The 57,671-nt window shown below is 62.6% G+C and carries 47 protein-coding genes and 2 riboswitches (1 of these 49 running past the window's edge); of the genes, 23 read left to right on the top strand and 24 right to left on the bottom strand.

The features are described from left to right. The 6 genes in view from HGI46_RS15440 to HGI46_RS15415 are tightly spaced (at most 37 nt apart) and all read right to left on the bottom strand, a layout consistent with a single transcriptional unit that may run on beyond the window. Positions 1–974, bottom strand: partial view of a putative sulfate exporter family transporter gene (locus tag HGI46_RS15440; protein ID WP_168904991.1) — the 5' portion only. It extends 22 nt beyond the left edge of the window; 974 of the gene's 996 nt are visible here — the first part of the coding sequence; its start codon is at positions 972–974; the stop codon falls past the left edge of the window. A gap of 3 nt (positions 975–977) precedes the next feature. Then, positions 978–2,264, bottom strand: a complete 1,287-nt coding sequence (locus HGI46_RS15435; protein ID WP_168904990.1) for an MFS transporter — start codon at positions 2,262–2,264, stop codon at positions 978–980. A gap of 22 nt (positions 2,265–2,286) precedes the next feature. Next, complete coding sequence (locus tag HGI46_RS15430; RefSeq protein ID WP_168904989.1) at positions 2,287–2,841, bottom strand: alpha/beta hydrolase; 555 nt, start codon at positions 2,839–2,841, stop codon at positions 2,287–2,289. Next, positions 2,838–3,902: a 3-keto-5-aminohexanoate cleavage protein gene (locus tag HGI46_RS15425; protein ID WP_168904988.1), complete on the bottom strand. Its 1,065-nt coding sequence runs from the start codon at positions 3,900–3,902 to the stop codon at positions 2,838–2,840. The genes HGI46_RS15430 and HGI46_RS15425 overlap by 4 nt, the downstream gene beginning before the upstream one ends. 37 nt (positions 3,903–3,939) lie before the next feature. Continuing rightward, positions 3,940–4,788: a TauD/TfdA family dioxygenase gene (locus HGI46_RS15420; protein ID WP_168904987.1), complete on the bottom strand. Its 849-nt coding sequence runs from the start codon at positions 4,786–4,788 to the stop codon at positions 3,940–3,942. Between the two features lie 11 nt (positions 4,789–4,799). Beyond that, entirely contained in the window at positions 4,800–5,777 is a 978-nt protein-coding gene (locus HGI46_RS15415) for a quinone oxidoreductase (protein WP_168904986.1), read from the bottom strand. A 135-nt stretch (positions 5,778–5,912) separates the two neighbouring features. Between HGI46_RS15415 and HGI46_RS15410 the strand changes: the two genes are divergently transcribed. Continuing rightward, positions 5,913–6,914, top strand: a complete 1,002-nt coding sequence (locus HGI46_RS15410) for an AraC family transcriptional regulator (RefSeq protein WP_168904985.1) — start codon at positions 5,913–5,915, stop codon at positions 6,912–6,914. A 184-nt stretch (positions 6,915–7,098) separates the two neighbouring features. On the opposite strand, the gene HGI46_RS15405 is transcribed toward HGI46_RS15410, so the two are convergent. Continuing rightward, entirely contained in the window at positions 7,099–8,040 is a 942-nt protein-coding gene (locus tag HGI46_RS15405; protein ID WP_168904984.1) for a LysR family transcriptional regulator, read from the bottom strand. Positions 8,041–8,182: 142 nt separating this feature from the next. Here HGI46_RS15405 and HGI46_RS15400 point away from each other — a divergent pair, with 142 nt between their 5' ends. The 4 genes from HGI46_RS15400 to HGI46_RS15385 are packed head-to-tail and all read left to right on the top strand — an operon-like array spanning position 8,183 to position 12,969. Beyond that, positions 8,183–9,010 (top strand): SDR family oxidoreductase, encoded by an 828-nt coding sequence (locus HGI46_RS15400; protein ID WP_168904983.1) that lies wholly within the window; start codon positions 8,183–8,185, stop codon positions 9,008–9,010. A 24-nt stretch (positions 9,011–9,034) separates the two neighbouring features. Beyond that, on the top strand, positions 9,035–10,030 hold the full coding sequence (locus tag HGI46_RS15395) for an aldo/keto reductase (protein ID WP_168904982.1): 996 nt from the start codon (positions 9,035–9,037) through the stop codon (positions 10,028–10,030). Positions 10,031–10,072: 42 nt separating this feature from the next. After that, positions 10,073–10,591 carry a (2Fe-2S)-binding protein gene (locus tag HGI46_RS15390; RefSeq protein ID WP_168904981.1) on the top strand — a complete coding sequence of 173 codons (519 nt, stop codon included), beginning with the start codon at positions 10,073–10,075 and terminating at the stop codon, positions 10,589–10,591. Beyond that, a complete protein-coding gene (locus HGI46_RS15385) occupies positions 10,588–12,969 on the top strand; it encodes a molybdopterin cofactor-binding domain-containing protein (RefSeq protein WP_168904980.1) in 2,382 nt (793 codons plus the stop codon). The genes HGI46_RS15390 and HGI46_RS15385 overlap by 4 nt, the downstream gene beginning before the upstream one ends. Before the next feature lie 281 nt (positions 12,970–13,250). Here the strand turns inward: HGI46_RS15385 and HGI46_RS15380 are convergent, their stop codons facing one another. The 9 genes from HGI46_RS15380 to HGI46_RS15340 form a co-directional block, all read right to left on the bottom strand. Next, a complete protein-coding gene (locus HGI46_RS15380; protein ID WP_168904979.1) occupies positions 13,251–16,070 on the bottom strand; it encodes a TonB-dependent receptor in 2,820 nt (939 codons plus the stop codon). A gap of 194 nt (positions 16,071–16,264) precedes the next feature. Continuing rightward, the gene (locus HGI46_RS15375) at positions 16,265–18,247 is read right to left on the bottom strand and encodes an alpha/beta hydrolase domain-containing protein (protein WP_168904978.1); all 1,983 of its coding nucleotides are present in this window, start codon (positions 18,245–18,247) and stop codon (positions 16,265–16,267) included. Positions 18,248–18,249: 2 nt separating this feature from the next. Beyond that, positions 18,250–18,558, bottom strand: coding sequence for a hypothetical protein (locus HGI46_RS15370; RefSeq protein ID WP_118075734.1), 309 nt, complete (start codon positions 18,556–18,558; stop codon positions 18,250–18,252). Between the two features lies 1 nt (position 18,559). After that, positions 18,560–19,903, bottom strand: coding sequence for an acyclic terpene utilization AtuA family protein (locus tag HGI46_RS15365; RefSeq protein WP_168904977.1), 1,344 nt, complete (start codon positions 19,901–19,903; stop codon positions 18,560–18,562). Beyond that, positions 19,900–21,255: a citrate:proton symporter gene (locus tag HGI46_RS15360; RefSeq protein ID WP_206065765.1), complete on the bottom strand. Its 1,356-nt coding sequence runs from the start codon at positions 21,253–21,255 to the stop codon at positions 19,900–19,902. The genes HGI46_RS15365 and HGI46_RS15360 overlap by 4 nt, the downstream gene beginning before the upstream one ends. Before the next feature lie 50 nt (positions 21,256–21,305). Beyond that, positions 21,306–22,196, bottom strand: coding sequence for a LysR family transcriptional regulator (locus tag HGI46_RS15355; RefSeq protein ID WP_206065764.1), 891 nt, complete (start codon positions 22,194–22,196; stop codon positions 21,306–21,308). A gap of 186 nt (positions 22,197–22,382) precedes the next feature. Further along, on the bottom strand, positions 22,383–23,693 hold the full coding sequence (locus tag HGI46_RS15350; protein ID WP_168904974.1) for a cobyrinate a,c-diamide synthase: 1,311 nt from the start codon (positions 23,691–23,693) through the stop codon (positions 22,383–22,385). Continuing rightward, positions 23,690–24,289, bottom strand: coding sequence for a cob(I)yrinic acid a,c-diamide adenosyltransferase (gene cobO / locus HGI46_RS15345; RefSeq protein ID WP_168904973.1), 600 nt, complete (start codon positions 24,287–24,289; stop codon positions 23,690–23,692). Before cobO ends, HGI46_RS15350 begins: the two co-directional genes overlap by 4 nt. Continuing rightward, entirely contained in the window at positions 24,286–24,858 is a 573-nt protein-coding gene (locus HGI46_RS15340; RefSeq protein ID WP_168904972.1) for a hypothetical protein, read from the bottom strand. Before HGI46_RS15340 ends, cobO begins: the two co-directional genes overlap by 4 nt. Before the next feature lie 192 nt (positions 24,859–25,050). After that, a riboswitch (cobalamin riboswitch) is annotated at positions 25,051–25,251 on the bottom strand. A 58-nt stretch (positions 25,252–25,309) separates the two neighbouring features. Then, positions 25,310–25,502: riboswitch (cobalamin riboswitch) on the top strand. 202 nt (positions 25,503–25,704) lie between these two features. Here HGI46_RS15340 and HGI46_RS15335 point away from each other — a divergent pair. The 10 genes from HGI46_RS15335 to HGI46_RS15290 all read left to right on the top strand — a co-directional run bounded on the left by HGI46_RS15335 (position 25,705) and on the right by HGI46_RS15290 (position 37,512). Further along, positions 25,705–27,621 carry a TonB-dependent receptor gene (locus tag HGI46_RS15335; protein WP_168904971.1) on the top strand — a complete coding sequence of 639 codons (1,917 nt, stop codon included), beginning with the start codon at positions 25,705–25,707 and terminating at the stop codon, positions 27,619–27,621. Continuing rightward, a complete protein-coding gene (locus HGI46_RS15330; protein WP_168904970.1) occupies positions 27,621–28,028 on the top strand; it encodes a DUF1636 domain-containing protein in 408 nt (135 codons plus the stop codon). The genes HGI46_RS15335 and HGI46_RS15330 overlap by 1 nt, the downstream gene beginning before the upstream one ends. After that, entirely contained in the window at positions 28,025–29,041 is a 1,017-nt protein-coding gene (cobT, locus tag HGI46_RS15325) for a nicotinate-nucleotide--dimethylbenzimidazole phosphoribosyltransferase (RefSeq protein WP_062342784.1), read from the top strand. The genes HGI46_RS15330 and cobT overlap by 4 nt, the downstream gene beginning before the upstream one ends. Further along, the gene (locus HGI46_RS15320; RefSeq protein ID WP_062342785.1) at positions 29,038–29,616 is read left to right on the top strand and encodes a histidine phosphatase family protein; all 579 of its coding nucleotides are present in this window, start codon (positions 29,038–29,040) and stop codon (positions 29,614–29,616) included. Before cobT ends, HGI46_RS15320 begins: the two co-directional genes overlap by 4 nt. Then, positions 29,613–30,326 (top strand): adenosylcobinamide-GDP ribazoletransferase, encoded by a 714-nt coding sequence (locus tag HGI46_RS15315; protein WP_062342786.1) that lies wholly within the window; start codon positions 29,613–29,615, stop codon positions 30,324–30,326. The genes HGI46_RS15320 and HGI46_RS15315 overlap by 4 nt, the downstream gene beginning before the upstream one ends. Continuing rightward, the gene (gene cobD, locus HGI46_RS15310; RefSeq protein ID WP_168904969.1) at positions 30,323–31,303 is read left to right on the top strand and encodes a threonine-phosphate decarboxylase CobD; all 981 of its coding nucleotides are present in this window, start codon (positions 30,323–30,325) and stop codon (positions 31,301–31,303) included. The genes HGI46_RS15315 and cobD overlap by 4 nt, the downstream gene beginning before the upstream one ends. After that, positions 31,296–32,231: an adenosylcobinamide-phosphate synthase CbiB gene (cbiB, locus tag HGI46_RS15305; protein WP_168904968.1), complete on the top strand. Its 936-nt coding sequence runs from the start codon at positions 31,296–31,298 to the stop codon at positions 32,229–32,231. Before cobD ends, cbiB begins: the two co-directional genes overlap by 8 nt. Continuing rightward, positions 32,219–33,679: a cobyric acid synthase gene (locus HGI46_RS15300; RefSeq protein ID WP_168904967.1), complete on the top strand. Its 1,461-nt coding sequence runs from the start codon at positions 32,219–32,221 to the stop codon at positions 33,677–33,679. The genes cbiB and HGI46_RS15300 overlap by 13 nt, the downstream gene beginning before the upstream one ends. Further along, entirely contained in the window at positions 33,676–34,185 is a 510-nt protein-coding gene (gene cobU, locus HGI46_RS15295) for a bifunctional adenosylcobinamide kinase/adenosylcobinamide-phosphate guanylyltransferase (RefSeq protein WP_168904966.1), read from the top strand. The genes HGI46_RS15300 and cobU overlap by 4 nt, the downstream gene beginning before the upstream one ends. Positions 34,186–34,503: 318 nt before the next feature. Continuing rightward, positions 34,504–37,512, top strand: coding sequence for a PAS domain S-box protein (locus tag HGI46_RS15290; RefSeq protein WP_206065763.1), 3,009 nt, complete (start codon positions 34,504–34,506; stop codon positions 37,510–37,512). 115 nt (positions 37,513–37,627) lie between these two features. Here the strand turns inward: HGI46_RS15290 and HGI46_RS15285 are convergent, their stop codons facing one another. Both HGI46_RS15285 and HGI46_RS15280 read right to left on the bottom strand, forming a co-directional pair. Then, complete coding sequence (locus HGI46_RS15285; RefSeq protein WP_168904964.1) at positions 37,628–38,260, bottom strand: tyrosine-type recombinase/integrase; 633 nt, start codon at positions 38,258–38,260, stop codon at positions 37,628–37,630. A 266-nt stretch (positions 38,261–38,526) separates the two neighbouring features. Continuing rightward, on the bottom strand, positions 38,527–41,208 hold the full coding sequence (locus HGI46_RS15280) for a DUF3131 domain-containing protein (protein WP_168904963.1): 2,682 nt from the start codon (positions 41,206–41,208) through the stop codon (positions 38,527–38,529). A gap of 104 nt (positions 41,209–41,312) precedes the next feature. Here HGI46_RS15280 and HGI46_RS15275 point away from each other — a divergent pair, with 104 nt between their 5' ends. Genes HGI46_RS15275 through HGI46_RS15270 form a run of 3 tightly spaced genes read left to right on the top strand, consistent with a single transcriptional unit; the run spans position 41,313 to position 45,410 of the window. Next, positions 41,313–42,239: a hypothetical protein gene (locus tag HGI46_RS15275; RefSeq protein WP_168904962.1), complete on the top strand. Its 927-nt coding sequence runs from the start codon at positions 41,313–41,315 to the stop codon at positions 42,237–42,239. A gap of 28 nt (positions 42,240–42,267) precedes the next feature. Next, positions 42,268–43,551, top strand: coding sequence for a DUF3131 domain-containing protein (locus HGI46_RS22135; protein ID WP_240946811.1), 1,284 nt, complete (start codon positions 42,268–42,270; stop codon positions 43,549–43,551). Next, the gene (locus HGI46_RS15270) at positions 43,521–45,410 is read left to right on the top strand and encodes a glycosyltransferase (protein ID WP_240946810.1); all 1,890 of its coding nucleotides are present in this window, start codon (positions 43,521–43,523) and stop codon (positions 45,408–45,410) included. Before HGI46_RS22135 ends, HGI46_RS15270 begins: the two co-directional genes overlap by 31 nt. A gap of 135 nt (positions 45,411–45,545) precedes the next feature. On the opposite strand, the gene HGI46_RS15265 is transcribed toward HGI46_RS15270, so the two are convergent. From HGI46_RS15265 to HGI46_RS15255, 3 genes are read right to left on the bottom strand one after another with little or no spacing between them, the layout of a single operon-like run. Continuing rightward, positions 45,546–45,950, bottom strand: coding sequence for an ATP-binding protein (locus HGI46_RS15265; protein WP_168904960.1), 405 nt, complete (start codon positions 45,948–45,950; stop codon positions 45,546–45,548). Next, the gene (locus tag HGI46_RS15260) at positions 45,943–46,275 is read right to left on the bottom strand and encodes an STAS domain-containing protein (protein WP_168904959.1); all 333 of its coding nucleotides are present in this window, start codon (positions 46,273–46,275) and stop codon (positions 45,943–45,945) included. Before HGI46_RS15260 ends, HGI46_RS15265 begins: the two co-directional genes overlap by 8 nt. A 17-nt stretch (positions 46,276–46,292) precedes the next feature. Then, positions 46,293–47,495: a SpoIIE family protein phosphatase gene (locus HGI46_RS15255; protein WP_168904958.1), complete on the bottom strand. Its 1,203-nt coding sequence runs from the start codon at positions 47,493–47,495 to the stop codon at positions 46,293–46,295. Between the two features lie 208 nt (positions 47,496–47,703). On the opposite strand from HGI46_RS15255, the gene HGI46_RS15250 reads away from it, so the two are divergent. From HGI46_RS15250 to HGI46_RS15230, 5 genes are read left to right on the top strand one after another with little or no spacing between them, the layout of a single operon-like run. Next, positions 47,704–50,229 carry an ATP-binding protein gene (locus tag HGI46_RS15250; protein WP_168904957.1) on the top strand — a complete coding sequence of 842 codons (2,526 nt, stop codon included), beginning with the start codon at positions 47,704–47,706 and terminating at the stop codon, positions 50,227–50,229. Continuing rightward, complete coding sequence (locus tag HGI46_RS15245; RefSeq protein ID WP_168904956.1) at positions 50,226–50,594, top strand: response regulator; 369 nt, start codon at positions 50,226–50,228, stop codon at positions 50,592–50,594. Before HGI46_RS15250 ends, HGI46_RS15245 begins: the two co-directional genes overlap by 4 nt. Next, a complete protein-coding gene (locus HGI46_RS15240; RefSeq protein WP_168904955.1) occupies positions 50,591–50,872 on the top strand; it encodes an Hpt domain-containing protein in 282 nt (93 codons plus the stop codon). The genes HGI46_RS15245 and HGI46_RS15240 overlap by 4 nt, the downstream gene beginning before the upstream one ends. Then, positions 50,869–52,086 carry a HAMP domain-containing sensor histidine kinase gene (locus HGI46_RS15235; RefSeq protein WP_168904954.1) on the top strand — a complete coding sequence of 406 codons (1,218 nt, stop codon included), beginning with the start codon at positions 50,869–50,871 and terminating at the stop codon, positions 52,084–52,086. Before HGI46_RS15240 ends, HGI46_RS15235 begins: the two co-directional genes overlap by 4 nt. A 46-nt stretch (positions 52,087–52,132) precedes the next feature. Beyond that, positions 52,133–52,477, top strand: a complete 345-nt coding sequence (locus tag HGI46_RS15230) for a PilZ domain-containing protein (protein WP_168904953.1) — start codon at positions 52,133–52,135, stop codon at positions 52,475–52,477. Positions 52,478–52,819: 342 nt separating this feature from the next. Here HGI46_RS15230 and HGI46_RS15225 read toward each other — a convergent pair whose 3' ends face one another. The 3 genes from HGI46_RS15225 to HGI46_RS15215 all read right to left on the bottom strand — a co-directional run. Continuing rightward, complete coding sequence (locus HGI46_RS15225; RefSeq protein WP_240946809.1) at positions 52,820–53,551, bottom strand: tyrosine-type recombinase/integrase; 732 nt, start codon at positions 53,549–53,551, stop codon at positions 52,820–52,822. A gap of 470 nt (positions 53,552–54,021) precedes the next feature. Further along, the gene (locus HGI46_RS15220; RefSeq protein WP_240946808.1) at positions 54,022–56,727 is read right to left on the bottom strand and encodes a glycoside hydrolase family 2 TIM barrel-domain containing protein; all 2,706 of its coding nucleotides are present in this window, start codon (positions 56,725–56,727) and stop codon (positions 54,022–54,024) included. Between the two features lie 226 nt (positions 56,728–56,953). Next, positions 56,954–57,671: HEAT repeat domain-containing protein (locus HGI46_RS15215; protein ID WP_206065762.1), on the bottom strand; the 718-nt coding region annotated here is incomplete at its 5' end.

Here is a 57,671-nt window from a genome sequence, read left to right as displayed (position 1 = left end):
ATCGCGAGGACCATCGCTGCCAGCAGCGCCGTCTCGATCAGCATCAGCACGACGGGCTTGAGCCCGACTTTCACGATATCGCCCAGCTGCGTCTTCATGCCGATCGCCGAGAGCGAGGTGACGAGGCACCAGCGCGAAAGATCGTTGGCACCGTCGGTGACGGCCTCGGGCATCGCGACCACGCTGTTCAGGACGACGAGACCGATGAAAGCCGCGACGAACCATGGCAGCAGGGGCGGGCGGGTTGTGCCTTCGGTCGCCTGACGCCGGGTGATCTGCCCGGCGACGAGGATCACCGGGAGGAGCATGGCCACGCGCAGCAGCTTGACGATGGTCGCAGTGTCCCCGGCTTCGGGCGAGATCGCGTAACCGGCGCCGACGACCTGCGCGACGTCATGGATCGTCGCGCCGATGAACACGCCGGCCTGCCGGTTGTCGAGCCCGACCGCGTGGGCAATCACCGGATAGGCAATCATGGCGAGCGTCGACAGGGCCGAGACGCCGATGACCGTGAACAGCGTCGCCTGCTCCTTGCGCTCATGGGCGGGGAGCGAGGCGGATATTGCGAGCGCGGCCGATGCACCGCAGATCGCCGTCGCGCCGCCCGAGAGGAAGCCGAACAGGGGGTTGAAGCCCATGAGTCTGGCGAGCAGGATCGAGGCGAGGATCGTCACTGCGACTAGCAGCAACACCATGACAACCGGTCCCCAGCCGAGCGCCGTGACTTGCGCCCAGCCGATGCGCATGCCGAGCAGTGCGACCCCGGTGCGCAGCAGCGCCTTTGAAGCGAACTCGATGCCAAGGCGCGTGCGTTCGCCTTCCATCAGGAAGTTGAACGCCATGCCCAGCAGCAGCGCGTAGAGCATGACCGGAGCGGTGTAGTGTTCCGACAGGAAGGTAGCCGCTGCGGCGATGACGAGCGCGACTCCGAGCCCCGGCGCGAGCGCCCGGGCACGGCTGGTCAGGGTCTGCATGGGTCAGGTATCCTTGGCGGTGGCCAGATCGGCAAGATAGCTGCGGCGCATGGCCGCAAAGACGAGCGCGGCCGCGATGCAGGGCAGCGGCAGCAGGCGGAAGGCTCCGACCAACCCCACGGCGTCGGCGATGCGACCGGTCAGGATCGGTCCCGGCGCCAACCCGACGAGGTTGTTGGCGAGCGTCAACGTGGCAAAGGCCGAGCCGTGGATGGCAAGCGGAGTCAGGTTCGCGACCATCGCTCCGGCGGGGCCGGTGGTTCCGGCGACCAGGAACATGGCAAGGCCAATCAGGACAAGTTGTGCAAGGCCGGGTGGCAGTGCCATGGCGAGTGCGAGGCACGCAGCCGTGCCGATGCTGTAGGTCATGGCGAGGGTGATCTTGCGCTCGGGCCGCTGCTGCGCGAGACGGTCGCTGATCACTCCGCACAGGATCATCCCCGCGCCACACGCCAGCAGCAGCAGCGCGGCCACTTGCCCGGCACGGTCGACTGCATAGCCGTAGTTGCGATTGAGGAAGCTGGGCAGCCAGGCAGGAAGTGAACCTGCGGCAAACATCTGCAGGCCGCTTCCGAGGTAGGCGAGGCGGACCGAGCGGCTGCGGACAAGCGCACGCAAAGGGGCGGACCTGGCAGGTCCATCGCAGCTGTCCTGATCGGTTGTCTGCCGGGTCATCGCCCGGATACGGCGCTCGCTCACCAGCAACGGATAGAGCAGACCCAGCACCAGACCGGCAATGCCGATAGCCATGAAAGCGCTGCGCCAGCCGTGGCTTGCCGCAATCGTGCCGCCGACGGCCACGCCGAGCACCTGCCCGAACAATCCGCCCGCCATGAATGCAGCGGCAAGCGTCGCGCGCAGACGTTGCGGGAACACGCTGATCACCACCGCGATGCCGACGCTGCCATAAGCGGCCTCGCCAAGACCGACGAGAGCGCGGCCCACCAGCATTTCGCCAAACCCGCTCGCCACGGCACAGAGCAGGGTGGCAAGGCTCCACAGCACCGCCATGAGGGCAAGGCTGCGAACGCGGCCCCAGCGATCGGCAGCGAGCGAGAGCGGAAAGGTCAGCAGGCCGACCATGACCGCAACGACGCCCGAAAGCAGGCCGAGTTGTCCGTCGCTCAGGCTCCATTCGGCCTTGAGCAGTGGGAATACGGCGTTGAGCACCTGTCGTGCCATGTAGTCCGAGATAAGCAGGCCGAAGCTCAGCGCGAAGACGATCCAGCTGTAGGCGCTGGCGCTTGCAGGGCCTTCCTGCCCGTTCTCGATGCTGATCGGCCCTGCCATTTTTCGCTCCCCGATCCGTCGCTTAGCCCGCCGCGACCTTGATGATCAACGGCAGGGCCTCGTCCCACGGCCCATAGCCCGCAGGGGGATTGAGATGCCCGACTTCGCCCGCATCGTGCAGCCGCGCGCCCCAGCTGTGCGCCAGTTCCGCCACGCGGTCGAAAGGCCCCAGCGGATCGTTGTTGCTGGCCACGACGATTGCCGGAAATGGCAGGCGTTCCCGGGCGATCGGGCACCAGCCCTTGGCCGTCAGGTCCTCCAGCGAGGGATAGCCCGGTGGCAGGGGATTCTCGACATCGGCAGGCGTCGCCAGCAGCGCGCCGCGCACTGCGCGCGTCGGATTGCGTGCCCATGCCGCCACCATCAGGCACCCGGCGCTGTGGGCGGCAATCACCACTTCGCCCTCGATCGCGTTGAGCGCGGCATCCAAAGCGGCAACGCGCGCGGCAAGGCTCAGGCGGTCTTCGGTCAGCGGTTCGACCGTGACCGAGCCCGGAATGGCCCGTGCCGCGTGCGTCTGCCAGTGGTCCTCCACGTGATCGCGCAGGCCCGGAACGAAGAGGACCGTCGCCGTCATGCGACTTCGCGGATAGGGACGGCGAGTTGGCCACGTTCGCGATTGGGCGCCATGCCGAGACGGGCGAGCGTTTCCTCGGTCGAGTTGTACTGCGTGCCGATCTTGTAGATGGCGCGCGCCTCATCGCCGTTGGCCACTTCGCGGCCGAGTTCGCGGCTGATGCGGACAAGCTGTTCGATCTGCGCGACTGAACCCATCTTGTTGCCGTGTGGATCGTATATGGTGTCCTCGATGCCGCAGCGGGCATGCATGCCGAGCGCGATGGCGATGGTGTTGATTGGCAGGACGTTACCCATTACGCTTTCGAGCGTCACCGTCGAGCCATCGGGCGCGCGGCGGATGAATTCCATGAAGTTTGCCGGGTTCGGCCCGTCGAAGCCGCCGCCGATGCCGACCCACGTGAGATTGAGCGGGCCCTTGTAATGGCCGCGGCGGATCAGGCGCTCGACCGTTTCCATATCGGGCATGCAGGTCAGCTGGAAGTGGGGCTGGATGCCGGCGCCGGTGAGGCGGCGCAGGTGCTCTTCCACCCACTGCGGACCTGCGGGCACGACCATCTCGCGATAGGCGTGGTAGAGCGCCGGATTGGCGATGGAGGTCTGCGCGTATTCCTCCTCGTGCATCAGGTCCATGATGTTCATCTGCGTCGTATTGACGGCGATCGTGACCTGCTCGGGAGCGGGCGTCAGTTCGGCGAGCATGTGGCGCACTTCGTCCGAGAGCCACTTGGCCTCGGCGCCTTCTTCCTCGCTTTCGGGCGCGAAGGAGATCGAGCCGCCGACCTGGATGATCATCTCGGGCACGGCGTTGCGGATCTTGCCAATCATCTCGTTGAACATCGACAGGCGCTTCGAACCGTGGCCGTCAGGCTCGCGGCAGTGCAGGTGGAGCACGGTGGCACCGGCATTGTAGCAATCGACCGCCTTCTGGACCTGCTCGTCCATCGTCACCGGAATGTCCTCGAGGAAGTCCTCGGGCGCCCATTCCGGGCCATAGGGCGCCACGGTGATGACCAGCTTTTCCTGATTGCGGGGGAGCAGGGAGTCGTCGAGGAACTGCATCGGATCTCTCCTTGGAATTCTTGTCGTTGATGGGTGTTCAGAAAGGGCGGTCGCCGATGATCCCGGCGCGTTCCATGCGCCGCACGGTGGGCGCATAGTCCATGACCGCGTAGTGCTGGGTCGAACGGTTGTCCCAGATCGCGACGGAGTTGGGCTGCCAGCGCCAACGCACCTGGTATTCGGGGATCGAAGCGCGGCCGATCAGATACTGCAGCAGGTTGGCGGCACCGGGGGCATAGTCCTGCCCGTAGCGCACGTTCTGTGCCGTGTGGTAATTGGTGAAGTGGGTGGTGAAACCGTTGACGAACAGCACCTTCTCGCCCGTCTCGGGATGGGTACGGACCACCGGGTGTTCGGCATCGGGGAAGCGCGCCTTCAGGTCGTGACGCTCTGCCTCGGTCATGCGCGCGCCGAAGGAAGCCTCGATCGAATGGCGCGCCTTGAGCGGGGCGATGGTCTGCTTCACGTTGGCGGGCAGATCGTCATAGGCCCTAGCCATGTTCGCCCACATCGTGTCGCCGCCTACCGGAGGGCAGGCAATGCAGCGCAGCACGCAGCCCAGGGGCGGGGCTTCGCGCCAGGTCGCGTCGCAGTGCCAGGCGTTCTCATAGAAGTCAGGCGGCGAGTTCTCGTCCTTGTATATCCTGACCAGACCGGGGTGGTCGGGATCGCTCCCGGCCACCGGGTGGTCCTCGAGCGACCCGAAGCGTTCGGCAAAGGCGACGTGGGTGGCGCGGTCGAAATCCTGATCGCGCAGGAACAGCACCTTGTGTTCGAGCAGCGCCACGCGGATCACGCGGAACAGGGCGTCGTCGTGAACCGCGTCGGCCAGGTTCACGCCGACCAGTTCCGCGCCGATATGGGTGGTAAGCTTATCGATCCGCACGGAATTTCTCCTCAGACCACGAAGATCGACGAGCCGATGGTGCGCCCGGCTTCGAGGTCGCGATGCGCCTCGACGCAATCGGCAAGGCCATAGCTCTGACCTATCTCGACCTTGATCCGCCCTGCGGCGAGGTGGCCGAACCAAAGCGATGCCAGTTCGGCACGCTCGGCGGGATCGGCGTAATAATCGGCAAAGGCAGGGCGGGTGAAGTAGACCGAGCCCTGCAGCATCAGCTGGAAGGCATCGATCGGCGGAAATGGGCCGGAAGCGGTGCCGCAGCCGACGAGCACGCCGCGCCGCTTCAAGGACTTGAGCGAGCCTTCGAACGTGTCCTTGCCGACGCTGTCGAACACGGTGCTCACGCCCTGGCCGCCGGTCAGGTCCCTGACCCGCGCGGCCACGTCCTCGCGACGGTAGAAGATGATCTCGTCGCAGCCCATGGCGCGCGCCTTTTCGGCCTTCTCCTCGCTCGAGACGGTGCCGATCACCCGCAAGCCGAGCAGCTTGGCAAGCTGGACCGCAAGCAAGCCGACTCCGCCCGCCGCAGCGTGCAACAGGATCGTATCGCCCGCTTTGATCGAGGGGTTGGCCTTGACCAGCCAGTAGGTCGCCGAAAGGCCGCGCATGGTCGAGGCAGCGGCCTGCTCGAAGGTGATCGTGTCGGGCAGCCTGAACAGAGGCGCTGCCGGCATCACCCGTTCGGTGCTGTAGGCGCCCAGCGGGCTGCCGTTGTAGGCCACCCGATCACCGACAGCGAAGCCGGTTACGCCAGCGCCGAGAGCGACGATGGTGCCGGCGCCTTCGACGCCGATGCCGCAGGGCGGCTGCACCGGATAGTACCCCGAGCGAAAGTAGGTATCGGCAAAGTTGCACCCGACCGCCGCGTGGCGGATGCGTACTTCGCCCGGACCGGGTTCGCCGACATGGACGTCCTCAAGCTTGAGAACCTCGGGCCCACCGGTTTCGTAAAAGCGGACAGCCTTGGCCATCGCAGCATCTCTCCCCAAAACTTCTGCCTGTGCAGTTGTCTTGGACCTAGAGCGGCCCGCGCTTGCCTTTTTCACATTTCATGACATTGTTTTCCCATTCGACGCCAAGTCGGGCGATGCGGGGGAAGACTGGCCATGGCAGAGCATGTCCGGGTGGCGGCCTTGACCGGCTACATGGAAACGATGGCCGGGTTCGCCGTCGATCCGCGGCCTCTCCTGCGCGAACAGGGGCTCTCGCCCGATCTGCTGGTGAACCCCGAACAATTGATCCCGGCACAGGCAGCCATCCGTCTGCTCGAACGCAGTGCGGCGATGACGGGCTGCGTCACATTGGGCTTGCGCATGGCCGAATGCCGATCGCTCGCCAACCTCGGCGCGACGAGCCTGCTGATCGCCCATCAACCTACGTTGCGGCAGGCCCTTTCGGCCTTGGCCGAGTTTCGCTCGCGCATCAATTCGACGCTGGTGCTGCATTTCGAGGAACACGGGGAGGACGTGATCCTGCGCGAAGACTTCCAGCTTCGCCGGCCTGAACCATCGCGGCAGTCAAACGATCTGGCGCTTGGCGTGCTTGCGCGCCTTTGCAGCAGCGTGCTGGGTGATCTGTGGTCGCCAAGCATGGTCTGCTTCACGCATGATGCCCCCCCTGCGGCGGAGTTGCAGATCTTCAGCCGGGTGTTCCATTGCAGGCCGCAATTCGGAAGTGAATTCAACGGCATCGTCCTGCCAATCGCCGATCTTGACCGACCCAACACCAAGGCGGACGACCAGTTGGCCCGCCACGCTCGGCAATTGCTCGAAGCGGTCATGAGCCCGGTTGACCGCACGGTTGCGCAGGACGTCAGCCAATTGATCCAGCTCCTGATGCCATCGGGCCGTGCGAGCATCCAGGGCTGTGCTGCCGCATTGGGCATGACGGTCAGGACACTGCAAAGGGCACTGGACGCCGAAGGAACCAGCTTCAGCACGCTCCTCCACAGCGCCCGCATGAACCTTGCCGTGCAATATCTTGCCAATCCTCGGATGCGAATAACCGACGTTGCGGAACTGCTAGGCTATAGCTCTATTGGCGCATTCACTCGCTGGCATGGCGCGACTTTTGGAGAAAGCCCGAGGAAGGCCCGGTCTTTTTCTTAAGCCGCCTTGAAAAGCGACGTTCAGCGGGCCGAAGCATGGGGTCGAGAGCGGTCGTTCATTCAAGTTTGTAACGTTTCACTCGATTAACGTGATCCAAGCCCACCTGTCATTCCGACGAGCCTAGCGGTGGCACAATAGCCAAGAGCGACACTTGGCGAACGTAGCTTAGCCTGACCCAAATTTTTTATTCACGCGTAATGCTTTGCTCGCGACGCTGCGAGCCTTCTTGCCGAGCCCTCGCACGCAACTCCTCCAGCAGCACGCGAAACGCGGGCGAGAGATTACGCCGGTCGGGGTAGTAAAGGTGATGGCCGGCAAAAGGCGGGCACCAGTCAGCAAGCAAGCGCACCAGTCGCCCAGATGCAAGGTGTGCGCGCAGGTCGTCGTCCTCGATCACACAGGCGAGGCCATGACCAGCCAGTGCCGCCTCGATCGCCAGAGCGCTGTCATTGACGATCACACTCCCCTCCACGCGCACGTTCAGGGTCTGCCCCGCCTTTTCGAACTCCCACGCATAGAGATTGCCGCGGGTCGCCATGCGCAGGTTGATGCAGCGGTGCGCAATCAGGTCACGCGGCGTTTTCGGCGGCGCATGCTTGGCAAAGTAGTCGGGCGCACCGATCACGGCCATGCGCAGGTCCGGGCCTATGCGCACCGCGATCATGTCCTTTTCCAGGCTCTCGCCCAAGCGCACACCGGCATCGAACCTGTCCGCCACGATGTTGGTCAAAGCACCATCGATCGACAGTTCGATCTGAATCTCGGGATAGCGGGCCAGCACCGCGTCGACTGCCGGCCACAAGACCGTTTGCGCGGCGTGACGGCTGGTGGTGATGCGAACCATGCCCGAGGGACGCTCGCGTAGCTGGGCCAGCGAGGCGAGCTGCTGCCGGATGTCGCCCAGTGCTGGCCGCAGGGTGCCAAGCAATTGCTCTCCAGCTTGTGTCGGGCTCACGCTGCGCGTTGTGCGCGCAAGCAGCTTGATGTCGAGATGGGATTCCAACCGGCGCACGGCATTGCTGATCGCCGATTGCGACGTTCCCAACCTCGCCGCCGCACGGGTGAAGCTGCGCTCCTCGGCGACGATCAGAAACGTCGACAGATCGCCCAGCTCATCGCGCATCATTTATCTCGTTTCGATATAGGTTCATGCAAAAAGACATGTCTAATCGGCAATAATCACTTGGTCTATGCTCCTCTTCAAGATGCAATGCTGCTGGCGGCAAGCAGGGCAGAAGAATGCCGGTCTCGAGCAGGAAGAGTGATCCATGGACGTTGTAGTCATCATCGGCGCAGGCGGTATCGGCGAGGCAATCGCACGCAGACAAGGGTTCGGCCGCAAGCTGCTGCTGGCAGATTGCAACGCGGCCGTCCTCGAAGCGGCCGCACAGCGCCTGACCGATGCCGGCTATCAGGTGCAAACGCAGCCGGTCGATACCACCATGCGCCAGTCTGTCGAAGCGCTGGCTACACGGGCGGCCGCCCTTGGCACGGTCGTTCAGGTCGTCAACACCGCTGGTGTATCACCCAACATGGCTGGGCCCGAGCGGGTGCTTGAAGTTGATCTCTATGGCTCGGCTCTGGTGTTCGAGGTTTTCGAAAGCGTGATTGCACCCGGCGGGGCGGGCCTGATCGTCTCGAGCATGGCCGGCCACATGCTGCCCCAGCTTCCAGCTGATCAGGAACAGGCATTGGCCTTCACGCCCGCCGATGACCTGCTTGCCTTGCCGTTCCTCGGGCGTGAGTGCGTGCCGGATTCGATGGTCGCCTATTGCCTGGCCAAGCAAGCCAACGCGCTGCGGGTGCGGGCGGCGGCATTGTCATGGGGAAGCCGGGGCGCGCGGGTCAATGCGATCAGTCCCGGCATAGTGGTGACCCCGCTCGCGCGCCACGAACTTTCATCGCCAATCGGCGATGGCTACCGGGCGATGGTCGATGCGTCGCCTGCCGGCCGGATGGCGCCGCCTGAAGAGATCGCGCTCGCCTGCGCATGGCTGCTTGGACCGGATGCCGGCTTCGTGACCGGCACCGATCTGCTGATCGACGGCGGCGTCATCGCCGCGATGTTTGCGGGCAAGATCCGGCTGCCCGGTTGAACCTCATTCTCAAGGAGTTGAGCTATGCATAATCGCACTCTGGGCCAATCTGGCCTGTCCGTTTCCGCCCTCGGCTATGGCTGCATGGGCATCGACTTCGGCTACAGCAACAAGCTGTCGCGCGCTGATGGCATTACCATGATCCGCGCAGCCTTCGAACGTGGCGTCACGTTCTTCGACACTGCCGAAGTCTATGGCCCTTGGACCAACGAGGACATGGTCGGCGAAGCGCTTGAACCGTTCCGCGACGAAGTCGTGATCGCGACCAAGTTCGGCTTTGATATCGACCCCGACAGTGGCGCAATGCGCGGCGTAGACAGCCGCCCCGAACAGATCCGCCGCGTCTGCGATGCCTCGCTCAAGCGGTTGCGTGTCGATGCGATCGATCTGTTCTATCAGCACCGCGTCGATCCCAAGGTGCCAATCGAGGACGTGGCGGGAACCGTGCGAGACCTGATCGCCGAGGGCAAGGTAAAGCACTTCGGCATGTCGGAGCCGGGCGCAGCCACGGTGCGGCGCGCCCACTCGGTGCAGCCCGTGGCGGCACTTCAGAACGAATACTCGTTGTGGACGCGGCAGGTGGAGACAAACGGTATTCTCGACGCCTGCCGTGAACTCGGCATCGGCCTTGTGCCATATTCCCCGCTCGGCAAGGGCTTCCTTGCTGGCGGTATCGCCAGCGCCGAGCAGGTGGCCCAAGGCGACTTCCGCGGCACCCTGCCGCGCTTTCAGGCCGCAGCCTTCGCTCACAACCTGAAGTTGCTGGACCTTGTGAAGAAAATCGCGGCTGACCGTGGCGCGACCCCTGCGCAGATCGCGCTCGCATGGCTCTTGGCCAAAGCGCCCTTCATCGTGCCGATCCCTGGCACAACCAGGCTGCATCGGCTCGAGGAAAACCTCGGCGCAGCAGACATCGCCCTCTCGCGTGAGGATCTTGCCGAGATTGAAGCTCTCCTGGCGACCGTCAGCGTGGAAGGAGCGCGTTACACTCCGGCTGGTGAGGCAGCGACAGGCCTTTGATAGGCACGATGTCCGGCAGGCCATCAGAAAGGCGATAACGACATGAGCACCATCGTGGTCAATGGTCAGCAGCGTAAGTTCAAGGCATCGCCTGACACCCCGCTGCTCTACGTCCTGCGCAATGAACTGGGCATCATGGGGGTCAAATTTGGATGCGGACTTGCCCAGTGCGGCGCTTGTTCGGTCTTGCTGGGCGATGAGGAAGTGCGTGCTTGCGTGACCCCTATCTCGGCGCTGGAAGGCAAACCGGTGACCACCGTGGACGGCCTCCCCCAACGTTGGGCCAGTCAGAAGGGCAAATTGTCTGCAGACACGCTTCATCCAGTGCAGCAAGCGTGGATCGACGAACAGGTGCCCCAGTGCGGGATCTGCCAGTTCGGCATGATGATCAAGGTCACCGAACTGCTTGAGGCCAATCCCAAGCCGTCTGATCAGGACATTCGCGACGCTCTCACCACTTCAGGCCCGTCGCCGCACCTGTGCCGCTGCGGAAGTTATGCCGCGATACTCGAGGGCGCTCACCGTGCGGCACAGCTCATGGCGCGAGGAGCAGCGGAATGACCGAGACGCCAGGCAAGTACTCAACCGCCATCGTCTACGACATGAGCGTGCACGGTGCCCGGCTGGCTGGCGTGAGCCGGCGGGGCGTCCTGGCTGCAGGAGGGGCGCTGGCCGCTGTCTTTGCCATGACGGGCCGAGGTGCCATGGCACAGGCGGCAAGCGCCCTGACCCGCACGCAGACGCGCTCAGCAGCCACTGTTCAGGGCTGGATCGAAATCCGCGCCGACAACACCGTCCTGCTGCGCACCGGCAAGTGTGACTTTGGGCAAAGCACGGTCTACACCGCCTATCGCCAGATCGTGGCAGAGGAACTGTGCGTTCCGCTGGATGCCATGACCGAAGTGGTCTCGGGCGACACCGATCGCACGCCCGACGGCGGCGGCACCTTCGGTTTGCTTCGCTACGGTCAGAACCTGCGGAAGGTCGCAGCGCTGATGCGCGAAGCTTCACTTGAACTCGCCGCGAGGCGGCTTGCGGTGCCACGCGCTAGTCTTACCGTTCATGATGGCCTGATCTCCGGTGAAAGCAAGAAGATCAGCTACGGCGACCTGCTGAAGGGCGAAGACCTGCAACTGGTCATCCCAATTGCCGGTGACCTGACCATGCCCACGGGCCTGCGCGTTGATGCCGATCCGCCGCTGAAGCCAGTGAAGGACTACACGATAATCGGCAAGCCGGTGCTCAACCCTTCGATCGCACCCAAGGTTGCGGGCAAGACCGTGTGGGTAGGCGACGTGACATTGCCCGGAATGCTCCATGCCCGCACGATCCACCCGGCAACGCTGGGATCGACGCTGATCGCACCGGGCAAGCTGGATCACTCGCAGTTCCCCGGCGCACGACTGGTGAGGATCGGCAACCTGCTTGCCGTTGTATCTCCCGACGAATGGGAGGCGGTTCAGGCTGCACAGTCGGTCGCAGACGGTTGCGAATGGTCAAAGTGGGAAGGACTACCCGGCAGCGATCGCTTGGCCGACCATCTGCGAACGCTGGCGGCTGAAGACCCCACGCCAGCCCGCGAGGGTCGGGCGAACAGAGGCGAGGCTTCGTCGGTCAAGACGACGCGTGAGCTTCGGGCCAGCTATTTGATGCCATACCAGAAACATGCCCCGATCAGCCCGATGGTCAGCCTCGCCGACTATCGCGAGGACGGCTGGGTATGGCTTCACACGCATAGCCAGAATCCTCAGCATTTGCGGCGGATGATCGCGCTGATGCTGGGTTGCGACGAAGACAAGGTGGTGGTGCGAACCTATCCCGGCGCTGGGCACTATGGCCGCTCCAACGGCGGAAGCGCCGGAAGCGAGGACGAGGCGGTCCTTCTCTCGCGCGAATTGCGGCGACCAGTGCGTGTGCAATGGATGCGCGCTGACGACATGCAATGGTCGACGCAATCACCGGCGATGATCTCGGACATCCGCATCGCTCTTGATGATGCCGGAAAGATCTCTGCCTATGAAGCATCGCACACAGGGCCAGGGATGCAGGACGATCGCCTGGTCGGCGCGTTGCTGGCAGGCATGCCGGTTATCCCCGCACCCTCGTCTGACACGACTTACGGCTTCCAGAGCACGGTCCTGACCGTCAACGACACTTGGGTCTACGGCGCAGTGCCTGCAGTGCACGAACAAGCCAAGGGAGGCGCGCATCCCGGCCAGACCGAAGCCAGCAGCATGGTGGGCTTGCGCAGCCATTCCATGCGCACCCCCATTCAATTCCAGCAGAATTGCCCGCGCGAGATTGCGATCAGTGAAGCGGCGATGCTGGCAGGCAAGGACCCGCTCCAGTTCAGGCTCGACCATGTCAGCGACCCGCGCTTCGTGGCCATCCTTGAGCGGTTGCGCACCGAAGCGAAGTGGGAGAACCGCCCATCGCCCTCACCGCAGGCCAGAAGCCAGGGCAGCGATCCGGTCAGGGGGCAAGGCGTTTCAATCATGCTGCGCGACAACGGCTACTGGGCCTGCGCTGCACAGGTGACGGTCATTCCCGCAAGCGGCGAAGTCAGGGTCGAGCGCATGACGATCGTTGCCGACGTGGGCATCGTGATCAACCCGCTCCAGCTGCGCCGACAGATCCAGGCTGGGTGCCTGATGGGTGTAAGCCAGGCTCTACATGAGGAATTGAGCTTCGATAAGGGCGCGGTGACAGCAACGGACTGGTCTGGCTACCCCATCCTCACCATGGCTGAGATGCCGGAACTGCAGGTTGTGATCACCGACAATTCCAGCGTCGGCACCTACGGCCAAGGCTCCGAGAGTGCCAACGCTCTCGCCTCGCCCGCCATCGCCGCAGCGGTCATGGACGCAACCGGGAAGCCGATACGACAGATGCCTCTAAAGCCCGAGCATGTGCGGGTAGCAATGGTGCATGCTGCTTAACTGTTCGGGAAATGGCGATGCACAATGCCTTTGATCAGGAGTCCGAACGTCGCCGGATTACTTTCGGCATTGCTGGCTGAGTGCTTTGGGTTAGTAAGCTGCCGCAGGTGCAAATGGAGACAGAGGCGTGGCAGTTGTCGCTCTCATTCCGGACATTCGATCAGCAGTTTGTCGTGATCGATTCGTGTCGTTGGTTCATCACCTGCGGATCGCCAGCGAGACATGATTTTGAGAAATTTCCCGAGGGACAAGCGGGAAAAGCCTGCCCCTCGGAAACCAGTTTAGAAGCGGGCACCGACCCGGGCGTAGACCTGACGGCCGAATGGATCGGCGATCGAGGGCAGGTAGCCGTTGAAGCGGGCAAAGCCCGGTGCGGTATTGAACACATTGATCACGCCGACGGTCAGGTCGAAGCGATCGTCAACACCAAAGCGCAAGCCATACTGCAGGTCGAACACCGAGAACGCCTTAATTTTCGTCGTGGCTGTGGCGGGTATGACCGAACCGCTTCCCGAGGTGTTGAGGGCAATTGCCTGATCGTCAACCACGCCCGAGGTATAGCGCCAAGTACCCGATAGCGTGTGACGGCCATATTCGAGGTCAAGCCCGGCCACACTGCGCCAGCGTGGTGCGGCCGCAGCTGAGAGTGGCGACTGGACGAACTGGTTGCGGAACCCGACCCCGTTGTAGACGATGGACTTGGCGCCCGGCGTGGTCGAGCCGATGTCGATGTCGTACTTCAGCAGATAGGTAAGGTTGTCACGCAATGTGACGGCCACCGGGCCAAGATCAAACCCGATCGAGGCTGCAAAGTCGAGACCGGACGTGGCCGTGCCGCTCGGTGCGTTGAACGAGGTCACCTGCACGGCCTGGATGTTGCCGCTGGAATCGCGGATCACAGCTGCACCGTTCGGGCTTGCGTTCACCACGGCCTGCGCGCTCTGCAACTGGATCTGGTTGTTATACTTGTAGTGCCAGTAATCGAGCGAGAGCCGCGCCCGTGACATGGGCAGCACAGTCGCGCCGATGTTGAAGACGTCGGCAGTCTGCGGCTTGAGGTTGGGATTGCCGAAAGTCTGGATCGTGCGGAACGTGGTGTCGACCGGGGTCTTGGTCGGATCGGTCACGCTACCGACGCCGGTCGAGATCAAAGCGGTCGAGCCGTTGGCGATGGTTGGTGCCTGGAAAGCCCGGCTGATCGAGCCGCGCAAGCTGAGCTGATCAATCACGCGCCAGTTCACTGCAGCCTTGGGCGTTGTCGTGTTGAAGCCGCCGTAATCTTCGTAGCGCGCTGCAACGTTGACGTTGAGACCGTCGAGCACTTCGTAGTTGGCTTCGACGAAGGCGCTCTTCACCGTGCGGGTGAAATTGGTGTTCAGGCGCTTGCCGAGAAACCCTGCAAAGCCGTTGAGCAGCAGATCCGAATAGTGCGACGAGGACTTCTCGCGGCGGTACTGGCCGCCGACGGCAACGGCGAGGTCATGCCCGTTGATAGTGGCGAGAGTGCCGTTAACAACTGCTTCGGCAAGGTAGTACTCGCGCTTGTAATCAAAGTAGACGTCGGTCTGCAGATTGTGGATCAGCGATGGGTCCAACTTCGAAAGATCGGACTGCAGCGGGCCGTAGTAGAGGCAGTTGCCCTTGCCGGCTACAGCCCCGGCACCTGCCCCGTTGAACAGGTAGTTGCAGTTCGGGCCGCCGAAACCATTCAGCGCGGCCTGGAACAGGTTCATATCCGTATCCTTGTCGCGCGCAATGGTGTGCGATGCGGAGTAGGACACGTTCGCCGTATACTTCCAATCGGCCAGTAGCTTGCCGCGAGCACCGACTACATAGTGCTGCTGGTCCACGGTATCGCGCATCACGCGGTAATCGTAGCCGCCGGGGAACCCTTCCTCGCCGATAGCGCGACCGAAGAACACTGCGCCTACGCCGAACGGGTTGAAGGGGTTGCTCGAAGGCATCGTCGCATTGCCTGCATTCTGAGCATAGGACGGCACGCCGTAGCGCTTGGAATCCTGATGGTAGTAGCTGATCTCCGCGAAGATCGTCTGATCGGGCGCGATCTCGATCGTCGTATCGTTGTGGACGTTGATGCTGCGCGATTCCGGGCGGATCGGATTCTTCGGCTGGAAATTATAGGCGCAATTGCCAAGACCGAAAGTAGCGCCAGTCGCGGGGACGTAGACGCTGTTTGTTCCGGCCTTGCCACAGTTTGGATCGACGACCGTCAGCCGACCGCCAACCGCCTTTGTGTCGAACAGTGCGGTATAGTCGTTGCCGTTGATCACGAGATTGCCGCCACCAGCCGCGGTCGGACGCCCCAGCAAGGTGAAGCGGCCGGGAAAGCCCGCGCCCGATGGGTTGAAGAAATTGGTGACTTCGCGGTCATCGTTCTGCAGGTTGTCGGTAAAACGATAACTTGCCGAAGTGACCGAATGGAACGTGTCGTTGCCGATGCCGACCATCGCCTGCACGTTCCACGAATGCGATTTGTCGATCCCGGTGTACTGCGCCGTGATCTTCGCGCCTTCGAACTTGGTGTTGGTGATGACGTTGAACACGCCCGCGACCGCATCGGCACCGTAGGTGGAGGAAGCGCCGTCAAGCACGGTCTCGACGCGGTTGATCGCGATGTCTGGCGTGAGGCTGTTGAGGTTGACGAAATCGTCGCCGCCCTGCGGGGTCACGCGGCGATTGTTGAGCAGGACCAGCGTGGAACCGCTGCCAAGGCCGCGCAGGTTGACCGAGCGCGTATCGCGGGTGTCTGCACCACCCTTGGCCAGATCCTGCATCCCGCCCGCGCTGCCGACGTTCTGCGGGATGAAGCGGGTGAGATCGCCGAGCGAGGTTACGCCGGTGCGCTGCAGCGCCTTTGCATCGACGGCGAGCACGGGGGAGGCGCGATCTTCCTGGCGGATGTTGCCGAGGTACGTGCCGGTGACGACGATCTCTTCGCTCTTCTGCAGTGCATCGGCGGCAGGTTCTCCAGCAGCGGGCTGGTCTGCGCTTTGCGCAAAAGCCGGCGCGGCCGAAGCGGCGATCAGCGCTAGCGCGGAAATTCCGGCAAGTCGCAAGCCGGCATGTGATGACGTGGACATTTTCACCCTCCCATTCAAACTTGCCTGAAGGGTGGTGCTGCGAGCAGCGTCGCTCGCAACCTGACAGGCACCGTTGCGGCACCAGCGTCGGGCTATCCCCTCATGCAATCCTCGATTTTGACCTTGCCTCAGCTTGTTCAAGCAAGGAAATATAAGTTTCTGATCGATTGATCAGGAATTTGCATCAATACCTGTCAGCGCAGAACTTCGCTCTCTTCGGCCTGGCGGAGCAGGCGCTCGGCGTCTCTTGGCAGGAGCCAGCCTGCGGCCTGCTGCCGCGCAACGGCGGCGCGGACGCTGGCGAGAAAACCATCGCGATTGCCATAGCGCTCTTCGAGCGAGGCTCGCGTATCGCCCGCCTTCAGGCGCTCCGCCCGGGTCTTCGCAAAGGGCACGAACCCGCCGATGAAGCTGCAACCGCTTCCGGCATCGAAGCCGGTCGTCGTCTCGTTCCAGCCCAGGTACGTGCCAAGCGGAACCTGCAACTGGACCGAGGGAATGCCCGCCGTCTCGTTGCCATCGTCATTCACGCGCGGCACCAGTTGCGGGATCGTGCCGCGCTGTTCCGGCGGCAACGTGGAAAGCGATCCGCTGACGTCGCGCGCGCGGAAGGCCTTGCCAAAGCGGTAGTCGGGCATGCGGTTGAGCATTCGTGCCGGATCGGGCGTGCCCGGAACGCCACGCCATCCCATCGCCTCGGCGGTTGCCGGCACAAGCTCGCCCCCGGCAAGAGTGGGGTAGGCGCTGGGCTTTGGCGCAGTGCCGCTGCGCACCCAATCAACCAGCATCGCTTGCGCGGCGTGCAGGCTCTCCAGCGAAGGATTGGGATTGCCGGGAAGCTTGCAGCCCGGCACCGCGCCATCGCCGGCGGGTTTGAACCCGCCCGTCCACGATCCGCCGTGGGTGACGCTCGGGAAGTAGTAGCGGCGCACGTTGGCCGGAAGCGGCACATCGCCGGCGGCATCGGTGCCGATCAGCCCTGGTGCCATGCGCAGGCCCCAGAACTCGGCAGAGCCGAACGTCTCGATGACCTTGGGACAGGTGTTCGACAGCGCGCAGCGATCGAGCAGGCTGGTTGTGCCAAGCCCGCGCACCCGGTCGTTGTAGGGCGACCACCACAGCGTGCCTTCGCTACCCGGTTCGAAGGCACGGGCGGCACCACCCGGAACGCCGAAGCGCAGGTTCAGTGGAACCTGCCGGGCCGCGATGTTGGGATTGATCCCGTCAAACACGGTGCGTCCGGCCTCATCGGCATTGAAGCCGAGATTGACGAAGCTCTTGAGGAAGTTCCCCGATTGCGAGGTGCCGCTTGCCACCGTCCAGCGGATTGCACCGGCGACATCGTCCGGGCTGCGCCGCAGATGCGCAACCAGATCGCGCGTGGCGGCAAAGCCGATGCCCAGCACCAGCGGATCCTTGCCGGTATAGACCAGCGTATAGGTCCGCGCCGCGTCAAAACCACCGCGCAGGCACAGGCTCGACGGGTCGGGCGTGCCGGGAAATGCCTTTGTCGAACAGTCGGCAAAGGCAAAGTCGCGGGCGGCTACTGGATGGCGCGTCTCGCTCCCCGCGGTCTGGTAGAACAGTCTCGCCTTGCGCGTATCGAGCGAAACCGGCTGCGGGCGAGCCGTGGGACGGCCAATACTGCCGGTGATGGCCGCGCTGCGCGTTCCCGATGGCACATCCTGAAAGCGCACAAGCACGGGCCCGGTCAGCGGCCTTCCGCCTTTCCCTCTGGCAACGGGCACAGTCACGGTCTGCAGCCCCGCATCCTTGGGCAGATCGCCCTGCCAGCCACTGACGAGGCGCACATGTCCGTCCGGATCCGGCCCGATCAGGAAGTTGCCGCGGTTCGGCACGTCATAGAACAGGACGCCACTTGCCTTCGCTCTGTCGATCGGGCGGGCAAGCTTGAACGTGGCGCTGTACTCCACCATCCCCTGCGAATTGCGGGGGGCCTGGGCAATGTCGGTGATCACGGCATTGCCAGGCAGGTGCGGATCGAGCGTTCCGGCGAAATTGCCAGATACGATCTCGTAGGCCGGTGTGCCTGCCACCGGTTCGGCCGGGGTGACTGTTTGCACCACCACGCGGTCCACCTTCGCGGCGATGGTGGCGGGCTGGATCAGCGCGAGGCTGGAAAGTCCGGCGAGGACAAGGCTGCGCTTGCGGTTCATCATCACAGATCCTCAACAGACATATCGAGCAACTGCGCGCCCAGCGTCTTGCCGTGCGGATCAAGTGCGAGCGAGCGGGTAACGCCACCAGCCAGCGCGCCTTCGAGCACGAAGTTGAGCGCGTGCAGGCCGGGCAGTTCGAAGCGCACGATGCGTTTGCAGGCAAGGTTCGGGAGGTGCCGGGCGATGCGCTCTGCCGTCACCGCCTGCACCAGCAGCGCGTAGTCCGTTGCCCTATGGGCGAACACGGCAATCTGCGAAGTGTCGCCCTTGTCGCCGGTGCGCACGTGGGCAATGTCGCGAAGGATCATCTTACGCCACCTCGATTTTAACGCGCGGATCTGCAAGGTTGCGGTCGATCAGCGTCGATGCGACGGCAAGCACCTTGCGCGTCGCGCGGCTGACGCCGCCGCCGCCCATTGGCCCGTTGGTGTAGAGCGCCTCGACTTCGGCCCCGATGGCTTCGGCGCCGTCCTGGGTATCGCTGCGCCCGGCAATGCGCACCCGCACCTCGCGCGGGTGATGCGCCGGGCAGGCTTCGCGCCGATCAACCGCATCGATGCCGATCAGATCGAACTGTACCTGAGAGGTGTCCATTCCTTTCATGCGCAGCCGTTCGCGCACGATGGCCGTCGCCAATTGCCCGCGCTCAGCAGCGCCCGGACCGGCATAGGAAATCTGCCCCTCGCCGATGAAGCCGTCTTCGTAGCAGATCGAGACCTTGAGCGTGTCGGGCCGCTGCCGCCCGGTAGCGCCGCTTACCTTCACCTGATCGGGAGCAGGTTCGGCAATGCTGATACCGGTAAAGTCGGCAACAACGTCGGCCTGCAGATAGGCGGCGGGATCGAGAATTTCGTAGAGCAACTGCTCCTTGCAAGTTGCCGCATTGATCAGGCCACCTGCGCTTTCCAGCTTGCCGAACACGGCGCTGCCATCGGCCGCCACATCGGCATAGGGAAAGCCCAGTCGTGCAAGGTCTGGCACGTCCTTCACGCCCGGATCGGCAAAGTAGCCGCCGCACAACTGGCCGGCGCATTCGAGCAGATGGCCGATGGCCGTGCCTTGTCCCAACCGGTCCCAATCGTCCGGCAACCAGCCGAACGCATGGACCAGAGGGGCGAGGAACAGCGCCGGATCGCAGACTCGCCCGGTAAGCACGCAGTCCGCCCCGAGTGACAGCGCCTCGACGATGCCTGCCACACCCAGATAGGCATTGGCCGAGACAACGCTGCTGCCAAGATCGCGGCTCGTTCCTTCGCGATCGATCAGCGGAAAATCGCGGGCCATGATCAGATCGAGCACGTCGTCGCCCAAGACCGCGGCGGTGCGATAGCCGGTGAGGCCAAGTTCGCGGGCAATGCGGGTCGTCGCGCGGGCGGCGGCAAGGGGGTTTGCCGCTCCCATGTTGCTGATCAGGCGAACGCCATTGCGCCGCGCCACCGGCAGGGCCGCGCGAAGCCGCGCGTCGAGCAGCGGGTCATAACCGCCATCGGGATTGATCTGGCGCGCGGCCTGAGCAAGGCCGATGGTGCGCTCGGCCAGGCACTCGAACGCCAGATAGTCCAGCTCGCCATGCTCCAGCAGGTCGATCGCAGGTTCGATGCGATCGCCCGAAAACCCGGCTCCTGCCCCGATGCGGATGCGCCGGTCACTCATGCAAGAACTCCGAAAAGGACGGCTGAGCCAGTCATCACCAGCGAGGCACCAAACAGCCAGGGAATGGAAAAGCGTTGGTGTGCGCCAAGCTCGATGCCGCTCAGGCCCGCCACCAAGAAGGTTGCCGGAGTAAGCGGGCTTACCGGGAAGCCGGTGGTCATCTGTCCGAGCAGGGCCGCCTGCGCAACCTTGACCGGCGCGACGCCATAGTGCCCGGCCACTTCCGCGATCACCGGCAGGACGCCGAAGTAGAAGCTGTCAGGATCGAACACGAGGCTCAGCGGCATCGCCACGCTCGCCAGAAACAGCGGGATGTGCTGCCCGAAGGCATCTGGCACCAGCCCGACGCTGGCGCTGGCGAGCGCCTTGATCATGCCGGTGCCATTGAAGATGCCGGTAAATGCACCCGCTGCCAGCAGCACGCCGACCATCAGCATCGCTGCCGGAGCATGCGCCTCGATCCGGGCGCGCTGTTGTGCGGGTGCGGGGTAATTGATCGCAAGCGCGAGCGCCGTGCCCAGCATGAACACGACCACCGGTTCGGCAATCCCGCTGACCATCAGCGCAACTACTGCCAGCGTGAGAGCAAGGTTGAGCGGGAACAGGCTGGGGCGCAGGCTGCCAGGGTCACTGCCGTGCCCTGCCGCAACTGCCACAGCCGAAGCGCTCAGACCGGCTCCCGAGGTCTGCTCATGCCCCAGCCCAAGCCGCTTCTCCTCACGATGGCCAAGATACCATGACGCTGCGAAGACGAAGCCGAGACCGACGAGTTGCACGCCGATCAGCGGCGTGAAGATCTCGCTGACAGAAAGCTTGAGCGATGCCGCCGCGCGGGCGGTGGGGCCGGTCCACGGCAGGAAGTTCACGCCAGCTGCCATCGAAGCGGTGCAGGCCAGTACCCGGCGGTCCATGCCCAGTTCGTCATAGAGCGGACGCAACGCAGGGATTGTCACCAGAAAGCACACCGCGCCCGAACCATCGAGATGGATCAGCAGTGCCAGCGCAGCCGTTCCAAGGGTAATGCGCGATGGCTTGCGCCCGACCAGTTTGAGGATGCCGCTCACCAGAGGAGCCAGCAGCCCGACGTCGGTCATGATGCCGAAGAACAGGATGGCGAAGACGAACATTCCGGCAATCGGCGCAATCTGCCCGATGCCCTTGATAATGTAAGCGGGCATTTCCACCGCCTGTCCCAGCAGCAGCGTGGCCAGCGCCGGGATCAGGATCAGGGCGACGAGCGGGGAGACCCGGTTCGAAAGAATCGCGGCAAGCAAAAGCAGCAGCGTTGCCACCGCAACCACGACCAGCATCCGAATTCCCTCTCCTGCGGCTGAAACGTCCTTGGGCGCCATTCATGCCGCAAGAGCATCAATCCAACAATTAGAGTTACCTGATCGATTGATCAGAATTTTGTATCGACCGCCATGGCCAGGACGAGCTGCCGAAATGCCTCCGCTGCCGGGGCAAGAGTCCGGTCTGCCAGCGTGCACATGCCGATCGTGCGCGACGCCATAGGCGCTTCGGTCTTTCGCCACGCAATCTGCTTGCCGATCGCCATCAGCGGCAAAGTGGAGCGGGGCAGGAGCGAAATGCCGAGTCCTTCGCCAATCAGACCGCCTACCGTCGCCAGTTGCACGCATTCGAAGCGTGCGTCGGTACGAATGCCGGCGGCGGCGAAAACGCTTTCGGTCATCATCCGCACACTGCTGCGCGGTTCCATCGCGATGAAAGGAAACTGCTCGAACACCCGCCAGGGAGCGGGATCGGGTATCAGTTCGAGATCTTCCGGGCGGCAGACCAGCAGGTATTCGTCTTCGAACATCGGCTCGAACCGGATCGGCGCAGTGCCGCCCGGCGGAATGGTAATCGAAAGGTCGATCGAACGGTCCTGCAGGTTCTGCAGCAATCCCCCGCTGAGGTTTTCACGCACGATGACTTCCACTTGCCTGCGCTCGGCAAGGAAGCGGGCAATCGCCCGCGGCAGGAAATCGGCAGCGATGGATGGCAGCGCCCCCACCACCACCCGGCCGCGCTCGCCACTGAACGTCTGGTCGAGCTCGCGGAAGGCGAGGTCAAAGTCGGCGGTCAGTCGCTCGACAATCGGCACCAGCGCCGCACCGGCCGTGGTCAGCATGACGTTGCGTGAATTGCGGTCGAACAGTCGAACGCCGAGATCTTCCTCAAGAAGCTTGATAGTGCGGCTTAGCGCTGGTTGCGACAAATTGGCGGCGCGCGCCGTCTCGCTGAAGCTGCAAGTCCTTGCCACCTGCAAAAACAGCCTCAGACTTGTCATGCTCGGGGCGCGGGCCAAGAACCTCTCCGATTGGCTCAGCTAGTCAGTCTGACATCGAGCTAGTCCAACAGGCACACACTGGCAATCTGCAACTTTCTATTGCAGATTAAGTGCGTGAACCGCCTTTCACAGCGGACGTTCGAGGCTGATGATGGCTTCATCAGCTCCTGCCATCTGTTAATCAGTTCACGACCCGGTCGCGTCGGCTGTGCGAGGCCGGAAGATTGAAGCGGCGGCCGACATGGCGGACTGAAAATAGAGGTGTACGTAACTGGCCCAGAGGCTGCCACAGTGGTAGATTGCTTCCCCCTCAGCGCCCTTCGTGCCTTGTGCGCCGCAATAGCGCCGGACCGTCGTTTCGAGCCGAGAATAGTGGAACGTGTGGCCTCGCAATATGCCGCCATTCAACTCGACGGATTGCAAGCCGAGGGCCGCAAGACGGCCTTGCATGATACCCTTACCAGGCATCAGCTTCAGCATCGGCGCGCTGTGACCTTTACCGTCATCGAGCTCATCAAGGCAGTAAAGCATACCGCCGCATTCCGCCAAAATCGGTTTGCCCGCCCGATGATGCGCACGGATCGCGGCAATCATCGAATGGTTTTGCGACAGTTCTGCAAGATGAAGTTCGGGATAGCCGCCAGGAAGCCATAGCGCATCACATTCAGGAAGAGATTGATCGGCCATGGGCGAGAAGAACAGCACCTGCGCGCCCATCTCTTCAAGGCACGCGACATTGGCGGGATAGATGAAGGCAAAAGCCGCATCGCGGGCTATGGCGATGCGCAAGCCCGCCAGCAGCGGTGGCACGCTCGCTGTCACCTCCGTGGCGAAGGCCACCGGTTTAGGCAGCCATAGAGCATCATCACCAAGGCAAGCTGCGGCTGCATCGATCCGGCAGTCGATATCGCCCACTTCTCCCGCCTGTACCAGACCAAGGTGCCGTTCGGGCAAGGCCACATCCGGGCTTGGGGGCATGGAACCGAGCCAGCGCATTCCCGGCGGTAGGCTTTCGCGCAGCATCGCGGCGTGGCGCTCGCTGCCAACGCGATTGGCCAGCGCTGCAACCACGCGGATGTCATCGCGATAAGTGGCAAGACCATGCGCCAGCGCTCCGAAGGTCTGTGCCATGGCGCTACCGTCGATGACCGCCAGCACCGGCAGGCCAAAGCGTACGGCCAGGTCCGCAGCGGAAGGATCGCCATCAAACAAGCCCATGACGCCTTCGACAAGGATCAGGTCTGCTTCGCGGGCAGCCTCATGCAGCAGACGGCGACATTGCGCCTCGCCCACCATGAAGAGATCCAGCTGGTAGACCGGTGCACCGCAGGCGCGTTCGAGGATCATCGGATCCAGGAAGTCAGGGCCGCATTTGAACACGCGGACCCGCCGCCCTGCCTGCACGTGGCGGCGGGCAAGAGCGGCCGTGACCGTCGTCTTGCCCTGCCCCGAAGCCGGCGCGCTGACCAGCAACGCTCGGCAAGATGCGGTCGTCACCGATCGATCCCTTCTTGGGCGCGCACGCCGTCACGGAAGGCATGCTTCACATCGCGGATCGCGCTCACGGTGTCGGCGGCGGCAATCAGCGCATCGTCTGCGGCACGACCGGTGATGACCACGTGCTGCATCGCCGGTCGCGCCTCGATCGCGGGCATGATCTCATCGAGCGCGAGATAGCGGTAGGTGATGAGGTAGGTCAATTCATCGAGCACGACGAGGCTGATGTCAGGTTCGGCCAGCGCAGCTTTGGCCTTTTCCCAGCCCGCCCTCGCAGCGGCAATGTCACGTGTCCGATCCTGCGTTTCCCAAGTGAAACCCTCGCCGCACTTCTCCCAGATCACATCGGGGTGCGAGGCGAAGAAGGCGCGTTCACCGACGTTTTCCGCACCCTTGATGAACTGGAACACCGCCGCTTTGCGACCGTAGCCGAGCGTCCGCGCCACCATGCCAAAGGCGCTGGAGGACTTGCCCTTGCCGTTGCCGGTGAGAACCAGCAGCAGGCCTTTGTCGCGCGTGGCGGCGGCGATCTTGGCATCGACCACCGCCTTGTGCTTGCGGGCGCGCTCGCGGTGCGCCTCTGGGGTTTCGCTCATTGCTCTGCTCGTGAGGCAAGCGAGGGGCGCGCGGCGACCAGCAAGGCATAGATGCCTGCTGCAGTTGCGGTCCACAGCAGAGTGGCCGCAAGGGTCGGTGGGAAATAGCGAGCGAGGCGGGGCATAAAGCCTGCGACGGTCGGATCGGTAAAACGGCCACCGAGGAAGTAGAATCCGCCACTGGAGAACAGCTCGGAAACCAGAGTGCCAACGCTGACCAGCGCCAGCAGCCCCAGCAGTGATGACGGTTCGGTGCCCCGCTTGTCCGCGCCCGCGCGCCCGGCCAGCCACATCGTGCCGTAGGCCGGAACGAGCATCCAGTAGGCAGGGGTGAAGCAGAAGCTGGACTGGCCGAACCAGCCGATCACTGTCACGTCGATAGCAAAGGCGAGCAGGAAGAGCCCTGCAAAAGCAGTCGCGCGGCGCAGGAAGAAACCGCCGACGAAGAAACTGGCAAGGCTGGTGTCAGGCAGGTGCATGACATTGCTGAGCGAATGGGTGCGGGTTACGAGCATGACGATCGCAAGCGCGCCAAACAGCGCGAGATCGGGACGCGAAATACGGACCATGATTGGCCTCCTGTGAACAGGTATGAATTGATTGTGCGCATGCGTGATGCGCAGGATCGGCAAGACGTGCGGACGCGCACGTCTGGCTGGATCTCAGGTGCTGGTCATCACGGATCTCCCTCCGACAAGAACGCACAATAGTGTCGTCCGCGAAGGGTGTGCCTTCGTCCGCCCGGTACACCCCGCCCGCGCAGAGAAACGACCGCAACAGGCCGGTTTCCTGACTTCCGGATCGTCGCGCCTTTCGCCGCCTTCTCGGGCCGAAACCCAATGGCATGATGGCGATGCGCTACCGGTTACAGTTGCGGGAGCAGTGCCGGATTGGGTGGCTTGCGACCACCGCCCGGACTTCCCGATTAAGCCCTTTCGGGCACCCGTTGCGAAAGACTGGATAAGCCAAGCAATTGATCTGCGCAAGTATTCGCACTTGCAGCAGCAAAAACATGTCGCTACCTGCACCGCCGCGACAGGTTCCCCGAGAGGGGATCAAAAGGGAACGGGGTGTAAAACTCCGGCTGCCCCTGCAACTGTAAGCGGCGAGCCGACCGGCCAATTACGCCATTGGGACCTCACCGTCCTGAGAAGGCGGCCGGACCGGCATTGACCCGCGAGCCAGGAGACCTGCCTGTTGCGGTCGTTCTTCGTTCGGGCAGGGTGCACCGGACGTTCGAGGTTGCCGGCTTGCAAAGGCGGCACACCCCTCGCGCAACGACAGCCATTGCCTGCCGGGAAGCCCCGTGCGGGAAGCGATGCCGTGTTGCGCCTTGCGGTGCATATGCCGGCGCGTGCTTCCTTCGCGTGTCTGAGCGGCAGGTCCATGCCGTTCGTACCGAAGGGAGCCGCACCATGCGTCCTGCCAATATTTTTGTTGTTTCGCTTGCCACGCTACTCGCCTCGCCCGCTTTAGCCGAGGACGCGCCTGATCCTTCAATCGTCGTTACTGCCTTGCGCAGCCCGGTCGAGCAGAGCGCAGTCTCTGCCACCGTAACCGTGCTTGACGAAACGGCGATCCGCGCCCAGCAGCCGATCGCGCTCACCGATCTAATGCTGCGCACGCCAGGCGTCAGCCTTTCGCGCAATGGTGGCTTTGGCACCGCCACATCGCTACGCATCCGCGGCGCCGATTCCTCGCAGACCGTGATGGTGATCGACGGTGTGCGCATTTCCGATCCGTCGGCCACCGGCGGCGGCTATTCGTTCTCCAACCTGCTGATCGACGACATCGAGCGCGTGGAAATCCTGCGCGGGCCGCAATCGATCCTGTGGGGAAGCGATGCCATCGGCGGCGTGGTCAGCGTACTGACGCGACGCGCGGAGCAGCCGCTGGAAGGGAGCGTGGCGGTCGAAGCCGGCACCCACTCCACGGTCAACGCCCAGGCTGGCATTGGCGGGGCCGGATCATTGCTCGACTGGCGCGTGGCGGGCTCCGCCTTCACCACCGATGGCATCTCCGCACGCAGCAACGGCACGGAGGACGATGGCTACCGCCGCGTTTCCGCCAGCGGCACAGCCACGCTCAAGCTCACGCCAAACCTGTCGGTCGACTTGCGCGGCTATTTGGCCGATGCGCGCAACGAATTCGATGGCAGCTCGGGGGACGCGCGTACCTATGGCCTGACCACCGAATGGACCGGTTATGCAGGTGTCAATCTGGCCCTGTTCGATGGGCGCCTCACCAACCGCATTGCCGTGCTGCAGACCGAAACAAACCGCGAGAACTACGATCCGGCGCGCTCGATCCGGTCCTTGAACTTCGATGCGCATGGCCGCGTGCGCCGTTTCGAATATCAAGGCAACTTGAAGCTTGCAGAAGGTCTCAGCGCCAAATTCGGGGCTGAACGCGAGGAGCAGCGCATGACCAGCGCCTCACCCGGCAACAATACCGCCGATTACGCCCTCGTCCCGCAAAGCGCCGATACGAACAGCGTCTACGGCGAGTTGCGCCTCACCCCGCTCATCGGCCTGACGCTGAACGGCGGTGTGCGCCACGAAGACCAATCCCGCTTCGGCGGCAACACAGTTCTTACCGGAGGCGCAGTCTACACGCCTAACGCCGGGCAGACTGTGCTGCGCGCCAGCTATGATGAAGGCTTCAAGGCTCCTTCGCTCTACCAGCTGTTCAGCATTTACGGTTCTGCCGTGTTGCAACCGGAGCAGGCCAAGGGTTGGTCGGTCGGCGCCGAACAGTCACTCGGCGAAGTTTTCCACGCTTCGGCGACCTGGTTCGAGCGGGAAACCGAAAATCTGATCGACTTCGCCTTCTGTCCGACCACCGGCACCTTGCCCGCCGCGTGCTATATCCCCGGCACGACAACCACACGCTTCGGCTACTACGCCAACGTGCGCAAGGCCCACGCCAAGGGGCTGGAGCTGGCCGGCAGCGCGCAGCTTGGCGTGCTCTTTGCGACAGCAAACTACAGCTGGATCGAAGCGGAGGACCGTTCGCCCGGCAGCACTGATATCGGCCGTCAGCTTGCCCGCGTGCCGCGCCATCTTGCCAATCTGGAAAGCGGGGTGGACCTGCCGAAGGGCCTGCGCGCCAGTGTGGCCGCCCGCTATTCGGGCGAGACTTTCGACCGGGCCGGCAGCAGCACCGAGCTGCCAGCCTATTGGCTGGTCGATCTTCGCGCCGCGTGGCGGGTTGCCGAAGGGCTGACCATCAATGCCCGCGCTGAGAACATCATGGACAAGCGCTACGAGACAGCGGGCGGCTATGGTGCCCTCGGGCGTACGGTCTATCTTGGTCTGAGGAGCCGGTTCTGATGCTGCGCGCGATCGAACCCGGCCCAGCGGTGGTCGTCTGCTCAACCTGCCGCCTTTCTGCCGATCAGCGTGAGGATACAGAAGGCCAGCGGGGCGGTGCCCTGCTTGCCCAAGCAATGCGCAGTCTCCAACAGGCCGATCCCGCACTGTCCGCAGTGGCGGTGCAGGAGACTGCATGCCTCTTCGCCTGCCATCAGCATTGCACCGTGCATCTGCGCGCATCGGGCAAGATCGGCTACGTCCTGGGTAGGTTCACCCCCACCGAGGAGGCGGCCCGCGCTATTCTCGAATACGCCACTCTCCATGCGCAAAGCGCGGAAGGCGTAGTGCCCTATGGCCAATGGCCCGAAGGCGTGAAGGGACAGTTCATTGCCCGTACCCCGCCGGAAGGCTTCGTCTGCGCATGATCTGCTTCACCGATGAGGCAGCCTTCGCCTTTGCACTCACTGCGTTGCCCGCCCCCGACGCGCAGGCCAGCGCACAAGCGCGAGAACGGCAGGAGAGTCTGACTAAACCTGCCGGATCGCTGGGCCGGTTGGAAGAGATCGCCGTATTCATGGCCGCCTGGCAAGGCAAGGCACAGCCATCTATCGACCGAGTGCAGGCGGTGGTCTTTGCCGGAAATCACGGCGTGGCGGCGCAGGGAGTCAGTGCCTTTTCCCCGGAAGTGACCGCGCAGATGGTCGCCAACTTCCGCAATGGCGGGGCGGCTATCAACCAGTTGACCCGCGCATGCGGCGCTGATCTGTCGGTCATCGCACTCGATCTTGACCTTCCGACCGGCGATATCTCTCGCGAAGCCGCGTTGACGAGAGACGACTGCCTCGCCGCGCTCAATGCCGGTGCTGCCTCTGTTCTGCCGGACACGCAACTGTTGCTGGTGGGCGAGATGGGCATCGCCAACACCACGCCTGCAGCGGCGTTGGCCCTGCAAGCTTTCGGCGGCCGCGCTCAGGACTGGTGCGGGCGCGGCAGCGGCGTTGACACCGAAGGGGTAACCCGCAAGGCGGCGATAGTCGAAGCTGCGTCCGCCCTGCATGGACAGGCCTGCTCGACCCCGTTCGAAACGCTGCGCCGCCTCGGTGGGCGCGAAATTGCAGCCATGGCTGGCGCAATACTGGCGGCGCGATTGCTACGCGTGCCGGTCCTGCTCGACGGGTTCATCTGCTGCGCCGCCATTGCGCCGCTGGCGGCAGGCCATGAGGACTTTACCGCGCATTGCCTTGCCGCTCACTGTTCCGCCGAACAGGCGCACGCCCGCCTGCTACGAGACCTCGCGCTCGATCCAATCCTCAACCTTGGCCTGCGGCTGGGCGAAGGATCCGGCGCCGCGTTGGCTGTACCGATCGTGCGCGCCGCGCTTGCCGCCCACAATGGCATGGCAACTTTCGCGCAAGCTGCCGTGGCACAGGCGCTGTGAACAGCCGGACGATCCACCTCGTGCGACACGGGCCGCCCCTGCGCACCGGCCTGCTGCTGGGTCATCGCGACGAGCCCTGCGCCGACCCCGCAGGCGGCCTTGCCGGAGCAGTGCCCGAGAGCCTTGCCATCGCCTGCGTGATCAGTTCAGACCTGCAGCGCGCCAGCGCTGGCGCGCAGGCGCTGGCAGTCGCAAGAGGCGTTGGCGTTGCGTGCGACGCGCGCTGGCGCGAACTGGATTTTGGCGATTGGGATGGGCTTTCACCGGAATGGGTCCCGGCCGAAGCCCTCGCCCGTTTTTGGGACGATCCCGACACGTGTCCCCCTCCCCGCGGCGAGAACTGGTCATCCCTGCGGGCCCGCGTGGCCGATGCCATTGCCGAGCTTCCCGACAACGCGCTGATCGTCACGCATGGCGGCGCAATGCGGGCAGCGGTATCGGTGCTCACCGGGCTGGATTTCAGGCAGGTCTGGGCCGTCGATCTGCCTTACGGCGCGCTGCTCTCCCTGCGCATCTGGCCGGGTGCCGCCCTGTCCGGGCAGATCATCCGCCTCCGCACCGAAAACCTGCGATGAGGGCCATGATCCTTGCCGTGCAGTTCATGACACGACTGCCCGTTCCCGCGATGGATGCGACGGAGGCGGATTTTGCCAATGCTATCCGCTGGTTCCCGCTGTGTGGAGCTCTTGTGGGTTTTTGCGTTGCCGGCGCTGGCTGGCTGGGGTCGCAACACGACCCGGCTCTTGGCGCATTGCTGGCGTTGACGGCATGGGTGGGGGTTACTGGCGCGCTGCACCTCGACGGACTGGCCGATATTGCCGATGCAGCCGGCGCCATGCACCGCACGCCGGAACACCTGAGTGTCGTGCTGGCCGATCCGCATGTCGGCAGCTTCGGAGCGACGTCCATCGCCCTGCAAATGCTGGCAAAGCTTGTGCTGGTGTGGCTGACAATCCTGACAGGATCCTATGCCGCGCTCGTGCTCGTTCCAGTGCTGGCGCGGATCGGCCCACTGGCGTGGGCACGATTCCTTTCGCCCTTGCATGAGGGCTTTGGCACCCTCTTCCGCAAAGGCGCGAATGCGCCGGTTTTGATCGTGTGGCTGCTGGCTTGGAGCATCGGCGCGCTCGCCGTCGACCCTGCGCTGCTCGCCTCTCTACCCGCGCTCGCAGTCTGGCCGTGGTGGCTGCGCAAACGCATCGGCGGCATTTCCGGCGACGGTCATGGCGCAGGCATCGAACTGGTCGAGACATGCGCCTTGCTCGCCCAGGTCGTAGCGCAATGACAACGTCCTTCCCCCGCCATGGCGGGCAACTGGCGCAGGCCTGCGCACGGTTTGGCGGTGCGCCCGAAGACTGGCTCGACCTTTCGACCGGCATCAACCCCAATGGCTGGACGCCTCCTGCCGACCTCACCGTGGAGTGGCAGCGCCTGCCTGAACCCGACGCGCTGGCAGCGCTCGAGGCAGCTGCCGCGCGCCATTTCGGCTGCGACGAAGCAATCTGCGTTGCGGTTCCGGGCAGCGAAATGGCCCTGCGCCTGCTTGCGCAGTTGATCGGATTGCGCGGCCTGCATCGTGCCCCCTGCTATGGCACCTATCGCGCGGCTTTCAGTCGTAGTGAGAACCTCACCCAACTCGCTACCCTCCCGGCTCGCTCGACAGCGCTGGTCGTGGGAAACCCCAACAATCCCGATGGTACGGTGCAATCGCGCACAAGCCTGCTGGCCATGCTCGATCATCAGGAGCGGCACGGCAGCTGGCTGATTGTCGATGAAGCCTTCGCCGATTGTGACCCCACCCTCAGCGTTGCCGATGCCGTGCAAGAGGGACGCAGACTGATCGTGCTGCGCTCGCTGGGAAAATTCTTCGGACTTGCCGGGCTTCGGCTCGGTTTCGTTATTGCTCCCCCAAAAATACTGGACGCTTTGCGCATGCTTCTCGGCGATTGGCCCCTCCATTCCGCCGCCCTCGCCCTGGGCCGTGCTGCCTATGCCAATCATGCGTGGATCGCGCGGACTCGAAACGCTTTGCCGCTAGTCTCGGCCCGGCTCGACAAAGTGCTGTTGAAGCACGGTCTTGCGCCAGAGGGCCAATGCCCGTTGTTCCGCCTGCTCGATACGCCAAGCGCACCGGCCCTGTTCGAACGCCTCGCCGCTCAACGTATTCTCACGAGGCCCTTCTCCGATTGGCCCCACCTGCTGCGCATCGGCCTGCCTGCCGACCAGACAGCGCTTGGCCGGCTGGACAAGGCGCTTGGCTGAACCGTTTGTCCTGACCGCGCTTATAATCGATGCCGCCATCGGCTGGCCGCACTGGCTCTATGTCCGTATCGGCCATCCGGTCGGCTTCTTCGCAAGGGCAATCTCGGCCTGCGAGCTACGCTTGAACCGCAATGAATTGCCAGACAGCACGCGCAAGGCGGGCGGCGTTCTGACCGTACTGTTGCTCTTGGCCCTCGCTGCTGGCTCAGGCCTGCTGGTGACAGCCTTGTGCGAGAAGCTGGCGACAGAATGGAAATGGGTCCTGATCGCCATGCTGGCGTGGCCCGGTCTCGCTCAGCGCAGCCTTGACCAGCATTTCCTGCCCGTGCTGCAGTCGTTGCAAGCTGGCGATCTACGTGGAGCCCGGAAGGCGGCTGGCATGATCGTTGGTCGCGACACGGCTTCGCTCGACGTGGCAGGGGTCGCAAGAGCGGCCATCGAAAGCTTGGCAGAGAGTTTCTGCGACGGTGTGATCGCGCCGCTGTTCTGGTTGATTGTCGCAGGCCTTCCCGGTCTGTGGGCAATGAAGGCGATCAACACGGCGGACAGCCTGATCGGCCACAAGGAGGCGCCCTATCGCCACTTCGGCTGGGCCGCCGCGCGGCTCGATGACGTGATGAACTTCGTCCCCGCGCGTCTCTCCGCTGTGTTGATCTGCCTCGCCGGGTTGAGCGGATGGCGGATAACGTGGCGTTATTGCCGCCACCACGCCTCGCCCAATGCCGGTTGGCCGGAGGCCGCGATGGCGGGCGTACTTCGCGTACGATTGGCGGGGCCGGTCAGCTATGACGGGGCATTGGCTGACAAGCCATGGATCGGCGAAGGCGGCGTGGCCGACGCTAACAGCTTGATGCGCGCGCGGCGGGTCTATCACCGAGCATGTTTGCTCGGATGGGCTATTGCAGGGGGAATGACATGGCTGCACTGATGCTGCAGGGAACAGGCTCCGATGTCGGCAAATCGGTGCTGGTCGCTGGCCTGTGCCGCGCCCTTGCCAATCGGGGCATGATGGTGCTGCCGTTCAAGCCGCAAAACATGTCCAACAATGCCGCCGTTACGGCCGACGGTGGCGAAATCGGTCGGGCACAGGCACTTCAGGCGCTGGCTGCGCGTGCCGAGCTTCACACCGACATGAATCCCGTTCTGTTGAAGCCCGAGGCAGATCGGAAATCGCAAGTCGTCGTACACGGCAAAGTTCGCGGAAGCCTGGGCGCTGCCAACTTTCGGGAAGGTCGCCGCAACCTCCTGCCCGAAGTTCTGGAAAGCTGGGAACGGTTGCGCGAGCGTTGCGGCATAGTTGTCGTGGAAGGTGCAGGATCGCCTGCAGAGATCAACCTGCGCGATGGCGATATTGCCAACATGGGCTTTGCCCGTGCGGCCAAAGTGCCTGTGGTGCTGGTTGGCGATATCGACCGTGGTGGCGTGATCGCCTCGCTCGTCGGCACGCGTGCTGTGCTTGAGCCCGGTGACGCAGCGATGATCCGCGGCTTCATAGTCAACAAGTTCCGCGGCGATCCTGCGCTCTTTGCCGATGGCTATATGGAGATCGAGCGGCTCTCCGGGTGGCACGGCATGGGGCTTGTGCCGTGGCTTCCGTGCGTTACCAGCCTTCCCGCCGAGGACGCCGTGGTACTCGAACGGGCCCAACCGGTATCCAGTTCGCCCAAGATTGTCGCGTGCCCCATGCTGCCGCGCATCGCCAATTTCGACGATCTCGATCCCCTTCGCCACGAGCCTGAAGTTGACCTGGTCATGGTTCCGCCCGGCAGCCAGATACCGCTGGCAGCAGACCTCGTTGTGCTGCCCGGATCGAAGGCGACGATGGCGGACCTCGCCTTTGTGCGCGAGCAAGGGTGGGACATTGACATCCTGCATCACCATCGGCGTGGCGGGGCGGTTCTTGGCATTTGCGGTGGCTACCAGATGCTTGGCAAGGAAATAGACGATCCGCTCGGTCAGGAAGGCGCAAGCGGCAGTATGCCTGGCCTCGGCTTGCTCAACGTGCGAACCGAAATGCGCGCGCACAAGAACCTTCGCAAGGTTTCCGGCACGGCCTTGGGTGCACGATTCGAGGGGTACGAAATGCACATGGGCGCCACGACCGGTGCCGATTGTGCGAGGCCCTTTGCCATTCTGGATGACGAACGCAACGAGGGCGCGGGGAGTCCAGATGCGCGCGTCATTGGAACCTATTGCCACGGCCTGCTCGCAGCCCCGCACTTGCGCACCGCCCTGCTGCAGTGGATTGGGGCGAAAGGAAATGGTCTGCACCATGCCAAGCTGGTGGACGACGCGCTAGATGATCTTGCCAGTGCCCTTGAGGCTTATCTTGATATCGACGGACTGCTCCGCATTGCTCAGGAGCACGGACGATGACCTCGCTTCTCGTCCTGGGGGGCGCGCGCTCAGGCAAAAGCGCCTATGCGCAAAGACGTTGCGAGGATCAGGGCCGCAGCCGTGTCTACATTGCAACCGCGCAAGCCAAGGACGAGGAGATGGCTGACCGGATCTCCCGACACCGTGCCGATCGTGGTGCGGGCTGGACCACGATTGAAGAGCCGATCGACCTGCTGCAGGCCATTCGGCAGGCGACCCGATACGCCGATGCAATCCTCGTAGATTGCCTCACCCTGTGGCTGTCCAATCTCATGCTGGAAGATCACCCGATTGCGGTCGCCCGCGAGGAACTGGCCGAGGCAGTTCGGCAGGTGACTGTGCCGCTGGTCCTGATCGCCAACGAGGTGGGCATGGGCATCGTGCCGGAAAATGCTCTCGCTCGCCGGTTTCGCGACGAAGCCGGGTGGCTGAATCAGAGAATAGCTGCGGTTGCTCGGGAAGTTGTGCTTGTCACTGCAGGCCTACCGCTTCGCTTGAAAGGTTAACACGCCTGACGTATGCTCAAATTAGTCGAATTATGGTCCTTCATCCCAGCCGACTATGCCGCTGTCGCCTTAACTCCGGTCATTCCGTAGTTGATCTCGTCAAATTCATTGCTGCCGTTCATTCATCGATTGTCGAGCTTGCTTGTCCCTCACAGGCCCAAGACAAAGACGTTGAGATATCCGTTCGCTCTGACAGTGTAAGCTCCGAAGGTGCGGAAATTCGGTCGAGCGATCTCGCCAGGAGTAGCGTTCACGACGCCGATCTGGCTCAGCATTTATCGAACCTCGAGTTGCTATTCATGGCGCGTTTTCAAAGTCTTGGCTATCCGTCCAAACCTAAAGGAGCTACGATGCCAGCTTATGCTGGACACTGTAGCAAGTTCTCCTGGTAGCAGCGGCCTTTTCGGCGGTGGCAAGACGGGCGATCTAATCCGCTCCAAGGATTGGGAATCGACCGGGCTCGGTGCAATCGAGAGTTGGCCTGCCGAGCTGAAGATAAACGTTCAGACGGTGCTGTCATCTCCAGTGCCGATGGTCGTCCTTTGGGGTACTGACGGGATCCTGCTCTATAACGATGGCTATGCGCAGGTCTGTGGGCCTCGCCACCCTGAAGCTTTGGGTGGGAAGGTTCTCGAGATCTGGCCAGAGGCGCGTGATTTCAACGCAAGAGTGATAGCAGCGGGGCTAACAGGTGAGACCCTGAGCTTCCAGGCGCAGGAACTCGAACTGTGGCGTCATGGCAGGCCCGAACAAGTCTTGATGGACCTTGAATACCTGCCGATCCGGAATCAGCACGGCGAGCCAGTGGGCAGCCTGGCCATGGTTTTCGATATCACAGCTCGCGTATTGGCAGAGCAGCAGCTGGCAAAAAGCGAAGAACTTTATCGCTTTCTCGATGATCTGGGACAAGCTGTCGGCGGGCTTGAGGACGCTGACGCCGTCTTGGCGACAAGCACGCGCATGGTTGCCGAGCATCTCTCGATAACCAACTGCGCATACGCCGACATGGATGACGACCAGGACGGCTTTACCATCCGCGGTAACTGGCATGCTCCGGGCTCGCCATCGATTATTGGCCGGTATCGCCTCGCTGCTTTTGGTAAGCTCGCAGTACAGGAGCTCAACGCTGGGCGACCCTTGATCATCAATGATAATCTGACCGAGATTGCTCCCGAAGAAGCAGAGACATTTCAGAATATCGGGATAGCTGCGACCATCTGCATGCCGCTGATCAAGGATGGTCGGCTCGCGGCCCTGATGGCGATTCACGACAACGTTCCACATCGTTGGTCTGACTATGAGCTCAGGGTTATTCGCGAGGTCACTGACCGATCCTGGGCGCATGTCGAGCGCGTGGGTGCCGAGGCAAACCTGCGCGCAAGCGAAGAGCAATTGCGCCTGGCCATCGATGCGGCTGAGATCGGACTGTGGGACGTCGACGAGATCAACCAGACGTTGTTCTGGCCACCGCGCGTGAAGGCAATGTTCGGCATCTCTCCAAATGTTGCAGTGTCGATGGATGATTTTTACGCCGGGCTACACCCCAACGACCGTCAAGCGACGGCGGCAGCCTACGCTTCGGCTGCGGACCCCGCTCGTCGTACGACGTATGACGTCGAATATCGCACGATTGGCAAGGAAGATGGCGTAGTACGATGGATCGCCGCCAAAGGTCGCGGGATCTTCGCTGGTGACGTTTGCAATCGCGTCATCGGCACAGCGATCGACATCACTGCAAGGAAGGCGATCGAACAGTCGCTGCGGGAGCTGAACGAGACGCTTGAGCAGCGGATTGCTGACGCTCTTGCAGAGCGCAAGCTGCTTACGGATGTGGTCGAAAACACTACGGCTATCATTCTCGTCGCAGATCGCGACTTCCGCTGGCTCGCTGTCAACAAGGCTGCCGCCGCGGCCTTTGAAGCCGTCTATGGCGTCCAGCCCCGCGTTGGCGCTTCGATGCTCGATGTCCTCCGACACCTGCCGGAAGAGCAGGAGCATGTTCGCAAGACCTGGAGCCGGGCTCTCGCTGGTCATGAGTTTACAATAGTTGATGAGTTTGGCGATCCGGGACGCCAGCGCCGATCATACGAGATCACCTTCAACAGGCTTTGCGATGCCGCAGGTCAGCAAATTGGTGCTTACCAGATAGTCCATGACGTGACCGACCGAATTCGCGAACAACAGCGTCTGGCCGAAGCAGAGGAGCAACTGCGCCAGGCTCAGAAGGTTGAATCCTTGGGCCAGTTGACCGGCGGCGTCGCGCATGATTTCAATAACCTGCTTACCCCCATCGTCGGGACGCTCGACCTCCTTGCCCGAAAGCAGTTCGGCGGCGAGCGCGAGCAACGCCTGATTGCTGGAGCCATGCAATCAGCAGAGCGCGCAGCCGTGCTCGTGCAAAGGCTGCTTGCGTTCGCGCGGCGCCAGCCTCTGCAGCCGACCGCCATCGATATTCGCGAACTCATCACAGGCATGAGCGAACTCATTGCCAGTACCACGGGTCCGCAAATCAAGGTGGTGACCGACCTTGCCGATGATATTCGGCCTGCCCAGGCCGACCTCAATCAGCTTGAGATGGCGCTGCTGAACCTGTGCGTGAATGCGCGAGATGCCATGCCTGAGGGTGGAATACTTCGGATTAGCGCATCCGTTCGCAATCAATCCAAATCGCCCAAGGGCCAGCTTAAAGAGGGTAGCTACATCGTAGTATCCGTCGCTGACACTGGCTCGGGCATGGACGCACAAACCGTCGCCCGGGCAATTGAACCTTTCTTCTCGACAAAGGGCGTGGGCAAAGGAACTGGCCTCGGCTTGTCGATGGTCCACGGCCTTGCGCGCCAACTCGGCGGCGAGCTTCGTATCTTCAGCCGTCAAGGCTACGGCACCAACATCGAACTTTGGTTGCCGGTTGCAGAAGACCAGCGCTCAGGCGTGGCTGCGCCTGAGCGCAACGGAATAGGATCCCAAAGCTATCGCGGCATCGCTCTGCTTGTCGACGACGACATACTGGTACGCGCTAGCACCGCCGATATGCTTGAAGACGCAGGCTTCGAAGTGGCGGAAGCTGGGTCAGCCGAAGAAGCTCTGCGCCTGCTGGACGAGTTGGACGACGTGGCAGTGCTCGTGACAGATCACCTGATGGCCGGCATGAGCGGGTCGCAACTTGTGCGCCAAGTACAGGACCTTCGTTCAGGACTTCCGTGCCTGATCGTATCTGGCTACGCCGATGTGGAAGGAATATCACCCGACCTTCCGAGGCTAACCAAGCCCTTCAAAGCCGCAGATCTTGATCAGGCGCTTGCGGCGCTGGGCATCGGCAAAAAGTGACATCTGACGCCTTTCATTCCAGACGTTCCGTGGTCGATTTCCTTTTATTGATTGCTGCCATTCGTTCATCGATAGTCGGGCCTGCCGATCCCTCACAGGCCAAATTGCCAAGAGTTTAAATGTCCGTTCGCTCTGACAGTGTTATTGCATCGTCCACGTCGACACCGAGATAGCGAACGGTGTTCTGAATGTTCGTGTGTCCGAGCAGGATTTGGACCGCCCTCAGATTTCCGGTCGATTTGTAAATCAAGGAAGCTTTCGTTCGTCGAAGCGAATGTGTGCCATAGTCTCGCCTGTCGAGGCCGACCACCGACACCCATTCATCGACGAGCCGCGCGTATTGCCGCGTGCTAAGATGGCCGAGATAATCGATCCGGCTTGGAAACACGAAATCGTTGAGTCGCCCGCCTCTTCGTTCAAGCCAGCGTTCTAGCGTAGCTCGCGTTTCAGTCATGATTTCAAACTGGACAGGTCGTCCCGTTTTTTGCTGGATCACGGTTGCACGGTTTCTGATGTGTCCGCCGCTTACAACGTCCCCAATGCGGAGCTTCACCAAATCGCAGCCCCTAAGCTTGCTGTCGATGGCGAGGTCGAACAACGCGCGGTCGCGAAGGCGTTTGTGCTCGTCGAGATAGAAGCGAATTGCCCAGATGTCTCGCCTGCGCAAAGGGCGTTTCGGGCCAACATTTTGCCCTGCATTCCAAGGCGGCCGATCATGGACGGCAGCATCAAGATCTGAATATCCCATGACGATTCTCCTGTGGCCAAATCGGCCATAGCGAGATTGACACAACGCGGATTCGGCGAAAGGGCTATACGCCTATCGCCAAAACACGGAGGGGCTTCGCCCAAACAACATGTAAGATAAATCAATGGCCATCTCGCCTCGAGACGTCGTCCCCGGACACCTGGAGCGTCCTCTGCGGATGATGCATATAATCAAGTAAGCGAATTGTTTAGCGCCAATTTCAACAGTCTAATTAAAACATAAATAGGTCCGCAGCAACACAGCCATTATTTCTGCAGATTCTGCATAGACCATTGCAAAATGCTGCCAACACGACTGTACAACGCAATCGCGAGTAAGACGCCGTTGGTATTGGCGGTGCGAGCACGTATCGGCTTACCGCTTTCCAATTTACCCTCGAAAAAACCCGACTTCGCGTCAAACAAATCCCGTACACTGTCGGCCAGTCGAGTGGCATAGGCGCTTGGCCAAAGTGCCGCGATGCCGATTGCAGCCTTGGTGGAAACGGCCGCGGCATTTGCGATAGGTTTGCCACTCACATCCTGCGTAGCGAAAGGTTCCCCTTGCGAAAGCACCGTATCGTAAACGAAGTTCGGTGCCCGATCCAACTGGTGCTCAGTCCTCGCTGTAAGGATGCCGGTCCGCGCGAAGCGCTTCTCCTGCGCGAGCACGACGTTGTCCCCCTGCGCGCGGCTCCACTGGGCAATATGCCATGGCTCCGACGGGTTAACGGAACCGACCTCGACAAGATCGAGAATATGGTTTTCGGTCACGACCGCGTTGATGCCCGCGTCATCCCTGTTCCCGCGCTCGTCCTGCATGATCGGCAAGCCTTCGACCCGCACGATCTGGAACGGTTCGGGTGCTGCGGCGCGGGTCGTGTCCATGCCCCAAAGCGCAAAGCCCCGGGCCGAATACTCCTCGTACCCCAGTCGCCCCTCCTGCAGGAACTGGGGCTCCTGCCGACCGCTGCGGTTGACGCCGTAAAGTTCACCCTCGCGCACCAGACCAGCGACTTTCCAGTAACGGACGACATCGGCGACCTTTTCAGCCAAATCGGGATAGCGGTTGCCGACGATCTTGAACCAGATGAGCATCCGGCCGACGTCTATTGCCGAACAGCCAATTTCCGCCGGCTGGTTGGAATAGTTTGCAGGACGCGCTGTGCGCGTATCATAAACCTTGTTGGGGCAGAGACCGGCAAACAGCCGGAATGATCCGAAAGTTTCGAGCGCTTTTCGCAGCCGGCTTTCCGCTTCGTCTCGGTTGATCAGCCCGAGCCCTTCAGCCGCCACCACAGCGCCAAGGCCTGACGCCGCATCCCACAACGTAGTCGAGGGATAGCCGTCGACCGCGTTTACCAGTCCCGTGTCGCTTTGCGTGTTGTTGATGAAATAAGTCCAGGCGACTTGCGCCATCGCGTCATCGACCGGACCTTCGTGCGGCACGGCGGCTGGCGGAAGTGGCGCGAGCTTCGGTGGCGTAACCGGAATTATCCGCTTTACCAGCGTCGTCCGCGCAAGCTCCGGCCCGGCAGCGGGCCTGCGAAAGCGAGCGCTCGAAACCTTCCGCTCGGGAACGGAGACGGGGCCCTGTCGCAGGATTTTGCCCTCTACCTTGTAGAGCAGGCTTTCGAGGATGATGCCGTTGTTATTGGCAGTGAACGCCGCGATCCGGCTGCCGTCCTTTTCGAGAAGCCCCTCATAAATGCCCTTGGCTGGATCGTAGGCGTCCTTGACGGCCGCGAAGAGCTTGTCGGTATAATCCGATTTTGACAGCACCCACATCCCGATCGCGCCCTTCAGCGCTACGGCCGAGGCTTCGGGATGAGCTTCGCCGGTATCGGTGATCGTGGCCCAGGGCATGCCGTCCGAATAGATTGTATCGTAGACGAAGTAGGGCGCGCCTGCGAGTTGGTGTTCGGTCCGTGCGGTCAGGATACCGGTGCGTTCGTAGCGGCGCTTCTGCACTTCGAAGATCCGCTGCGCTCCGCGTGCGATCCAGCCCGAGGTATGTTCGAATGGACCACTGGTGGCGTCGTCCGGCTCGTCCCAGCCATACTCTATGCCATCGAGTACGTAGCTTTCGGTCACGACGTAATTGTGCGCGCCAGTGGAACGCGGATCGCGCGCGTCGTAGGGCAGACGCACGCCGAACAGCGAGATCAGGCCATAGGGTTCGGCACGGGACGCCTTGCTGGCGTCGTAACCCCACAGGCGGAAGGCCTTCGCGCCATACTCCTCATAGCCAAGCCTGCCTTCCTGCAGATATTCGAACTGGCCATCGCCTTTCGGCGCCGTGCCATAAAGCTCGCCGTCGCGCACGAGGTTGGCGGGCTTCCAGTGCGCCACGGCAGCGGCGGCCTTTTCAGCCAGTTCGGGGTGGCGCTGCTGGACGACACGCATCCAGTACATCGCTCGCCCGACATCGAGTGCTGAACAGCCGATTTCGCCGGGCTGGTTGGTGTAGGTGACCGGCTGCGCACTGACGGTGTTGTAGGCCTTGTTGGGACAGGTTTCACGGAAAAGCGGGATTCGCCCCAAGGTGTCCAGCATCAGTGACAGGCGTGACGACGCATCCTCGCGGGTCGTCAGGCCGAGTCCTTCGGCCGAAATGATCGCGCCGATGGCCGATGCCGAATCCCACATCGTGGTCGAAGGGTAGTTGTCAGCGGCATTGACCAGCCCGGTTTGCGTCTGCGTATTGTTGACCACGTAGCGCCACGCCGCCTCGGCAAGGCGGCGTTCTTCCGGGAGCAGCGCGCCGGTTCGGCCGGGATGGGCAGCGCCGGGCTCCGCTGGAGTGCTGGTCGTCAAACCACTGGTTACCGGGTCTCCGGCAAACCCTGCGGAAGCAGCGCCTGTGGTCCGGCCGGCAGCGCAATTGGCCGAGAGAAAGGCAAGTCCGAGCGACAGGAAAAGGCCAAACCGCTGCTGCATCCTGATCATCTCGCTCCTCGTCAACGGTTCGTCGCTAAACCTGACAGATCAATGTCGATTTAACGAATTCAATGACATACAAGCTGCGATCAACCGTGCAACCGGAGAGATCCTTGGTACTGCGAAACGTCGTCGTGAATGTGGCCAGCCTGGTCGGGATATGCTCCCCGGTGCTGGCGCAGTCCCTCGACGGGCAACCGCCTGCAGAGTCCTCGCGCGATCCGGTCCTCGACGGCATCAATAGCTCCTTCGCCTTTCCGGTCGATGATCTCCTGCGTCGCAAATATGATTCGAAACTGGCCAACCTGCTCGATGGCCTGACCGTTACCCCGGCCATCGGCATTCCCTTGACATCCGAACAGGCTGGCGGGGTTACGACCGGGGCGCTGAACAGCGCCAGCGCGACAGCCAATCTGACGCTGCGCTACCAGCCTGTCGGCCATTGGTTCGCGCAGGCGACGATTTATGGCTATCTCCAGCCCGAACGTCGCGCGCGGTGGAACCCCGATTTCACCTACAGTTTCGGCTACGACGACTGGCACCCCTACACCTTCAGTCTGGTGTATTCGAACTACGCCAACAACCGCTTCAGCCCGCGCGAGGGCGATCGGGTCACGCCCTTTGACCACGGCACGGTGTCGCTTGGCTGGAAGGCGCCGATGCCCGACAAGCTGGCGCGCCTGTTTCTGGTTGGCGAGGGACGGCAGATAAACTGCCGCGTCGGCTTCAACGCTTCGCCCCGGTTCGACCGCAACGATGGCGGAACCGGCAGCTGGAAGACCTCGGCCAATCTGGGCTGCCGCTATCCCTTCACGGACCGTCTCTTCGTCGACGTGAACCTGTTCGCCTATGCCCATGGCCAGCAGCCGTGGGACCCCGATTACACCTATTCGTTCGGCCTGTTCGACTATCGCTCGAACCGGTTTTCCATCCAGTACGCCAACTATTCGGGCAACCGCTTTCCGGGCCGCGCACGCGCCCGCAACAGCGGCCGTTTCAAGGACGGCGGCATCTCCCTCAGCTGGAATCACGGGTTCTGACATGAAGTACACTCGAACAGCTCGGCTCATGGCCGGTCTTGCTCTCGCCGGCATCCTCGGTGGCTGCGGCGTCATCGCGCGCTCGCTGGTCAAAGAGACCACCGGTTATGTGAGCCCCGGTCCCACGGACGACGCGCACGCCAAGGCAGCCTGGTCCTACTTCCGCTCCGCCCGGTCGGGCGCAACCGGCGTGGTCGAAGCGGTTGCCGGTTCGGGCTTCACCACCCCTTCTGCGATCGGCGACCAGATCGCCGCTGCCATCGCGGCTGACCGCCTGCATGTCATAGACCGCCGCGAATTCGACGACAACGTGAGTTCGGCGCTGACTTTCCTCTCCAGCATGCCGCTCTCGAACGGCGAAATGCCGGCCCGCTACTACAGCACGCGCGATGGCGGGCTGATCGACCCCCCACGCCCGGGCGTCGATCCCGGCTGGTCCTCGATCGAGGCCGGACGGCTGCTTATCTGGTTGCGCGTGCTGGTCGACCGCTATCCGCAGTACGAACCTTTCGTTGCGCGGGCGCTGTCCCGCTGGCAGACCTGTCGCGCAGTTGACGAGGCCGGCCATCTGCGTGCCGCCCTGCCCTCGGGCCAGGGTCTTGAGAACGCGCCAGAACGGCAAGGCGGTGCAGCACTCTACGCCTCGCAGGGCTTCGGCGCCTGGGGTGAAAGCGTCGCTGCGCCTTCGCCCACATCTGGCGAGGATCGCATCACTATCGAGAGCGAGGACTTCGCGCTGGCTGATCGTTCCCCGCTTGAATCCGCACCATACGCCCTGCTCGGCATCGAGTTCGGCTGGAAGGCGCCCGGTGGTCAGGACCTTGCGCCGGCTCGGGCCATGGAGGAGCGGCTGTGGCGCGTGCAGACACGGCGCTGGCAACGGACGGGCCTTGTCACGGCCCGCGGCGATTTCCGCCGGACCAGCGCGCCCTTTGCGGTGACCGATGCCGTGCTTTCTGGCGGGTATCCGTGGAGCACGACCGGGGAGGACGGCAAGGCGCATCCCGAACTAGCGCTGGTTTCCACCCGCACCGGCTTCATGCTTGCAGCCTTGCATGACGGCGGTCAGGCCAAGGCCCTGACAAGCACGCTGAGCACTTTGTACGATCCCGCATCTGGCTGGTACGAAGGCCGCTATGAAGCTTCGGGTGCCTACGAATGGACCCGCTCTTCGGCGACCAACGCGGCGGTGCTGGAAAGCATCCTCTATCGCAGCGTCGGCAAGCTGTTCTCGGCAGATCGCCAGATCAAAGGCCAGATCAAAGGGGGGACGGGCGGCGATTGCTCGCTGCCCGCGCTGGTGTCGAAGTGAACGCGCTCGGTACGGCGCCGTCCGACGCCGAAGCGGCCCCTAAAGCCGCCGGCGACTTCTACTTTACGCGCTTCGAGGACCGTCGCCCGCCCGACCCGCTGCCGGCGTCCCGGCCCATCGAGCTGCTTTGGCAAGTCCTCGCCGTACTCAACATCGGCCTTGGTGCCTGGTACATCGGGTGGCGCTGGACAGCCTCGATCAACTGGGACGCCGCATGGTTCGCCGTGCCGCTGGTGCTCGCCGAGACCTGCGCCTGGATCGGACTGGTGCTGTTCTCGCTGAACTTGTGGAAAGTGCGCGACTATCCCCGCCGCCCGCCGCCGCAGTTTCTCTCCGATTGTCTGGCAGAACCGCCCCAGGCCGATCGCGCCATCAGCGTCGATGTGTTCATTGCCACCTACAACGAGGACGAGGAACTCGTCAGACTTTCGATCCAGGATGCCAAGGCGATCCGCTATCCGCACCCGATCTTGCTCAACGTCCATGTGCTCGACGACGGTCGGCGTCCCACCATGGCCGCTGTCGCCGCGCAGGAATGCGTGAACTACATCACCCGCGCCACCAACGAAGGCTTCAAGGCGGGAAACCTGCGCAACGCGATGGAGCAGACGAGTGGCGATTTCATCGTCATCTGCGATGCCGATACGCGACCGTTTCCGACCTTGCTGGAACGAACGCTGGGCTATTTCCGCGATCCCGACGTGGCCTTCGTACAGACGCCGCAATGGTTCTATGACCTGCCGGAAGGAGAGACGCTAAGCAATTTTCTCGGGCGCAAGGTCGGCAGGCTCGGTCGGATCTTCGGTCGTGCCGTGGAAGGACTTTTCGGGGAGATCCGAGTTGGCGAAGACCCGTTCGTCAATGATCCGGCGATGTTCTATGACGTGATTCAGCGGCGGCGGAACACGTGGAACGCTGCTTTCTGCTGTGGCGCTGCCTCGATCCACCGGCGCGAAGCCGTCATGTTCGTGGCGCTCAAGGCGTATGCCGATGCCATCCACAAGGCCTCGGACGAGACCCGTTCCAAGCTGCAGCGGCTTACGAGGCGAAAGGCCGATCCTGACAAGCAGGCTCTGGCCATGTGGCAGGCGGCGCAGGAGCAGGAGCTTACGCCCTACAAGTTCCACGTCTCGGAAGACATCTACACCTCGATCGTGCTGCATCAGGACCGCTCGCGGCGATGGAAGTCGGTGCTTCACCCCGACGTCGAATCCAGGATGCTGAGCCCGCAGGACCTGCTTACCTGGACCATTCAGCGCTTCAAGTACGCCGGCGGCAGCCTCGACATCCTGTTCCACGACAACCCGCTGACCGCGCGCGGCATGTCGTTGGGGCAGCGGTTGATGTACCTGACCACGTTCTGGTCCTACCTCGGCGCGGTATGGAACTGCCTGTTCCTGATCGCCCCACTGATCTATCTGGTCTTCGGCGTCACGCCTGTGTCGGCCTACACCAGAGACTTCTTCGCGCATGCGCTGCCGTTCCTGATCGTGAACGAGATCGCCTTCATGTTCGGCACCTGGGGCCTGTCGGGATACAAGGGCAAGGTCAGTTACCTCGCATCCTTCCCGATATCGCTGCGCGCGCTGTGGGCAGTGATCCGGAAGCAGAAGATCAAGTTCCCGGTGACGCCCAAGGAACGGCAAACCGGCAACTTCCTCCACCTCGTCTATCCGCAACTTGCCGTAATGATCGCGACGGTTACCGCTTTCCTCTGGGCGGCCGTGGCGCTGGCGCTGGGATATGGCAGTTACACCCTCGGCGGACTGATCGCGAACGGGCTGTGGGGCCTCAACAACATCCTCGCGATGTCCATCATGGTCCGCGCGGCGATGTGGAAACCGGAAAGCGACGCATGAACTGGCGAACCGGGCTGCGTAGGGGTCGCAGTCACATCCTGACGGCTCTGGCACTGGCCGGAGCGGGCCTTCTGCTTATCCGACTCGACGACGAAAAGTTGGCGAGCCGGCCGGCGCCGACCTGCGAGGACTGCGTCAGGGAAGCGCCTTGAACAGCTCGAGGCGGTTGCCTTCTCGCCCTTCGACATAGCCGATGCGATCCGTGCAGGCGGCAATAAGTGCCAGCCCGCGTCCGCTTTCGCTGTCGAACGCGGGGCTGTGCACCGAATGCAGCCGAGCGGCCGGTATCGGCGTCCCATGGTCGCTCAGCGCCATTTCGACGCCGCCGGGCACCTTTCGCACCTCGAGGTCCAGCCTGCCGCCGGGCGATCCGGCATAGCCGTGCCTGACGACATTGTTTGCCGCCTCGACCAGCGCCAGTTCCAGATCCATGCGAGCGGCTTCGCGCAGGCCCGCGTCTTCGCACCAGACGCGAAGACGTTCGGCCAGCAGGCGCACGCCTTCGAATGTCGCGTCGCATGAAGAGGAAAGATCAGCCACGCACCAGCGCTCTTGCCGCGGGAAGGTCGTCCACGATGCGGAACAGGGTATCGAGGCGCGTCAGCTGAAACAGGCGCAGCACGGCGGGCTGCACCCCAGCAACGGCAATCGCCCCGTCAGGCCCCAGCTTCTTCAACAGGGACACGAACACGCCGAGGCCCGTGCTGTCCATGAAGTCGACGGACGACAGGTCGAGAACGATTTTCTTGGGTGCTTGCGCCACGGCCTGCTCCAGATCGATCTTGAGTTGTGGCGCGACGACGGAGTCGATCCTAGGTCCGTCTATCGTGATCTCCAGGATATCCTCTAACTGCTGAGCGTTCATCAAGCTTGAATCTCCCTCTAGGCCTTGCGCCTAAGCGCCAATACCGAAACGTCATCGTCGAAGCCGCTGCGAGGCTGCAACCGGCGCAAGTAGCTCTCGAGCCTTGCTATTTTCTCAACCGGCCTGTCGCCGACGTTCCCTTGCAAGGCGCGCTGCAGCCCAGAATGTCCCAGTGGTGCGCCGTCGATATCGACACAGTCGGTCAGCCCGTCGGAATAGACCAGCAGCGTAGCTTCGTCGGGCAGTTCGATCGGCTCGGCGACGAAACGCTGGCCTGCAAACCATCCCAGCGGGAAGCCGCCGGAAATCTTCGTCTCGACCGCCGCACCTTCATGCACCACGATTGGCTGTGGATGGCCGGCGCGGACCATGTGACCTTTACGGCCTTCGGCATCGAACAGACCGCAGATCAGGGTGCAGTATGTCTCCTCGGGCTGGTTCACAATCTCGTCATTGAGCTGCGCAATCGCCGTCTCAAGCGCCTGCGGCGTCTCGGGGGAGAGCTGGATCAGGCGGTGATGGACATGGAACGACGCCAGCGAGGCGGGAACGCCATGCCCCCTCACGTCGATCAGGAAGAACAGCGTCGCCCCGTTGCGGAGCGTGACGAGACCGAGCGAATCTCCACCAAGGTTGCTGGCCGGCAGATAGCTCCAGGCAAAATCAAACCGGTCGCGAGCTGTCGGCATCGGCAGCAGGCCGCGATGCAGCCTCGCGGCTGCCTCGATGTCCGCCTCGATCCGCCTGAACGCTTCGCGCGTGCGCTGGTGGGCCGACTTGAGATGGCGGTTGTGGCGATGGAGCCGGCGTTGCAGTTCGACCGTGCGCTTGATCGACGCGATCGTCAGTTCCACCTGCAGCCGGTCGAGCGGCTTGAACAGGACGTCGTCCGCGCCCGCCTCCAGCGCAGCCCGCGCCGTGTCCGGATCGGCCCGCGCCGTCGTCAGCACGACATAGCGGAAGCGATCGGCCGAACCGGCCTTGCGCACGCGGCGAACCAGTTCGATCCCGTCGATCCCGGGCATTTGCCAGTCGGTGATGATCGCATCGAACTCCCGCCGCGAAAGCAGGTCGAGCGCCTGCTGTGCATCGGTCACCCCCTGGACCTCGCAGCCCAGCCGACCAAGTTCGAGGGAGGTCAGATCAAGGAATAAGTCATCGTCGTCGACCAGCAGCACCTCAAGCGGACGTGCGATCCGTAAGGGTGCCGTAAGATTCATCGGTACGCTGCTCCGAAAGTCTGCCGACGAACCTTTCGCGGACATCGGAATGCAGATCATTTTTAATTGAATTTCATGGATTTGTGCAAGATTGCAAGCAGATGCTCGAATTTGCCTGCAGCCCGTGCACAAGCCACGATCAACCAAAAGCCCGGATCGCCTTCATTTCGGCAATCGCGCTGCGATTCGGCTGCGGCCCCGATCCGCTGTGACTGGCGCTTTCGACTTCACCGGCGCGCGCGCGGCTGATCGCGGCCGCCCTCGCATTCTTCTCGTGGCGCTTTTGGTCACCGTCACGCTGGGGATCGTGGTGGTGGGATTCCTGCTCGTCAGCCAGGCCCGGCAGGCAGTGGATTTACGCAACGAGGTCGAACAGTCCTACGCCCGCCGATTGCAACTGCAGCGGATTCTTTCGCTTCATCAGGATATTGAAACTGCATCGCGCGGCTATGTCCTGACGCAGCAGGAAGACTTTCTCGAACCCTATCGCATTGCTGAACCGGCAATCGATGCTGAACTTTCCAAGCTTGATCGGCTTGAGCAAAACGGAAACGCAGGCGAGCAATTGCGGCATCTGCGCCAGCATTCGGTCGAGAAGCGCAACTTCGTTCGCGAGACCATCACTCTCGCGACCTCGGGGCGAGCGACGGAGGCCGTCGGTCGGGTTCGCTCCGGGGATGGCAAGCGGGCCATGGATGCACTGCGCTCCGAGATTGCCGAGCTGCAGCTGTCCGAGGAAAGCCGTCTCGATCGGCTCTCGGCACGGTCCGGAGCCGCCCGCAACCGGCTCGAGATGACGGCTCTGGCCATCCTCGGCGCTCTGCTCGTGCTGCTCACCGGCGCAGCCGTGGCAATCGCCAGTGCCACCAAGAGCAGGTCGCAGGCGCTGGACGCCGTGGCCGATCTTTCACGACGGCGAAAAGCCATTCTCGATGCCGCCATGGACGGCATCATCATCCTTAATCCCAGCGGGTCGATCGAATCGGTCAACCAGACCGTTGCCCGCATGTTCGGCTATGCCGAGGAGGAACTGTTGCGCCGTGATGTCGGCATGCTCTTCGCGACACCGACACCCGTCGGACAAGTCGCGATGCAATTGCGGCAGATGAACCTGCAGGACGGCGAACCCGGCTCGCTTCAGGAAATCCCCGGTCGTTGCAAGGATGGCACCCCCCTCCTGGCGGACGTCGCCATAAGCGCCGTCTCGCTGGCCGACGGGATGCACTACGTTGCGGTCGTGCGGGACATGAGCGAGCGCAAGAAGATCGAGCGGATGAAAGCCGAGTTTGTCGCCAGCGTCAGCCATGAATTGCGCACGCCGCTCACCTCCATCGCAGGCTCGCTGGGGCTGCTTGCTGGCGGAGCGGGAGGCGCGCTGCCGGATCGGGCGGGAAGGCTTATCGAGATTGCGCACAACAATTCGGAACGTCTTGTCCGCCTTATCAACGATATTCTCGATATCGAGAAGCTCGATGCCGGCAAGATGGTGTTCAACAATGCCCGGAACGATCTGGGCGAGATTGCCGCGCAGGCCATCGTCGCAAACAGGTCCTACGGCGAACGCTACGGGGTAACCCTGCGACTGACCCAGCCGGATCGACCGACGCCGATCTGGGTCGACGCCGACCGCCTGATGCAGGTGCTGGCCAATCTCATCTCGAATGCGGCCAAATTCTCTCCACGGAACGGAACCGTCGAAGTGCGGGTGGAAGCGGGACGCAATGCCCACACTGTCAGCGTCATCGACAGCGGCAGCGGCATTGCTCCCGAATTCCTCGGCCGCATGTTCCAGCGCTTTGCCCAGGCGGATTCGTCTGATGCCCGTCAGAAGGAAGGCACCGGTCTCGGCCTCGCGATAGTTCGCGAGATCGTGCAACGGCTTGGCGGCAAGGTGACGGTGGACAGCACGCCCGGCAAGGGCTCGAACTTCACGGTTGTCCTTCCGGCGCTGCGGGACCATGACCACGGCATCGCTCCTTGTGTGCTGCTTTGCGAACACGATCCGATCGTCGCGCATGCCCTCGCGCAGATGATCAGCGACAACGGCCTGACCTGCAGGATCGCCGCGACAGCGCAGGATGCTCTCGCCACGGCGGCCGGTGCGGACTTCTCGGTGATCCTCGTCGATGCCGAACTGCCCGGCGAGGGAGGCATCGCGCTGGTGCGACAGTTGCGTGACGGCGCCGCACCAGCAACGCCGATACTGATGATCTCGGCCGAGACAGACGGCGATGCGCTGTCGGCCAAGGTCCTGCAGATCGAGGACTGGCTGCGAAAGCCGCTCTCCCTCGATCAGGTGGTGCAGGCGGTAAACCGCGTCATCAACAAGCTGCCCTCGGGCAAGGAAGGGGCCAGCCGCTTGCCGCGGGTGCTCCATGCCGAGGATGACCCCGACATCGTCCGCCTTGTCGAGGCTGCATTTGAGGGCAAGGCTACGCTGTTTGCTGCACCCAGCGTGGAAATGGCCCGTGCGACGATCGCCCGGACCGAACTGGATCTTGCGATTCTCGATCTCGGTCTGACCGACGGCTCTGGTCTTGCCCTGCTCGGCGATCTGGCCAAGGCGCCCAACGGACCGCTTCCGGTGATCATCTTCTCGGCGCAGGACGCCGACCCGGAAGTTTCCGAGAAGGTCCAGGCGTTTTTCACGAAGTCGCACACGCCGATCGACCACCTCGTGCGGACCGTCAGCAGGCTTGCGCAGGCCAGCGCGGCCGGAGAGGCCAACACATGACCATCCCCGTTCTCTACGTCGACGACGACGCCGATATCCGCGAAATCGCCGAGATGGCGCTGTCCCTCGACCCTGATCTCGAGGTGCGCACCAGCGCTTCAGGCAGCGATGCGCTGGCTCTCGTCGAGCAATGGAAACCGCAACTGATCCTGCTCGATTTCATGATGCCCGATCTCGATGGCCCCGCCACCTTGCGGCTCCTGCGCCAGAACAGCAGCCTGGATGAGGTGCCGGTCGTGTTCATAACAGCCCGCACGTCGTCAAGGGACGTTGAATCTCTCCTCGCCTCGGGCGCGGCGGGGGTGCTGGCCAAGCCGTTTGACGTGATGACCCTGGCCGCGCAATGCCGGGAATTCGTGCCATGACCGGGGCTGACCCTCTTGTCGCGATCCGCGCCCGCTTCAGTGCCCGCATGACGCAGACCCTCGAACTGTTCGAACGTCCCGATGGAGAACGTGACAGCGCCGTGCTTCGCGGTGAAGCCCACAAACTGGCAGGCATTGCCGCAACCCTCGGCTTCACGGAAGTCGGCCACGCTGCCGCGAAAGTCGATGCGCTCGAGCACGTCGAGAAGGATCACCCCGATGTCTCCGCACTCGTCCACGCGCTGCGGGAAGCGCTCGAGGAAAAGGACCCGTCATGATCACCGCCCGCCTGCCCGACAACGAAGCTGCCCGTCTGGATGCCATCGCACGCTACCGGCTTGAAGGCCCCGGGCAGGAACCGGCGTTCGATCACGCAGTGCAATTGGCCGTCAACGCCTTCGACGTGCCGATCAGCCTTGTTTCGATCGTTGGTGCTGAACTGCAGTGCTTCAAGGGCAAGGTTGGGCTTGATGCTGACCAGACGGCTCGCGACATCTCGTTCTGCGCCCACGCGATCCTCTCTGACGAGTTGTTCGTGATCGAGGATGCGCTGGCCGACGAACGCTTTGCAGACAATCCGCTGGTCACCGGCGCCCCGGCCATTCGCTTCTATGCCGGCGCTCCGCTGCGCTTGAAGGACGGCCTCGTTCCCGGCACGCTATGCCTGATCGACCATCGCCCCCGGACGCTTTCGGAAAAGGAGCGCGAAACGCTGGCGAAGCTCGCCCGGCTCGTCGTGGACCTGATCGAATTGCGGCTCGACAGCACGGTGGCCGAGGAACGCCATCGCGCGCTCGATCGGATGAAGGACGAATTTCTCGCGGCCACCAGCCATGAACTGCGCACCCCCGTCACCTCGATCATGGGCTCGCTCGGTCTGCTTGATCGCCTTTCTGACGACCTTCCCGAGAACGCCCGTCGTCTCGTGCGCATTGCGCGGGACAACAGCCGGCGCCTGGCCGGACTCGTCAATGACGTGCTCGACCTCAGCCGCCTGGCCGAAGGAGCCATCACCGTCGATGTCGTTCCGCTCGATGTGGAAGGCCAGTTGCGTGAAGCTGTCGAGGCAGCCAGCGGCTTCGCGGCGGCGCACGATGTTCGCCTGGAAAGCGAATGCCACGTGTCCGGATGCATGGTGAAGGCAGATGCGAACCGGCTGCAGCAGGTTCTCTCCAATCTGCTCTCGAATGCGATCAAGTTCTCGCCACGTGGCGCTGCGGTCACGCTTGCTGCCCGAAGCGAGGGCGAGCGCATCGTCATCTGTGTGAAAGACATGGGACGGGGCATCCCGAAGGCATTCCAGCCGCGGATATTCAACCGGTTCGAGCAGGCGCGAGAGACGGACGCGACGGAGAAGGCTGGCAGCGGACTGGGCCTTGCGATTGCGCGCGAGCTTGTCACGCTCATGCAAGGGCGGATTGGCTTTTCCAGCGAAGAAGGCATTGGCACGACGTTCTGGGTTTCGTTGCCTGCCGAACGCAAGGCGGAATGAAACCCTTTGCTAACCATGTCGGCGTAACTGCTTTTCCGGCAACGGGTTGGCTGGCTTTTTGATGTCCTATAACTTTACCGACTTCATCGCAGCAAAGACAGCTCGAACAAGTTACCGCTTTTCGACCAGTACTGGTGGTCGATATCGGACGCGCTGGTTCTGGCGCGACTGCCATGTCCTCGACATTTCCTTGGAAGGTATTCGCCTCGGCGGTGCGTCTCGCCTGCGGGAAGGCCAGAAGTTGCAGATTGCCCTACCCGTCATCGGCAGGCTTGATGCGACGGTTCGATGGATCGAGGGCGACGAGGCCGGATGTAGTTTTTCATCAGCGTTGGACCCTGTCCTGCTGGATGCCTATGTCCTCAGTGTCTCATCCAACAGACAGCAGTGAGCACATCACAGCGTTTCAAGAAATGAGGAGGCCTTAACAAGTCAAAAGCTCGCGCTAGTGGTCGTCGCACGGCAGACCTAAAACATAAGCCCGCATCTAAATGGACCAGAGGCGGATGGGGGCTTGCGGAAATCAACCCACATCTCATGGTAAAGTCTTCGACTCGTCAGCCCTTGAACTGGCAAATGCCGCCGCCAACTCGGACATTTGCGCTTCAGTTTGAGGTTATCGATTCCTGCCGTTGGTTCAACGGGCTTTTAGGACGAGTGAAGGACATGGTCTGGTACGCAGCTGTCGTTCCGTAGGTCATTTGTCAACGTCGAGTTTATGTAAAAGCGGGCTTCAGCTCGCTGCATTTTTGCTGATTTGATCGGCTATCTGTGAGCCTTTGGCGTAGTTTAGAGAAGAAGTTCTTCGCGCTCGGATCACTGCCTTTGTGCCGGTAGGCTTCGAATGCAGATCAGCCTGGCAGAACGGCTCATGCTCCGTTGGCGGTCCCCAAGGCAACTTGGAGCGTCTGAAGAAACCGGGCAGGATCTGGATTGCTCGCAGATTGCCTGTCGCCTTGTAGATCAATGCCGCTTTGGTCCGACGCATGGAATGCGTGCCGTACTCTCGCTTGTCGAGCACGATCATTGAGACCCATTCATCTAGAAGGCGGGCGTATTGGCGGGTGCTGATATGCCCCAAGTAATCGATCCGACTTGGGAATACGAAATCCTGCAACGAGCCCTTGCGCCGCTCTAGCCAAGCCAGAAGGCTTTTGCGCGCCTCGGTCATGATTTCAAACTGGACCGGAAGTCCAGTTTTTTGCTGGATGACGGTCGCGCGATTAAGAATGGACCCGCCGCTTACGAGATCGCCTGTGCGCAGCTTCACCAGATCGCATCCGCGCAATTTGCTGTCGATAGCCAGGTCGAACAGGGCTCGATCACGCAATCGCTTGTGCTCATCGAGGTAGAAACGGATGGCCCAGATGTCTCGAGGGCGCAGCGGCCGTTTGGGGCCAACATTTTGGCCAGCATTCCAAGGGCGCCGCTCATGCACGGCGGGGTCAAGATCTGAATGTCCCATTGTGCTTCTCCTATGGCCGACGTGGCCGGTGATAGGATACGGCATTTGAGAACTTCGCGGCCGATGTTATAACCGCGTAGGGGCTGCCCGCGTCAGATTACGCCAACTCCTGCCATTCCTGCAGCTGAGCACGTTCATCATCAGCAGAGCGTTGTAGCCAGGCGAAGATTCGGCTTCTGACCGGAAATCAGAATGTCAGCCAACTGGTTGCAGAGCGCAGTTCGATGCGCGCACACATTGCTTCAATGATGGACAGCCTTCTGTTCGCCACAAAAGAAAAAGCCATCGAGGAATCGCGCCGGACCGCTCTGGCTAATCGGGAGCGATACATCCGCGCTACGGCGTGACACAGCGACTCCCGCTGTGGCAGCACTAAGATACGTCCCCTCACGAGCAGGATTACCCGCCTCGCCAGTTTTTTTAGGTTTGGATGAAATCCTGTTTAACGAGGCGGCTGATTCGTTAGATGTTTACTTCATGACGGGGGCGGAGACCGGAACGATTTCCAGCGCGGAGACAATGGCTTGCCCCTTCTCCGGTGTAAACTCGAGGTGCAACGGTCCGGAGGCAACGTCTATCGAGAAGGTCCGGATCACCGGAGCGAGGGCCTTATTAGCCACCGCGGCGATATCAAGCTTGACCAGTGCGGGACGGCCATTTGCCGTAACCGTAAAGACACGCTCACCTGGCTGTGCCGAAGGCTCGATGAACCGGAGCGTGACCTGGTACCGGCCCGGCCCCACAGGGATGCGATAGGCGAAGGTTCCTTCCCGATAAGTCGCGAGCTGGTCCCTGAGTTCGGTCGTCTCGATTAGGGCAAGAACGACCGGGCGACCGCGTGACCGCCGGTCAGCCGAGCCTGCGCGGCCATTAACGAAGAAGGAGTCCGAACCCCAACCCTGTTCCGTGAGGATGTTCCCGCTATCGATCCTGAACGCATTGAGGCGTGCCGGCTCGAGCTGCCAGGACAGGCTGTCTGAAACCTTGGTGCTGGCAAACTGGCCAACGGCTTCGACCCGGTTCTCGCCTGCGTCCAGATGAACCTCTGGCCAGACACAAATGCGGTTGTTGCAGTCAGCGCGCATACCCAACGAACGGCCATTGAGAAAAAGCTCGGTGGAAGGAGCATTGCTGTAGACCCGCACGTCTGTGACAGGGAGCGCACGGTTGACGTAGCGCCGGCCGTTGACGTGGACGGTGGGATCGGCTGACCACTGTGCGCGGTAGTAATAGAACGCATCCTTACGGACGGCGCCGTCGAACGATATCAGCCCCTTGGTATTGATGCTCAAGGCATCCCCTTCTTTGCGGGTCAGCGTGCCGAAATCGAATGAATTCCAGAGCCAGCTTGCCCAGACGTGCTGGCGCGCGGCGATTTGAGGCCAGGATTGCTCATGAATCCAGGACTGGTATTCCTCAGGTTGGACACGTCCCCCCGCGTCGATGGGGCCGCCAAGGGGATTGTCAGTGTGTAGCGAGAGCGCTCCGCCTGCGCCATATTCTGAAATGGCCTGGGGCTGACGTGGTCGGCGCGCGTGGAGGAAATCGAGATTTCGCCCCAGGTCTGAAGCTTTGCCGTAGTACCAGCCAAAATAGCGGTTTGCGCCAACTACATCGACAGCCGTGGCGACAATCGGCGCTTCGGAGGTGTCTTCCCGTTCGCAGCAAGTTGCGAGAGTCGAATGACGCTGCGGATCTTCCTTGCTAACGACCAAGGCTAGGTCCTTGAGGAAGGGTGTAGGGTCGGCGGGAGTAATTTTCCGGCCGCTGTCGCCGAGGAAGCCCGGCCTGTTCGGCCCGAAGTCTACCTCATTGGCGACGCTCCAAACCGCGACCGAGGGGTGATTGTAATTCTGCCGGATGAGTTCGAGCAATTGCTGGCGCGCCTGCGCGCGAATATCGGGCGGGGCATCACCCTGCTTTGGGTCAAGCGTCCACGCGGTGACCAAGCCGATTTCGTCCCACAACACGACGCCAGCGCGGTCAGCCAGATTATGAATATCAGGTCCGTGTTGGTAATGTGTCAGACGGATGGTATTGGCACCCATATCGCGAATGGTTGCAAACCGTTCTGCGGTTCGGGCGGAAGACATCGCCCAGCCCTGCTCCATGTCGTCCTGATGATAGCCCACACCATGCAGTTGCACGTGTTCGCCATTGATGGCGAAGCCCTTGTCCGGATCGATCGTGAATTGCCGGATGCCAAGCGGCTGGCGTAGCCGATCGAGCACCTTCCCGCGGCGATCGCGCAATTCGGCTTCGAGCGAGTAGAGGTAAGGGTCACGCATTCCCTGCCAAAGACGAGGCGAGGAAATGGTGAGCGCCAGTTTGCTTTCGCAGCTTGCGCCCGCCTCTAGCCGGATGGGCTGGCTAGCTTCGGCGGCGATGCTGCCGTCAGCGGCCAAGGCACGGACGACGATGGTGCCTTCCGTAGTCCGGGCGGACTGGTTGGCAAGCCGTCCCAGTATGGATACTTCGGCCTTGCCGCTGCCGATCGTTTCAGTTCGGGCATAGATGCCCGGCCCCCCGAAGTCGTCGAGCGCGAAATGCGCGCCTGCCGTCTCGATCAGCTTAACCGGGCGGTAGAGCCCTCCTTGAACAAAAAAGTCGCCCACCAGGGGGATGGCTGATGCAGTCGGGCCGCCGGCGGCCGGTTGGCTATTGTCGACCTTGACCACCAGCATGTTCGCGCCGGGCTTGACGACTGAGGTGGCGTCAAACCGGAAGGTCGAGAAGCCGCCAGTGTGCGCGCCGAGCCGGGTGCCGTTCAGCCAGACTTCGGCGGTGCGGCTGGCTGCGCCAAATTCAAGCCAAAGTCGCCCATCAGGTCGTGCCTGAGGGGCGGAAAACGACAGGCGGTACCAGCCCTCGCCCATGTAATCGTCAATCTTGCGACCGGCCATCCCCGGTACGTTTGCGGCAGGGTCATAGGTGCCGACCCGATTCCACGAATGGGGAACTTGGATCTGTTCCCAGGTAGAATCGTCAAGCCGGGGATCTACTGCGTCGGCACCACCCTTTCGGAACCGCCAGCCATCGGCGAGAACAGTAATCTTGCGCACTTCGGCAGGGGTGGCTTGCGCGGCGGGTTGAAGCGAGGTCTGAGCCTGAGCGGCATGCATGGGCTGCGCCAGAAGCGCAAGCGAGACGCCGAACATCCATTTGCGGTGACCCAAGGCATTCCTCCCAAAAATTCGATCAGTTCGCCGGCGCGCGTCGAGAACGCGGGGATGGTCATTCACGACAGTGCCGTCTCGGCTTTACTGGATAAACGCTGCCCGCTTGCCCGCATAGGCCAGTCCCATCAGGCCAATGGGTGAGATCACGTTTTCTTCAAACGCCCCAGACTGACAGCGCGATTGCCGGACCGCCAGTGCCCGGCAACTCGGCGCTCGCATACCATCACGACGGCCACGTGGCACTTTTAGGGGGCCCCATGAATGCAGGTCCGTTCTTTATGGACCCCTGACAGGCCGCCTCAGAGATCGCCTCTGCCATAGGATCGTACGGCCCGGTCAGAACTGCTTCAAGATACGTTGCCAAGCGCTTGGGATACTCTTCATCCCGCTTGACGGTCGAGGCCGCAGTTTTCCGGATTACCGGCAGCGCCGGCAGGGCTGCCGTCCCTATGCACGACAATGCATCGAAAGCCTGAATGCGAACCGGCATCGGCGATGGTTCGTCGGCCAATCGCGCGAGGACCTGCACCGCATGTTCCGGCTTGCCAAGACCGACGAGGGTCTCGGCCACAACGACGCGGACATGATCCGATGGATCCACCGCCAAAGCCATTTCAAGATCGCTGCGAACGATTGCCGCTTCCCCGCCCAGCATCAGCAGTCCCCGCGCTGCCCAAAACCGGGTTGCTTCGTTGGAACTGCGCAACAGCTTGCGGAACCGGTTCACATTGCGCGGTTCGCGCTTTGCGGCTGTAGCTGCCAGCCGCATTAACGCAGGAAGCGGGTAAACTGCGCGATTGCGACTTTCGAAATAGCCTTCGCCGACAGATCCTTCAGGCAGGAAGCCATTGTCATTAATCGCCAGCATATGCCGGTCAAGCGCCTGGCGCAGCCTCGTAGCTGCCGCGGCGGCCGAGGGCGAGGTGATCAGGTTGTTCACT

It is taken from the genome of Novosphingobium sp. ERW19 (assembly GCF_012641315.1).
In the GTDB taxonomy this organism is placed as follows: domain Bacteria; phylum Pseudomonadota; class Alphaproteobacteria; order Sphingomonadales; family Sphingomonadaceae; genus Novosphingobium.
This window is presented reverse-complemented; position numbering and strand designations above follow the sequence as displayed.

Excerpts from the sequence above, each read along its gene's own strand:
- HGI46_RS15400 (WP_168904983.1), top strand. The coding sequence starts at position 8,183 with ATGGACGTTGTAGTCATCATCGGCGCAGGCGGTATCGGCGAGGCAATC.
- HGI46_RS15255 (WP_168904958.1), bottom strand. The coding sequence starts at position 47,495 with ATGAATCTTACGGCACCCTTACGGATCGCACGTCCGCTTGAGGTGCTG.
- HGI46_RS15300 (WP_168904967.1), top strand. The coding sequence starts at position 32,219 with ATGGCTGCACTGATGCTGCAGGGAACAGGCTCCGATGTCGGCAAATCG.
- HGI46_RS15390 (WP_168904981.1), top strand. The coding sequence starts at position 10,073 with ATGAGCACCATCGTGGTCAATGGTCAGCAGCGTAAGTTCAAGGCATCG.
- HGI46_RS15395 (WP_168904982.1), top strand. The coding sequence starts at position 9,035 with ATGCATAATCGCACTCTGGGCCAATCTGGCCTGTCCGTTTCCGCCCTC.
- HGI46_RS15405 (WP_168904984.1), bottom strand. The coding sequence starts at position 8,040 with ATGATGCGCGATGAGCTGGGCGATCTGTCGACGTTTCTGATCGTCGCC.
- HGI46_RS15425 (WP_168904988.1), bottom strand. The coding sequence starts at position 3,902 with ATGCAGTTCCTCGACGACTCCCTGCTCCCCCGCAATCAGGAAAAGCTG.
- HGI46_RS15365 (WP_168904977.1), bottom strand. The coding sequence starts at position 19,903 with ATGAGTGACCGGCGCATCCGCATCGGGGCAGGAGCCGGGTTTTCGGGC.
- HGI46_RS15330 (WP_168904970.1), top strand. The coding sequence starts at position 27,621 with ATGCTGCGCGCGATCGAACCCGGCCCAGCGGTGGTCGTCTGCTCAACC.
- HGI46_RS15280 (WP_168904963.1), bottom strand. The coding sequence starts at position 41,208 with ATGATCAGGATGCAGCAGCGGTTTGGCCTTTTCCTGTCGCTCGGACTT.
- HGI46_RS15360 (WP_206065765.1), bottom strand. The coding sequence starts at position 21,255 with ATGGCGCCCAAGGACGTTTCAGCCGCAGGAGAGGGAATTCGGATGCTG.
- cobO (WP_168904973.1), bottom strand. The coding sequence starts at position 24,289 with ATGAGCGAAACCCCAGAGGCGCACCGCGAGCGCGCCCGCAAGCACAAG.
- cobT (WP_062342784.1), top strand. The coding sequence starts at position 28,025 with ATGATCTGCTTCACCGATGAGGCAGCCTTCGCCTTTGCACTCACTGCG.
- HGI46_RS15435 (WP_168904990.1), bottom strand. The coding sequence starts at position 2,264 with ATGGCAGGGCCGATCAGCATCGAGAACGGGCAGGAAGGCCCTGCAAGC.
- HGI46_RS15335 (WP_168904971.1), top strand. The coding sequence starts at position 25,705 with ATGCGTCCTGCCAATATTTTTGTTGTTTCGCTTGCCACGCTACTCGCC.
- HGI46_RS15315 (WP_062342786.1), top strand. The coding sequence starts at position 29,613 with ATGAGGGCCATGATCCTTGCCGTGCAGTTCATGACACGACTGCCCGTT.
- HGI46_RS15355 (WP_206065764.1), bottom strand. The coding sequence starts at position 22,196 with ATGACAAGTCTGAGGCTGTTTTTGCAGGTGGCAAGGACTTGCAGCTTC.
- HGI46_RS15340 (WP_168904972.1), bottom strand. The coding sequence starts at position 24,858 with ATGGTCCGTATTTCGCGTCCCGATCTCGCGCTGTTTGGCGCGCTTGCG.
- HGI46_RS15410 (WP_168904985.1), top strand. The coding sequence starts at position 5,913 with ATGGCAGAGCATGTCCGGGTGGCGGCCTTGACCGGCTACATGGAAACG.
- HGI46_RS15285 (WP_168904964.1), bottom strand. The coding sequence starts at position 38,260 with ATGGGATATTCAGATCTTGATGCTGCCGTCCATGATCGGCCGCCTTGG.
- cobU (WP_168904966.1), top strand. The coding sequence starts at position 33,676 with ATGACCTCGCTTCTCGTCCTGGGGGGCGCGCGCTCAGGCAAAAGCGCC.
- HGI46_RS15430 (WP_168904989.1), bottom strand. The coding sequence starts at position 2,841 with ATGACGGCGACGGTCCTCTTCGTTCCGGGCCTGCGCGATCACGTGGAG.
- HGI46_RS22135 (WP_240946811.1), top strand. The coding sequence starts at position 42,268 with ATGGCCGGTCTTGCTCTCGCCGGCATCCTCGGTGGCTGCGGCGTCATC.
- HGI46_RS15225 (WP_240946809.1), bottom strand. The coding sequence starts at position 53,551 with ATGGGACATTCAGATCTTGACCCCGCCGTGCATGAGCGGCGCCCTTGG.
- HGI46_RS15245 (WP_168904956.1), top strand. The coding sequence starts at position 50,226 with ATGACCATCCCCGTTCTCTACGTCGACGACGACGCCGATATCCGCGAA.
- HGI46_RS15235 (WP_168904954.1), top strand. The coding sequence starts at position 50,869 with ATGATCACCGCCCGCCTGCCCGACAACGAAGCTGCCCGTCTGGATGCC.
- HGI46_RS15380 (WP_168904979.1), bottom strand. The coding sequence starts at position 16,070 with ATGTCCACGTCATCACATGCCGGCTTGCGACTTGCCGGAATTTCCGCG.
- HGI46_RS15370 (WP_118075734.1), bottom strand. The coding sequence starts at position 18,558 with ATGATCCTTCGCGACATTGCCCACGTGCGCACCGGCGACAAGGGCGAC.
- HGI46_RS15375 (WP_168904978.1), bottom strand. The coding sequence starts at position 18,247 with ATGAACCGCAAGCGCAGCCTTGTCCTCGCCGGACTTTCCAGCCTCGCG.
- HGI46_RS15385 (WP_168904980.1), top strand. The coding sequence starts at position 10,588 with ATGACCGAGACGCCAGGCAAGTACTCAACCGCCATCGTCTACGACATG.
- HGI46_RS15260 (WP_168904959.1), bottom strand. The coding sequence starts at position 46,275 with ATGAACGCTCAGCAGTTAGAGGATATCCTGGAGATCACGATAGACGGA.
- cobD (WP_168904969.1), top strand. The coding sequence starts at position 30,323 with ATGACAACGTCCTTCCCCCGCCATGGCGGGCAACTGGCGCAGGCCTGC.
- HGI46_RS15240 (WP_168904955.1), top strand. The coding sequence starts at position 50,591 with ATGACCGGGGCTGACCCTCTTGTCGCGATCCGCGCCCGCTTCAGTGCC.
- HGI46_RS15415 (WP_168904986.1), bottom strand. The coding sequence starts at position 5,777 with ATGGCCAAGGCTGTCCGCTTTTACGAAACCGGTGGGCCCGAGGTTCTC.